The sequence below is a fragment of the Vicinamibacterales bacterium genome (genome assembly GCA_035699745.1).
Classification (GTDB): Bacteria; Acidobacteriota; Vicinamibacteria; order Vicinamibacterales; family 2-12-FULL-66-21; genus JAICSD01.
In genome coordinates this window covers 56,499-114,169 of the sequence record DASSPH010000005.1, presented here as the reverse complement: position 1 = coordinate 114,169, position 57,671 = coordinate 56,499, and the positions used below count along the sequence as shown (strand labels likewise).

Here is a 57,671-nt window from a genome sequence, read left to right as displayed (position 1 = left end):
GACGGTGGTCTTCCCCTGCCGGGCCGCTTCGAGCAGCCGCGGCAGCGGCGCGGTGAGTCCCCCGCCGAAGTCGACGATGCCGTGCAGCTCGAACCAGTCGATGCCGGATCGCACCTCCGAGCGCATCGACTGCGCCGGGCGGAAGGCGCGTCCCTCGGCCTCCACCCGCCAGCCCTCGGCGGTGAGCACGCGGACGGCGACGGGGAGCTGCGGCGGCGCGATGCTCAGCGCATGCCGCGCGAAGCCGAAATCCCATCGCCGGGTGAACCCGACCTCCGTCAGGCGGCGAAGCGCCCGCTCCTCGAACGCGAGGTCGCGCCGCACCAGCCGCCGCCGCTCGCGATCGAACGTCGTCGTCCCCGCGCCGGGATCGACGCCGACCCCTTCGTAGTCGAACGTCACGGTCGCCAGCAGGCTCGGCGCGCCGCCGCGCTCGTCGGCGCGCACCTGCACGATCGGCATCGGCGAGTGCGCGACCACCTCGAACTGCAGTTCTTCGGGCAGGTCCGCGGGATCGACGCCGGAACGCGCCAGGATGTCGACCAGCTGTCCGGTCGCGCCCGGCGGGATCGAGAGCGGCCCGGTTCCCCGCAGCTGCGCGAGGAGCGTGAAGGCGCCGCGCGCGTCGAGCCGCGCCAGCCGGCCGGCGTGCACCAGATAGCCGCTCGGCAGCACCATCGTCGGCTCGCGAATCAGCAGCCGGTCGGATCCGCGCTCGAGCGCGCCGTCGATCGAGACGCTCTCGTCGCGCGAGAGGTGGCCGACCTCGAGCCGGAAGATCCACGGCGGTCCGTCGTCCCACGTCAGCGGGATCAGTTCGTCGGTCGGCTGGCGCCGGATGCGCAGCACGGCGCGCCCGGACTGCGCGATCAGCGGCAGCACGCGATCGACGAGCGGGCCGGCGAGGCGGAACGACGCCCGTCCGAGATCGCCGACGTAGCCGGATCCATACACGTCGCTCGCGCCGAGCAGCAGCGGGACGATCTCGCGATCGATCGGATCCGGCAGCGTGGCGACGTCGCGGGTCGAGACGCCGGCCGGCTTCGGCTTGCTCCACTTGCCGTTGCTGCGGCGCCGGCGTGACATCAGATCCAGCGCGACGGACGCGCCGGCGAGCGAGGCATTGCGGTCGATCGCATAGATGATCTCGGCGTCATGGAAACGGGGCGGCCGCACGTCCGCCTCGTCGCGCGCGAGCTTCTGCGAGACCTCCTGGAAGAATCGCTCCCATTCCGGCGAGTGGCGCCTGGCGGCCTCGGGACCAGGCATGCCGTCGGGCACCAGCCGCAGCCGCGACAGGTCCTCGGACGGTTTGGTCAGATACCCATTCCTCTCGGCCTCGAGCAGCACCGCCCAGATGTGCTTGCAGATCTCGCCGCGGTCCACGAAGTACTTGCACTCGCAGGATCCGAGAAGCGTCCCTTTCTCGCGCCACAGTTTCACGCGATACGGCCGAGTTCCGCGCACGATGGCATCGACGAGGGACGCGGTCGCGGCATCGGCGTGCACCACCGCGCCGCGGCCGAAGTACTCCAGCCCCTTGGCACGTACGGCGGGAGGTACCTGGCGGGCTACGGCCCGCGAAAGGGACATCTCTTCAGTGTAGCCGCCGGCGGCACGGGTATGGCAAAGTAAGCGGATGCAAACCGGGGCTGGACTGAACATCAAGGGCGAACTGTCGGCGACGGAAGACATCACCATCCACGGCACGTTCGAAGGCACGATCGATCTCCCGAAGCATCGGCTCGTCGCGGCCGAAGGGTCGCGCGTGAACGCATCGGTCACCGCGCTGTCCGTCACGATCGACGGCCGGCTCGAGGGGCACATCACCGCGGAAACCGTCGACATCGGCCCGAAGGCGAACGTGGACGCGAGCCTCATCACCACCAAGCTCGCGCTCGAGGAAGGCGCGACGTTCAACGGTGCGGTGAACACCGAACGGGCGCGCGCCGCCGCCAACATCGCCAAGCACCGCAACGCGAACGCCCCGGCTCCGAGCAAGGAAGCGACGCTCGCCAAGTAGCTGGCACGATTGTTCCAATGACCCCCGCATCACTCAGGGGGTCACTACATGGAACATCGCAACAATACGGGCAGCGGCACGGGCCTCGTCGACAAAGTCAAGGCGAGCGCCACGTCGCAGCTCGGCGCGCAGAAGGATCGCGCGACCGACGGCCTCGGCAGCGTCGCGCAGGCAGTCCGGCAGAGCAGCCGGCAGCTGCGCGACCAGCACCACGACACGATCGCACAGTACATCGAGCAGGCGGCCGATCAGCTCGAACGCTTCACCACCCGCCTCAAGGACCGCAACGTCGGCGATCTCGCGCGTGAAGCGCAGGATCTGGCGCGCCGGCGTCCCGCGATCTTCATCGCCTCGGCGTTTGCCGCCGGCGTGCTCGGCGCGCGTTTCCTGAAAAGCTCGGGCGGCAACGGCCACGCACGGCGCGTGAGCGACGCCGGCCGCGCCTACGGGGACGGCGGCGAGCTGCGTGAAGGCGGCTACGGCGGCTGGGCGACGAACAATCCGCCGGCGTCCACCAACGCGGGACGGCGCTGATGCCTCCGCAAGACAATCGCTCGCTCGGCGACTTGATGGCCGAGCTGTCCGGCGAAACCGCGCGTCTCGTAAGAAAGGAAGTCGAGCTCGCGACGACGGAGATGACGGCGAAGGCGCGCACCGCCGGCGGGCACGCGGCGACCGCCGCGATCGGCGGGGCGCTCGCCCACGCCGGACTGCTCGTGCTGGCCGCCGCGATCGTCATCGCCCTGTCGCAGCTCGGCGTTCCCGCCTGGCTCTCCGCCCTCATCGTCGCGCTCGCCGCGATCGCGATCGGCTACGGACTCGTTGCCAAGGGTGCCAGCGGGCTCCGCAATACCAGCGTCGTCCCGACGCAGGCCATTCAAAGTCTCAAGGAGGATGCGAAATGGACGACACGACAGGGCGCCTAGGCGATCGGCTCGCGCAGGACGAAACCGAGATCCGCACGCAGGAGATTCGCGAAGAGATCGCGCAGACGCGGATGGAGATGTCGGAAACGATCGAGGCGATCGAGGAGCGGCTGAGGCCGTCGAACCTCGTGGCGCAGGCGGGCGAAACGGTACGAAACGCGGCAACCGACAAGGTGAAGAGCATGGCGAATACAGCAGGGCAGGCGGCGGACCGGGTGATGGACACCTCGTTCGCGCAGACGGTGAAGGGGAATCCGATCCCGGTGGCGATGATCGGCGTCGGGGCCGCCTGGCTGCTGATGAACCGCCGCAACGACGGGCGGCGGCACTCGCGGATGCGGCGCTACGGCAGCTATCGCACGGGGACCGGCTACGGAAGCGAGAGCGCCTACGACGCCGGCGAGACCGACTGGGGGCGTGACAACCCCGGCATCGCGGTCGGCACGACCGGCGCGTATGGCGACTACGGGAGCCTGGGCGGCGAGTCGTCGCGCGTGCCCGAGTTCGCCGGCGACATCCGGCCGTACCGGCGCGAACCACAGCGCGCGATGCACCTCGAGCGCGTGATCCGCGACAATCCGCTCGTGGTCGGCGCCGCGGCAGCGCTGGTGGGGATCGCGATCGGCATGTCGCTGCCGGCCAGCGACACGGAGAACCGGCTCATGGGCGAAGCGCGCGACAACGTGGTCGAGCGCGCGCGCGAAGCCGCGGGCGAGGCGGCCGAACGGGTCCAGGACGTCGCCGGCAAGGCGGCTGACGCCGCGATGCAGGTCCGTGACGCGGCGCGGCGCGCAACCGGCACCGAGGGAGATCCCGGGTGGAGCGGCGATCCGAACCGGCGCACCTCGACCTCCGGCTAGGCGCAGCAGGGCCGCAGCCTCTATATTGAGGCTGCGGCCATTCATGGATTCGAGACTCGCTTCCCTTCTCACCCGCCTGCAGACCACCGGCTTCACGGATCTCGCGGGCTCGGAATCGTACACGGTCGTCAGGCTCAGCGAACGTCTGCTGAACGAAGCGGTCGCCGCGTTCGTCGCCTCGTCGACGGTGGTCCGCACCGTCACCCTGCAGCCGCGCGCGTCGAATCAGATCGACGTGCAGCTCAAGCTGGCGAAGCCCTCGTTCCTGCCGGCGTTCAGCATCTCGCTGCACATCGATCAGCAGCCGCAGCTCCCCGAACATCCCGAGCTCGTCCTGCGGATGACCGGCGCCGGCGGATTGCTGCGCCTCGCGGGACCCGCGCTCGAATCGTCGGGGACGCTCCCGCACGGCATCCGACTCGAAGGAGACCGGCTTCGGCTCGACGTGCGCCGGATCCTGCAGCAGCAAGGGCGCGCCGAGCTGCTCGACTACATCGATCAACTGCACGTACTCAGCGAAGAATCACGCCTGGTCCTCGCGGTGCAACTGCGCGTGCGCTGAGCTGCAGCTGCCCTGCCGCTCTCCGCTGGCCGCTGGCCGCTCACCGCTTGACGCTGGGTACCGGCGTTGCACCAGATGAGAGGATGCGCAAGGAACTGTCCCGGCTCGTCGAGATGATTGACGGCCCGACGATCCGCGGACGGTTCGAAGTCAACAAACCTCAGCCGGTGGTCCTGACGGGATCGCCAAGGGCTGGCTGACCGGCACCCAGCCGGATGTCGGCCGGATGTGTAAGGTAGAAAAGGAGGCTGGCGTTGGCAGGTGAACTGAAGAATACGCGCGTCGCCGCGCTGGTGGACAACGGATTCGAACAGGTCGAGCTGACCGAGCCCAGGAAGGCGCTGGAAGCCGCGGGGGCCACCGTGCACGTGGTATCGCCGCAGCAGGGAAAAGTGAAGGGCTGGAACCACACCCAGTGGGGCGACGAGGTCGCGGTGGACGCGCCGCTGGAGAGTGCGTCCGCGGATGGGTATGACGCGCTGCTGCTGCCCGGCGGCGTGATCAATCCCGACCGGCTGCGCATGAACCCGAAAGCGGTGGCGTTCGTGAAGGCGTTCGTCGACAGCGGGCGTCCGATCGCGGCGATCTGCCACGGCCCGTGGACGCTGATCGAAGCCGGCGGCGTCAAGGGCCGGAAGGTCACGTCGTGGCCGTCGCTCCGCTCGGATCTCACGAACGCCGGGGCGCACTGGGTCGATCAGGAGTGCGTGACCGACAACGGGCTCGTCACCTCACGGAAGCCGGACGACATCCCGGCGTTCAACAGGAAGATGATCGAGGAGTTCGGCGAAGGGCGGCACGATCGCGGCAGGAACCGCGAGATGGCCGGCGCGCCGCGCTAGCATCACCGCTTCACGAGCCTCGATTCGAGGTCCGCGAGGGTCGGCGGCGAGGCCAGCGCCTCGCCGTCGATCGCCACAATCACGGGTCGCGGCGGTTTCGCCGCCGCGGCCGCCGCGAGATCGTCCGCCGCGGCGCGGTCGGCGCCATCCCCCGCGAGCGCCTCGCGGAAGAATGATTCGTCCAGCCGCAGCTGGCGCGCCATGGCGACGAAATCATCCGTGCTGCGGCGGTCCGGATTCGCCAGGATCAATTCAGCCATCCCGAGACCGGCGTTCTGCGCCTGCGCCGCGAGTACCGCTCGATCGACCGCGCGCACGGTGCCGGCCGGCGGCGCGATGCGGAACTCGATCGCGGCGACGCCGGGATGACGCTCGACGAACCCGCGGAGCACCACCATGGTGCGCGACGCGGCCGGACTCTCGAGATCGGCGCGCATCGTAATCACGTGCGCCGGCCTGGATTGTGCCGGGGCCGGCGCCTGCGCAGCCAACACCCACGCCAGGATCGCGGTGAAGCCAGTCATTTCCGATCCTCCACCCAGCTGCGGACGACCGATTCGAGCGCCGCCGGATTGTTGAGCACCCCGCCGAGCTGCCACTCCAGGTTTCCGTTGCGCACGCCGATCAGCACCGGGGCGCCGGTCAGCTCCAGCGCCTTCGCCGCGCGGCGCTCGGGATCCGCGTACCACGTCAGCGTCTGCATGTCCGCCGGCAGCGTCTTCTCGATCCACGCCTTCGCGCCGGCATGGCTGCCGGCGACGACGAGCACGACGCGCACCATCAGCTCCGCGCTCTGCCACTTCGGCAGCGCGCGCATCAACGCGTTGCAGGGACGGCATTCGGGCGCCACGTACACCAGCAGCCACTTGGGCTGCACCGACATGACGCTGCTGGCCACTTCCTGGTCCGCCGAATTGCGGACGATGAATTCGGGCACAGGTCGATCCTGCGCCGACGCGGTGGCAGCCGCCATCAGAACCGCCGCCGCCACGATCACTGCTCTCTCGATGAACCGCATGACTGCTCCTGATCTACTGCCCGCCGCCGCCGGGCGGCACCGGGATGATGAAGTTCTTCACTGCCGCCTTCTCGGTGTCCGTCATCCCGGCCAGCGCCTCCGGATCGGTCAGGTTGACGAGTGAGAACGCCTGCGACTGCGCGCCGGGGGTGTCGTTGGGCTGCCGCGCCACGCCGAAGTGCATGATCGCCACTTTGCCGTTGGGCGGCACCATCACGGTCCACTGATACTCCGCGTAGTTGCTCTCGCCCGACTTCGGCGCCCAGGTGAAGACCGTCTTCGCCGCGACCGCGCCGGTCCCGCCGGTCACGTGCGCGACCGCCGGCGCCGTCGGCGTTCGCCCGGCGAAGGTGTCGTCGAGCACGAGATAGGTGTTGCCGGTGTCGCCCGGCGCGACCGCGACCTTCGTGCGTGACGCGTTCGGCCGCAGCGGAGACCACATCTGCACGGTGGCCTTGACCGGCACCGCCAGCGGGTTCTCGAGAATCTCGAGGAACCTGACGAAGGCGCCGCTCTGCGGCACGAACACCTTGCGCGTCTGGAGCAGCGCGTCCTGCGCCAGCGGGCCGAACGTCAGGTTCCGTCCGTCGGCACTCACGCCGGCGATGTCGGCGCAGCAGAAGTAGTCGTCGTTGGTGGACGCTTCATACGTGTAGTCGAACGGCCAGTCCGATGCCGGCACGGCCGCCGGCGCACCCTGCCGCAGCGAGCCCGTCGACGTGACGCTGAACACGAACCCGTTGTCGCCTGCCATCGCATGGTTGAGCGGCACGCCGGTCCCGAGCGTGAGCGTCACCGGCGCCGTCTCCGGCGTCAGCTGCAGGTACCGCACCGCGCCGTGATCGCCGTCCCACGTGGAGGCGGTCAGCTTGATCGGCCCCATCGGCACGCCGGTGAACGTGAACGTGCCGTCCTCGTTCAGGTCGGCCCAGTCCTCGAAGTACGCGCTCGGGCTCGCTCCGCCGAACGCCTCGATCTGCACCGAGGCGGACGAGTACGGGAGTCCGCCCGCATCCACGAGGGTGCCGGTGACCGTCGCGGTCGGCACCGGGTGCAGATTCAGCGTCAGCGTCGCGCCCGCTGCCACCGTCCCCGCCGTGTTCATGAACAGGCGGCCGGTGTCGGTATACGGTGCGGCGTAGACCGCGACGACGCCCGCGGGAACGTTCGCGAACTGGAACCTGCCGTCCGCCGCCGTCTGCGCCCAGCGCGTGAAGGCGAGGGCGTCGGACGACAGCTCGACCAGCTGCTGCGGCATCGGCGCGCCCTTGTCGTCGAACAGCGTGCCCTCCACCGTGCCGGTCGGCGGCAGCACTACCTCGCGCGTGACTGCCGTCGCAATCGCTGCGATCTCGCCCTCCACGGTGGTGCGGATATTCGAGAGCCGGTCCTGTCCGGTCAGCTTGAACGGACCGACGCTCGTGCCGAACACGACGTAGTCGCCGCTGGTCGTCGTGTTGAGCGCCTGGCGCGCGACGCCGTCCGCCCCTTCGATGAACACGTTCGGCCGGTTGGTGGCGCTCAGGTCGGCAAACAGCACGCGTCCCTTCACCACGCTCATCGGCAGGACGACGTCGATGGGAATCGCCGGGTCGAAGCTGGGCACGACGATCGACATCTGCGTCTCGCCGCGGTAGTCGGCGACGATCTTGACGCCGGCCAGCGGAATCCAGGCAGGCCCCGCCGTCACCAGGCCGCTCGCGTTGGTCGTTCCGCCGGCGAGATACGCATCGGCGGTGGTGTAGACCGCCACCGACGCACTCTGCACCGGCGTGGCCGCGTCGCCGCCGAGCACGCGGACCGGGATCGCCACCTTGCGCACGCTCAGCACCAGATCGACTTTCGCGGTGCCGCCTTGCGCGGCAAATGCGGCGTCGCCCTGCGTCCTGACGCCGCCGATGCGCGCCACGACGGCGAACCCGCCGGGCGGCGCCAGGTAATTGGCAATCTGGTACTCGCCAGTCGCCGAGGTCGCGCCGGCGTAGACCTCCGTCGCGTTCGGCTCGAGGAGGTAGATCGCCGCACCGGGGATCGCCTCTCCGCCCGGCGTCGTCACCTTGCCCGACACCGTTCCGAGCACCGCGGGAATGGTCACGTTGACGACCACCGATTGCCCCTCGGCGCCGATCGTGCCGACGGAGGTGCCGGCGAGCGCCGCGTTCCACCGCGATGCCGCCCGGACGCGGAAGCCGCCCTGGCCGAAGATCACGTTCGAGAAGGTGTAGCCGCCGTTCGCGTCCGTCGTCATGTGCGCCACGAACTTGCCGTCGTCGACGTTGAAGATGTCGACCGGCGCGTCGGGGACCGGCGTTGCCTGGTCTGCCGCGTAGACCGTGCCGGTCACGACCCCTCGCGCCGCGGCGAACTGGACCGCCAGGTTGACGATGCCGTCGTCGTCGGCGGGAGTGACGGCGCCCTGCGCTTCGTGGAGCAGGATGCCGGCGCCCGGATCGAAGAACCGGAACGAGAACGCCCCTTCGGGAACGCCGAACAATGTCAGCACGCCGTTGGCGTCGGTCGAGCCGACGAGGCGATAGAACGGCTTCACCGAATCCTTCGCGTAGACGCTGAGCCCGTTCCACTTGGTCCCGTCCGGCCGCGTCGCGGTGACGACGACGCGCGCCGTCGCGGCGCGGACGATCTCTTCATGGTGCGTCTCGCCGTCCGCGGCGAGCGTGAAGATCTGGCCGTCGCGCCGCAGCTCGGAGCTGAGCGGATGGTAGAGCGTCAGGTGCATCGCCTGGCCGAGCGGCACGCCGGTGAACGCGAAGTTCCCCTGGCCGTCGGCGTTGAGCGATTCGATCGCCTGGTCGGGCTGCGCGGTGAACAGGTACACCTGCGCGAATGGCATCGCCTGCCCCTTCGGCGTGCGTGCCACACCCGTCACGGTGCCGGTCGGCGGCAGCGTGATCGCGACGAGGACATTCTGCCCTTCGTCGGTCAGCGTCGCCGTGGCGTAGGCATAGAGGTCGGAGTTCAGCGGGTGAGAGACGCGGATGCCGAACGTCCCGGCGGCGATATCGGCAATCGTCGTGACGCCGTTGCTGTCCGTGGACCCGACCCATTGCCAGTTCTGGGTGTTCGAGGGATCGATCCAGACGAAGGACGTCACCGCCGGCTGCCCGTTCGCCAGTTTGACTGCGATCGTCGCACTGCCGACCGCGACGAGCGTGAAGTCCTGGGTCGTCGTGGCGCCGTTGGCGATCGTGACGCTCGCGGTGCTCGGCCGCTGCGTGCGCGGCTCGATCGCTTGTACCTGGTAGGCGCCGGCAAGGAGGTCGTCCAGCCGGTACCGTCCCTGGTCGTCCGTCGTGGTCCAGCGCGTGAAGGGATTCGGACCGTAGCCCGACACCATGACGCCGCTGGCCGGCGCGCCGCCGCTGCGTGTAATCGTCCCCAGCAGCGTTCCGCTGGCCGGGAAGGTGAGATCCGACTCGATGGTCTGGCCGGCGAGGATGGTGTAGCTGCGTCCAGCCAGCAGCTCGCTGCCGAACTGCCCGTCGGGCGGGAGCAGCATGCTGGTGAGCGTGACCGAACCCGGACGGTAGGTGTCGAACGTGAAGCGTCCGTCCGCGCCGGTCGTGACCGAGCGGCCGAAGTTGTCGGTGACGGCCACGCCGGCCACGGCCGTGCCGGTGCTGCGGCGCAGGATGCCGGTCAGCGACCCGCTCTGGGTCAGCCGGATGTCCGTCGTCGACACCATGTCGTTCTCCGGGAAGGTCCCCGCGGCGGTCGCGGTCACGTTGGTCACGGTGCTGACGCGCAGGGTGTAATCCGCGATCGCCACCGCGATCGGCGCGTTCGGATTGGCGAACGAGCCTGTGAACGAGAACGCGCCGTCGCCGCCCGTCGTCGCCTGGAAGGTCCGCGCGAAGATCGGGTGGGTGCTGGTCAGCCGGACCGAGGCGTTGCCTACCGGTGTGGTGCCGACCGGTCCGTAAACATGACCCTGCACCTTGCCGTCGAGCGCCGGCAGCGGAGGCAGCGTGCTGCCGCCCGCCTGCGGCACGACGAAGTTGCGGATCGTCGCACGGTCCTCGTCCGTCAACCCTTCGATCGCTTCGTCCGGCAACTGAGCCAACCGCTCCACCGATGCCAGGGCCGCGGCGCGGCTGGTCTGCATCACCACGAAGTGCATCACCGAGAACTTCTCGCCCGGCTGCAGCGTGATGCCGCTCCAGCGCCTGGTGAAGCCGGCGAGACCGAACTGCGGCGTGACGAACGAGAGCTGGCCGGGCGCGGCCGCCACACCGGCACCGCCCGCCCATACCGAGGCGACGGCGGGGATCTGGCCGGTGTTGCCAAACGGATCGGCGTCGGGAGAGTCGTCGAAGATCGCCCAGCGGTCGCGCGTCGCCTCGTCGCCGTCCGCGGAGACGATGTTGTCGCCGCTCGAGGTGGTGTGAACGAACGGCGTGCCCCATGTCGAGCGCAGCGCGTCGGCGACGTAGAACTCCAATGTCAACGGCTGCGACGTCGGGTTGTGGAACGTCTCGATGTAGCGCGCGAAGTAGCCGCGCGACGGCACGTAAACCTTCCGGGTGACGGCGAACTGCCCGGCGGTTCCGGTGAACCGGATCTGACGGCTGCCCAGCTCGCGCACGCCGACATTCGGCGCGGTCATCCGCACGATTGCGGAGCCGGTGTTGATCTGCAGCACCGAGGCTTCGCTCGAGAACACGCTCGTGTTGGTGACGCCGGCCTCGCGGTTCAACGTGAACTGGAAGCCGTTGGCGTCGTAGAGCGTCGCCGGCAGATTGATCGTGTTGACGATGAGCGAGAAGTTGATCTTCACGTTCTCGCCGTCGGTCTGGAGCCGCCCTTCGGCGGTGCCGTAGAGGTTGTTGACGGTGTCGTTCACTTCGAGCGTGAACGTCGACGCCGGCACGCCGGTGAACGCATAGTCGCCGCTGCCGTTCGTCTGGGTCCCGAGCTGCCCCTTCACGCCCGAGGCGAGGGTGTAACGCAGGACCACCTGGCGGTTGACTGCCGGCACTCCGGTGGTCAGCGTGACCTTGCCGGTCACCGAGCCGACCGCGATGAGCGTCAGGTTCTGGGTCACGGGAGCGTCGCTCACGGCCACGGCCGCCGACGACTTGATCTGCGTCTGCGGTTCGGCCGCGGTGACGACGTAGCTGCCCGGCGGCACGTCGAGGAAGGCGAACGCACCGCCGGTGCTGGTCACGACGCTGCGGGTGAAGACCGTGCTGTCGGGAATGGTCAGCGAGACCGTCACCCCTGGCGCGCCGACGTTGGACGCGCGCAGCACCGTCCCGCCGATCGAGAACGTCTGCGGCAGCGTGATGTCGAATGGCGTTGTCGCGCCCGCGGCCGCGGTGACCTGCGCCGTGACGGTCAGGTTCGTGCCGCCCTGCGCCACCGGCACCGAGACGGTCAGCGTATAGCTGCCCGCCGGCACGCCGGCGATCCGGTACCGCGCGCCGCCGCCGATGTCGACGAGGAACGGATCGAACGATCCGCCGGAGATGCGGACGGTGCCGCTCTGCACGGCGTCGCCGTTGGCGCGGCGGACGACGCCGGTGATGATGCCGGTGTTGCCGAATACCACGTCGGTGACGCTGATCGCGCTGCCCTCCGGGAACTCCCCGGCGACAGCCGGCGACATGGCGTTCGTGCGCGGGTACTGCGCGCGCAGCGTGTATGGCACCTGCGGGATCAGCCGCTTGCCGGCGTCTGACGTCACGGTCGTGAACGAGAACTGCCCGGCGGCGTCGGCGAGCACACTGAACGTCCGGCGATACAGGACGCTCGAGGATTCGAGGAAGACGCGGGCCCCAGGGGTCGCCGTCGGCGGCGTGTCGCCGTCGAACACGCGGCCGTCGATCGTTCCCGACATCGGCGGCAGCGGCGCGATCGTGCTGTGACCGCCGGCCGGCATGGTGAAGTTCGCGATCTGGCCGATCTCTTCGAGGCTCAAGCCCTGGAGCGCCTCGGGCGGCAGCTGGGCGAGCCGCTCGGCCGCCGCCTGAGCCGCCTCACTCGACGTCTGCTGCACGACGAAGTGCAGCAGCGCGATCGTCTGTCCCGGTTCCACCGTGACACTCGTCCAGCCGTAGACCGCGTCGGCGGGATTGCCGTCGACCACGCCGGCAGCGCCGAGCGGGATGGCGCCTCCCTTTCCGACGACGAACGCGCGGCCCGGAACGACCACCTGGCCGGACACGTTGCGGCCGTCGCGGAAGGCGACCCACGCGTCGGCGTCCGCGCCGGCTGCGAACGTCGAGTCGCCGCTCGAGGTCGCGAACACGATCGGCAGCGTGCCGCCGGCCGGCCGCAGGCGGCTCGAGATCCGCACGTCAACCGTGATGGGCGCGGTGCCCGGATTGGTGAGCAGCTCCAGCTCGCGCGAGAAGTAGCCGTCGCGCGGAACGGCGATCTTCCGCGTCACGACGAGGCCGTGCAGGTTCGCGTCACGAGTGACGAACTCCCGCTGCGCGTCCTCCACGGTGCTGATCGGGTCTCCCTGGAACGCCTGCGCCGCGCCGTTCGCGACGATCTCCAGCACGCTGGCGCCGCCGGCCGACCCGTCGGCCGACCCTGCCGCGCCGAACGCGCTGTTGGTGCCGAGCTGACCGTCGCGCCGGACGACGAACGGATGCGCGTTGCCGTCGAACAGCGTCTGCGGCAGCGTCACCGCGTTGTTGGTCAGGACGATGTCGGCGGTGGCGTCCTGCGCGTGCTGCACGATGGCGCCGGAGGCTTCGCCGAGCAGTTGCTGATCGTAGTCGCCCGACGACACCGTGAACGCGCCGGCTGCGACGTTCTCGAACACGTAGTTGCCGGCCGCATCGGTCGTCGTGCCCGTCACCGTGCCGAAGTCTGGATTCAGACTGCGGAGCGTGACGGCGAACGACTGCGCCGGCCGGCCGTCGCTGAACACGACCTTGCCCTTGACGCGGGCGATTCCGACGAGCGTGAAGTCGCGCGTCAGCACCTGGCCGTTGCTCTGGATCTCCAGCGGCGTCCTGGAGATGGCGCGCAGACGCGAGCTGCTGTCATGGACCTGGAGCGTGTAGGCTCCCTTCGGCAGCAGATCGGCCTTGTAGACGCCGTCCGGACCGATCGGCACCGAGCGATAGAGCTCGAGCCGCACGGAGCCGCCGGTCACCGGCGTCTGTCCATCCGGTTCGTAGACCGTCCCGGTGATCTGTCCCGTCGGTTCGAGGGAGACGGTCACCTCGACGAGCGCGCCCGGTGCCACCGTCACTGAGGTGATGCCGCCCAGCGCGCCGGAGGTCGCCCTCACGGTCGCGACACCGGCGAGCACGTGCTCGATCAGCGCCGTCCCGTTGCCGTCGGCCGTGGCCAGAATGGTGTCGGCGAACCCGCCGCCGGACAGCTGCGCCTCGATGAACGCGTTGGGCACCACCGCGCCATTCGCGTCGCGCACCGTCACGAGCAGCCGGCCCTGCGGCATCAGCGTGACGTTCGCGGCGACGTCCTGACCGTTGAGTGCGATGGTCGCGCCGGCGGAGCCGACCGCGCGTGTGCCCGGCTCGCTGACGCGGATCGTGTAGTTGCCGAGCGGCAGGATGTCGAACCGGTACTGTCCGGTCTCGTTGGTCGTGGTGAGACGACCGGCCGCCGACACCTGCGCGCCGGCAACGGTCGTGGATCCGCCGGCGCGGAAGACGGTGCCGTGGATCGCGCCGAAGCTGGCGATCACGACGTCGCGGCTGAGCGCCTGCTGGTGCGACACGATGCTGCCGGCGATGCTGCCGGCCTGACCGGTGCCCTGATCGCGCGCTTCGAGCGAGAAGCTGCCGACCGGGACGTGATCGAACGTGAACGTGCCGGCGGCGCCGGCATTGACGACGACCGGCGGGTTCGCGCCGAACACGTCCCACGTCCGCAGCGTCAGCGCCGCGTTCGGCACCGCCGCGCCGGCGCCGTTCTTCACCGTCACGGTCAGCGTGCCGTGGCCGAGATAGACGATCGGCAGCGTCACATCCTGGCCGCTCTCGACCAGGGTCAGCGCCGCGCTGCCGCGGTTGCCGTCCGTGGCCGCCGCCCGGACGGTGTAGTCGCCGAGTGTGACGAGCGGGAACGCGTAGCGGCTCTGCGCGTCGGTGAACACCGTCGCCAGCGTGCCGTTCGACTCGAGGATGTCGACCTGAACGTTCGCGCCGGCGGGCGTGGTGCCGTCGGCCTGGAACACCGTGCCCTCGACCGCGGCGGCCGGAATCAACACCACCGAGAGGTTGATCGATCCGTCCTTCGCGTTCATCGTGCCGGTGGTGTAGCCGCGCAGGCGCGTCACGGGATCGAGCGCCTTCACCGCGACGTTCGGTCCGGGGATCCCCTCGGCCGTGTAGGTGCCGTCGGCGGCGCTGGTGGCGCTCTTGGAGACGCCGCCGCCGCTGACGGTCAGCTGCGCGCCGGCGACGGGGTTCAGGCGCGAGTCGAGCACGGTGCCGGTGACGTTGCCGCCGCTCACCGTGACGGTCATGCTCGCCCGTTCCGCCGATTGATACAGCGCGCGAAGGGTGGTCGTCCCACCGGCAAGGCCAGTCAGCTCGAACGTCCGGCTGGTCTCTCCCGCGGCAAAGGTGATGAACGGCGGCGCGGCCGCGAGCGCCGGATCGTCGATCGACAGATCGATCCGCACGCCGCTTGCCGGCGCGGGCTGCCCGAGTTGCGCCGTCACCGCAGCGGTCCTGCCGGCCTTCACGATCTGCGACGGCGGCAGCGTCAGCGTGACCGTCGACACGGCGGTGAGTGTCAGCGTCGCCGGCGCGCTGACGTTGCCGCTGAGATCGATCGCCGTGGCGGTGAGCTGAATCTGCGCCCCGATCGCGATCGTCCCGGGGACGTTCAGCTCGAACGTGCGGCTGGCGCTGCCTGCCGGCGGCGTGACCTGTTTCGCGTCGTTGAACGTCATCGCGCCGGCGCCCGACAGGCGCAGCTCGGCGAGGAGACCCTCGTCTTCGCCGTCGACGACGATCGTGACCGTCTGTCCCGGAGCCACCGCCTGGCTGCCCGTCGACGTGTGCAGCGCCGCCGTCGGCGCGAGCGTGTCGGCGACCGGCAGAATGACCCTGGCGGCGGTCCCGACGTTGCCGGCGCGATCCGTCGCGAGGGCGTCGAGCGTCAGCGTCTGCCCCGGCTTCGCCGTGGCGGGCACCGTCACGGTGAAGCTGGTGACGACGGCGTTCTGCGGCGGCGCGATCGTCCGCGAATCCGTGCGCACGACGAGGCCACCGGCCACGAACGTCACGTTGGCGATGCCGCCGAGATCGTCGGCGGTGACCAGCACCGTAGTGGACTGCCCCGGCCGCAGCGTGGCGCCGGTCGTCGCACCCGTGATCTGCACCACCGGCTGAACCGAGTCGATCACCACGACCTCGACCGGGGCCGCCTGCACGACGTGCCCCTTGGTGTCGATGGCCGACGCCTGCACCGCGATGGCCGCGCCAGGAGCCGCCGTCGCGGGCACGTGGAACGCGAAGGTCTCGGCCTTCTCCGTCACCGCCGGCGTGTAGAACTTCGTGAGCGCGTCGACGGGATTGCCCGTCGCGGCGCGATAGCCGAGCTGCTTGACGCCGACGTCATCACTCGCCTGGACCGCGACGGTGATCAGGTCGCCATTCTTCGCGGCCAGCGTCCCCGTGGGAGTGGTGACGGCCAGCGCGATCGCCGGCGGCTGATCCGCGACGATCGTGAACTGGACGGTGCGCGGCACGACGCCGCGGTTCCCCGACGTGTCGGTGGGGATCGCGGTGACGCTCACCGACGCGCCGGGAGCGCCCAGTTCGGGAGTCGCCTGGAACGCGAACTCGAAGGGCGTGCCCCGATCCGTCCCCGACAGAACGCCGTTGACATAGAAGTCGACGAAGAGGACGTCGCTGGCGGGCGACGGCGTCGCGAGGACCCGGCCGATGCCCCCTTCGATGACCTGGCCGTTGTTGGCGGCCACGAGGTCGGCGAGCGTCGGCGGAATGCGGCTGGTCGTCTTGAACGCATAGGTCAGCGCCGCGGCCTGCTCGAGTCCAGCGAGATCCGTCGCCTTCTTCACTGCCACTTGGTACGTCGCGTCTTCGGCGAGGGGCACGTTCGGCGTGAACACGAGGACGGTGTTGCCGAACAGGAATGCCGTCTGCCCGGCGATGGCGCCGGCGGGACCGCTCACCGCGATCGGGGCGCCGGCGAACTTCGCGGTGTCGATCGCCTCGGAGAACCTGATGCGGATCGGCGTGTAGATGGACACGCCGCTCGCCGACACCGCGGGACTGGACGCGGCCACTGTCGGCCGCGTCACGTCGACGGTCGTGAACGACGCCGCATGAGGCGCCGGCATCGTCTTCTGCACGCGGTCCTTGACGTTGCTGACACGTACCGTGTAGACGGTCTCGTCCTTCAGATCGGCGAGCGGATTGACGACCACGACCGTGTCGTTGGTGGTCACGTCGCGCGTCGCGAGCACCGGTCCGTCCGGACCGAGCAGCACCACCGTGTCGGCGTTGACGGTGCCCGGCTGAATCGGCTCGGTGAACGTGATGGTCACGTTCGAGCCCAGCGCGACGCCGCGCGAGCCGGCCCCCGGAACCAGCGACGCGACCTGCGGCGGCGCTTCGTCGAGCACCACGTCGCCGATGGCAAGCGGACCAACGATGGTGCCTTGGCGGCTGGCGACGCCGGGACCGATCGGATCCGTGACCGCGAGCCGGTACGGCCCGAACGGCGCCGCCGGGAACTCGAACGTGCCGTCCGGCCCGGTCTCGCGATAGAGACGGCGCTCGCCGGCGCCGCTCGGGCTCAGAATCAGCTCGGCAACCGCGCCGTGCGCGGGCTGGCCGGCGGACGTCAGCACGCGGCCGGTGACGATGGCCGTGGGCTCGAGAACGATGTGGAGCGTCTTGTGCTCGCCGGGATTCAACGAGCCGCCGGCAACCCCTTTCAATCCAGTGCCGGCGTCGATTGCCGTCACCGTGAACGTGCGCCCCGGAATGTTCGGGAAGGTGAATCCACCGGATCCGTCCGTCGACTGATGGCATTCCTTCGCGCAGCCGCTCGTCGGGTAGGCGCTCAAGGAGACCTGCACGTTGGCGGCGGGCGATCCGTCGGCCCGCACCACCTGCCCGCTCACCTGCGCAAGGCCGCTCATCACCACCGTCACCGCCGCCACGTCGCCGTCGAACGCGATTTCCCCCACCGCGCTGCCGCTGTCGCCCGACGCCTGTGCCCTGGCCACGACGCTGAAACGTCCGAGCGCGACGTCGTTCACGACGAAGGTGCCGTCCGCACCGGCCGTGAGCTGCAGCATGTTGCCCTCGCCGCAGCGGTTCGGAAGACAGAACTCGAGTGCGGCGTTGGCCGCCGGTACGCCCGCCGCGCTCACCACCGTGCCGGTGATGCCGCCCGTCAGCGGCCGCACGATGTCGACGAGCACGGGAACGTCCACGACCTGCCCTTCCCGCTCGATCGCGCCGCGCGCCGTCCCGGCGGCCGCGACGTCGCGGTTCGCCGCGGCGACGGTGAAGGTGCCGCGCGATGCGCCCGGGAACGAATAGGCGCCGTCGACGCCCGTCGTGGTCTGCAGCTGCGGCAGGCTGAGCCCGGAGGCGGACTGCTGCGTCAGCGAAACCGTCCAGCCCTTGAGCGGATCGAGCGTGGCCTGGTGCAGCACCTGCCCCTTGACCATGCCGATCGCCGCCTCGACGACGTTGATCGTGACCTGCTGGCCGTCGGCGTCGACGCGTCCTGACGCGCTCCCCCGGCGCCCCGTGCGGGCCTCGAAGATTTCCACCATCACCGGCCCCACCGGCACGGTCCCGACGCTGTACTGCCCATCGGCGCCGGTCACGCTGTAGGCCAGCGGCCCCTGCGCCCCGCTGACGATCACTTCCGCGTTCGCCACCGGCGTGTAGCCGTTCGGCGCGAACACCTTTCCCGCGACCGTGCCCGCGGCGTCGAACAGGAACACTTTCACGAGCACCTGCTCGCCATCCGCGGCAACTCTCCCGCGCGCGCGTCCGGAGAAGCCGTTCGCCGGATTGGTGGCCTTGATGACGAAGCCCCCTTCCGCCAGCGCGTCGCCGCCCGCCAGCAGCACCGTGCCGGTGTTGTCCGCGGTGAAGGTGAGCCGCTTCTGTGGATAGCCGAGCTGCTCGATCTCGACGTGCGCCCCCGGAATCGGCGAGGTGCCGTTGCTGCCCAGCACCTTCACGGTCACTTCGCCGACGCCGAACAGCCGCACCGAGAGGTTCGCGATCTCGCCTGGCTTCACGTTCCCCTGGATGGTGCCGACCCTGCCGGACGCCGGATCCTCGACCGTCAACGTGAAGGTGCCGGCGTTCACCACCGGCAGCCAGAAGCGCCCCTGCGCATCGGTGACGACGGTCTCCTCCTGGATGCCCTGTGGAATGGACTCGCAGGTCTCCTCGCCGCCGCCCGCGCTGCAAATCACCTTGAACGCGTTCGACTTGTACTTGACCACGACGTTCGCGCCGGCCGGCTGCACGCCGTTGGGCAGCAGCACGACACCCTTGATCTGTGACGTGGCCTGCAGCTTCAGATCGAGCGTCACCGCGGCGTTCGGCGCCGGGATGATGGTGTCGGCGGCGACCGGGTCCGGACTGAACTGCCCGATCGCGCTGACCGTCACCGGCCCGACCAGCAGGTTGGTGAAGGTGAACGCGCCGGTCGTGAAGTCGGTGTCCACGACGCGGAAGTAGTTCACGCGCTGGAATTCCACGCCGACCTTGCCGCCGGCAATCACGACCTGATCGCCGGAGACGGCGACGCGCGCCTTCAGCGGCGTCACGCCGTCGTCATCCAGCACCTTGCCGGTGATCCTGCCGCCGGCGCCGCGGAAGCGGATCGCCGTGCGGAGCGTCTGCCCCTGGAACTTGATCGTCGCCGGGACGATGTTGCCGTCGGCGAAGCCGGCGCTGAACGCCGACACGGAGTACGTGCCGGCGGGGATCGACGGAATGCTGAAGCCGCCGCTCGCGGTCGTCTTCGCGGTCCCCACCACCGCGATGCCGCCGCTGTCGCGCTTGAACACGTACACGTCCACGTTCGCCACCGGCGTGACGCCGTCGGCCTGCACGACGACGCCGGCCACCGAGCCGACGGGCGCCAGCGCGATCGTCGCGTTCACCACCTGTCCGGCCCGCACGATGTCGACGAACGTCTCGCCGCGCGAGCCGAGCGCGTCGCTCACCGCGACGATCAGCGCGCGTCCGACGGGCACGTCGGTCAGCGTGAACGTCCCATCGGGCCCCGTCGTCGTCAGGCTGAGCCCGCCGCCGACGCGGGCGCCGGCGACCGGGTTCTGTGCCGCGTCGAGCACGATGCCCTGCACCGTCCCGAGGCCGCTCGCGAGCAGGACGTTGGCCTCGAGGACGCCGTCCGCCGCGAGCACGACGCGCGCCTGTCCCTCGGCGAACGCGCCCTGATCGAAGGTGTGAATCCGGAGCTCTCCGGCGGTCAGCTTCGGGAAGGCGAAGCCTCCCTGGCCGTCCGACGTCATCATCGCGATGGCGCATTCGGGCGGCGCGGGCGTTCCCGGACAGGCCACGCCGGGTTGACTGAGGTGCTGGTAATAGACGATGACCGGCACGCCGGCGACCGGCGTGAGCCCGTTCGCCCGCAGCACGTGGCCCGACAAGGCGCCGAACTTGACGGTGACGTCGCGCCTCGCGACGTCGAGGAGCGTGATGTCGCGGGTTACCGTCATCGACGCGCCGGGCATGTACTCGCTGAACGAAAACTCGGCGTGGGCGGCGACGTTGACGGTCTCGACGAAGAAATTGCCGACAGGCACGCCGGGAATCGTGAACCGGCCGGCCGCGTCGGTGGTGGCGCCGTACTGGGACCCGTCCGTCAGGCTCGAGACGCGGACCGCGGTGCCGGCGAGCGGACGTCCACGCTCGTCGAACGTCGTTCCGGTGAACGTGCCGCGCCCGAGGAACACGATGTCGACGTTCAGCTGCTGGCCGTCGCGCTGCACGTTGAACCGCACGTTGCGCAGCTCGCCGGTCTCGAGGTTGACGGCGAGGATGCGCTCCGGCAGCCTGGTGACGTAGTCGAACTGGTACCTGCCGCTCGCGTCGGCCGACTTCGAGCTGATTCCCACCCACCGCGGCTCGACGTCGCACGCCAGCAGCGCGAACAGCCGGACGTTGGCGAACGGCACGGGCGTTCCGTCGGCATTCAGCACGCGGCCCGACACCAGGCCGGCGTCGATGCCGACGGTCGCCTGCATCGCTCCGCTCCACGGGAGCATCTCGTTGCCGCGCAGGTCTTTCACATTGGAGATCGTGATCGTGCGCGTGACGAAGGGCCCGAATGGATCGCGCAGCGCGAGGAACGCGATGCGGCGGCCCGGCTGCAGCGCGACGCCGACCACGCGGTTGCCGTCCACGGCGTAGTTGGTGATGTCGGCCGAGGCGAGACGATCCTGGACGCTTGCGGCCGTCACTTCCTCGGAGAACAGCACGGCGACGACGCGGCCCGCAGGTATTCCGGGATCCTCGAGATCGCAGCGCAGCACGTCTGCCTGCGCCTGCTGGATGACCGCCAGCACGGTGGGACCCGGATCGGCGACCGGGGTCGCGGTGGTGGTGGAGACGATCTCGCCGCCGGTGTCGGCGAACGTGAAGATGAAGGGGTCGCCCGTCGTACCGATCGTCGCCGGACGCTGCGGGAACGCCAGCATCGGCGTCGTCACCTGGCGGAGGCTGCCGCCCGCCGCCGGCGACACCACGCTGACGGTGTAGCCGGCGCTGCCGGGAGCGCCGGCGCCGGCAGCGGCGGCGATCTGGAACGTGCCGGGCTCCGGCGCCGCGACGATCAGCAGGCGCGCGATCGTCGCGCCCGAGGCGTTGGTGAAGTCGACGACGTCGCTGAAGGGGATCTCCTTCAGGATCTTGCCGTCCGCGGCCGCGGCGCCCAGGCGGCGGTTCTGCGCGTCGGTGACGCTGAAGCGCGCGGGCAGCGGCTGGCCGTTGCCGGACACGAGGATGGAGACGTGACCCGGACGGTAGGTCCACGCCTGCGCGAGGTCGTAGTGGAACTGCTGCGTGCCCTTCGACGCGAGCGACGGGGCGACGGCGCGGCCCACCGCGGCGGCGAACTGGTCGCCGCGGATCGATCTGCGCCGCAGCTCGTCGAAGCCCTCGAAGTTGTCGCGCTCGAACGCCTGATCGGACGGCTTGGGATACAGGGACGCGAGCCGCGAGACGTCGCTGCCCATGAAATCCATCAGCAACTGGGATGCGCTCGTCGGCAGCGGCTCGCCGATCGAGACGCGGAGGCCGGCTTCGGCGACCTGAATCGCGCGATCGATGACGATCTTCTTCGAGAAGCGGCGCACGTCGGACGGCAGCGCCGCCGCCGGCGCGGTCGCGACCGCGTGCGCCTTGCCGAGCAGCCCGAGCGCCGCCTGCTTCAGATCGTCCGGATTGTCGCCGGGCAGGCGCAGCCCGTTGGCCTCCTTCGGGAGCACCAGCGAATCCGGCGACAGCGGGACACCCAGCTCGCCGACTGCCGCTTTCAGCGAGAACCGGCCGGCGACGTTGTCGCCCGAGTCCAGCGTCGCCGCGGTCACCTTGCCGCTCCTCTTTGCGATCAGATTGAACGTGAGCGTCGCCGAATCGCCGGGCGCGATCGTCTCGACGGTTCTCGACGCATCCCCCACGACCGTCGCACCGCTGATGTTGCGGGGATAGAGGTTGACGCTCACCAAGTTCGCCGGCGCGGCCGACGTGTTCGAGACGGTGACGTCGAGCGTGTAGGGCTCGCCGGCCGTGACGACGTCCGGATGCGTGAACGTCAGCGTGAAGTTCGGGTTCCGCACCAGCACCGCACCGGCGGCGCGCCCGGTGATGCTGACCGGGCCGACCGGCAGGCCGTTCAGGGTTCCGGTGATGTGCATCTCGACGACGTGGCTGCCCTCGCGCCGGCCCTCGACGAGGTACTCGGCGTTGCCGCTCTCGCCCGGACCGAGGCTTGGGATGTCATCGGCGGTGCCCACCTTGCCGTCGGCTCCCGGCTGCGCGATGGCTTGAATCCGCGGCGATTCGCCATATGCCGTCTTCGCCATCGCCAGCGGCGCGTATGGGCTGTTCGCCGCGCCGTTGCTGTCGGGCGGCAGGACGATCTCCGCTTTCAGGTTCGTGACCACGAGGTTCGAGCCCGACGGCGCGACGTTGCCGACCATCAGCAGAACGCTGAAGTACTGATTCAGGAACCCGATGTCGCCCGGGATCACCACCACGCCTGGAATCGGCGGGACGACGAAGTTCTGCCCGCTGAGGGTCGGGACCTTCAGCGTGAATCCCACGACGCTGAGATTGGGGATCTGCCGCTGCAGCTTCAGCGTGTCGGGAATGATGGTGGCCAGCGTCGGCAGCGACGCGCCGGCGATCGTGGGAATCGTCGTCGTGGACGAGCCGCTGTCGGTGACGGGGTCGAGCCGCGGCAGCACCACCGGGAAGTTGAGCTGGATGGGCTGATCGGCGATCGCGAACGCCGCCGAGAAGTTGTAGGCCTGGAAGTTCGACGGATCGAACACGATGCCCGCGGCGCGGACTTCGGCGGCGGTCAGCGCCTTTGCCGTCACCTGGGTGACGAGCAGTTTCTCGATGACGTCGATGGTGACGTGTCCCGGCGTCGCGCGGAGCAGCACCTCACCGCCGCTGATCAGCCGGATGTTCTCGAGCAGGTGAGCGCCGGCGACCGTCAGCGGCGGAATATTGAACGGCGTGTTCGGCTTGACGCGCAGCTCGAGCGGCGCCTGCAGGCTCGGCCCGCGCAGCGTGGCGACGACTTCCGCGTCGGGCGCGAAGGGGGGCAGGCCCGCGGGCAGCGTCGGCGCCTGCAGGAAGGTGCTGACGATCGTCGCGATGTTCCTCGGGATCGTCTGATACCCCGGTTCGACCTTCAGGCCGATGCCATACAGCGTGATGTCCTCGCGGCCGAGGACGCGCTGCGGCGCGGAGCCCTGGGCGTGCAGCGCCGCGCCGCTCGCCAGCATCACCACGATCGGGAGCGACGCCGCGAGGATCCGAAGCGAACGGCAGGTGAGGCGCGTCACAGGCCACCTCCCGCCGCCGGCGCCGCGAGGAGTGTTTCGCCGAACGCCGTACCCTTCGTCGAATAGATGATCGCCCGCGCCGGCGCGTAGGCGCCGAACGGGCTGTTGAACTCGATCTCGAACGTGGCGGCGCCGTTGGTCACCTGCACCTGAATGCCTTCCGTCGACGGATCCGCGTCGGCCGTCAGAATCGTTCCGTATTGCACGAGGGCCGAGCCGTCCTGCGGCGCGCTGCGCACCGTGTACATCGTCCCGTTCGGCACGGCGGCGCCGTTGTTCTGCACGAAGCCGGACGCGGTCACGGTGAACCGCCGCTTGCCCGATTCCTGGCCGCCGATCAGCCCGCCGCCGCTGGCCGCGAGCGTGACCGCGCGGGCCGGCATCGCGGCGCCGATGGTGTAGAGCCGGAACTTCGTCACCGTCGTGGTGACGGTGTTCGCCGCGGTGTCGACGGTGCCGCCGATGTGATCCCAGTCGCCGGTCTCGCTGTTCCACGCGTAGATCGCGAACGTGGATTCGTCGAGGCCGGCGACGTCCTGATCGTGATAGTCGATGACCAGCGAGGTCGGGCCGCCCAGATCGAGCCCGTCCGGCGCGAACTGGTGGAAGCCGCCGATCCCGTAATGCGGCGCGTCAGCGGCGCCGGCGCTGTCGGCCGGCATGTAGCGGTAGTCCTTCGCCGGGACCGTGGCCGGGGTGAAGCGCCACGACAGCAGCCGCACGTCCGTGCCATCCGGCAGTCGGGTGCTGTCGATCATCATCGTCGCGGTGAACTGCGACTGCAGCTTCACGAACTGCTCGGCGCCGCGAACGATCCGCGCCTGCACGTCCGAGAAGTCGGTCGCGAAGCTGGTGAGCAGCGCCTTCCACGTCTGCCGGATGGTGTCCCACAGGCCGAAGTCCGCCGGCGCCGGTTCGGTGTCGCCATACGACTCGAGCGGAATGTTGCGGCCGCGGAAGCGGATGCCCTTCTCCCTGGTCCAGCCGACCTTGCTCTCGCTCTTGAAGTCGATGCCGAACCCGAGCTTCAGGCCGAGCGCTTCCCCTTCGAGGCCGAACGGCACGGTGAAGCCGCTGCCCTTCTCCCTGGAGACGGTGTAGGGGATCGGCGTGTCGTAGAAGACCTGCGAGAACGTGCCGAGTTCCTGGTTGAGCAGCGTCGGCGTCAGCCCGAGACGCTGGTTCGCCATGTTGGTGCGCGCGCTCGCCTTGTGGATGGTGTCGAGATTGGCGAGGTTTTCGATCGCCTTGTCGACCAGTTCCGGCGTCTCGAGCGAGTAGCTGTAGCTGCCGGTGAAGCCGTTGCCGAGATTCGTCTCGGCGCCCGCCAGGTCCCGCTTCCAGCCCCAGCGCTTCGGACCCGAGTAGCCGATCGAGATGCTGTTCGGCTTCAGCCCGTCGCGCAGCTTGCTCAGGTCGGTGGTGAACGCGACGCTGTAGCTGGTGTTGCCGGAGAACGAGGTGTTGACGTCGAGCGACTTCTTGAAGAACGAAACCTCGGCCTCGCCCGCCTTGTCCTTCTCCCCTTCCTCTTCCGGACGGTCCTGCGGCATCAGGCTCAGGCCCGCCGAGAAGTCGATGCCTCCTTTGAGCGTGTAGCTCTCCGTGGTGGACTTGACGGTGAGCGCACCGGCGTCGCTGAGCGCATAGCCGAACGCGTTCTTCGCGCCGATGCTGAAGCCGTTCGCCGCCGAGACGCCGAAGTCGACGCCGATCTCCTTGTCGGCATCGCCGAAGCCCGGTGCCGGCCGTCCGAAATTGAGCTTCACCCCCGCCGACTCGTTCGCCTCGTGGCCGAACTCGGTCGAAGTCGAGGTGACGTACCTGGTCAGGTCGGCGCACGGCCGCGTCCGCGCCAGGTCGATCAGCTTGGTGAAGATCGGATGGACCTGGAACATGCCCGACAGCGTCAGGTTGGCGATCGCGCAGCTCTTGTCTTCGTCCAGCGGATACGGGAACGACAGCTTGACGCCCTTGCCGGCGTAGGCGCGATCCGACGTGCCGACCTTCGCTCCGCCGCTCACCTGGCCGACGCCCAGCCCCGCCTTCAGCTTGAACAGGCTGAACTCGACGCCGAACTTGCCGCTGGTCTGGAAGCTCTGGCTGATCGAGAGCGACGTGTCGCCGGCCGTGCCGTTGACCTCCTTCTCGATCTCCGTGCCGGCTTCGACGCCCCCTTCGACACTGAACATCAGGCCGGCCGAGCCCTTGATCTCCGTGCCGCGCGAATACGCCAGCGTGTAGTCCCGCGGCTTCACCGTCAGCGTGAACTTCTCCGGCACCGTGCAGGCCGGCGCCACGCCGTTCACCGACGTGATGGTGACGTCGTACTCCGCGCCGACGATCAGCGAGAGCCAGCTCGAATCCGGCGTCAGCTTGAGGCCGGTCTCGGCGCCGGTCTGGATCTCGCCCAGCGTCCCGGTCGTGAAGGTGAAGGATCGCCGCTGGAACGTCGAGCCGAACGTCCCGGCAACCTCCGCCGCCACGGTGGCGTTGGCGATCGGCGCGCCGGTCCGCTTGTTGACGATGCGGTAATAGCGATACGCCGAGCCGCCCATCTGCACCTCGGAGGTCTCCGGGTTGTAGGGCAGCGGCACGATCGCGTAGTTCTCGCAGCCGACGACGACGCGCGTCGTCGAGCCCTCGATGACGCCGCTCGACGGCGTGTAGACGGTGGCCGCGCCGTCGATGATCAGCCCCTTGCTCGGTGCGGTGAAGGTGACGACCTTGCTCGCCGACTGGCCGGCGCCGATCAGGCCGAGGTTGTAGCACTGGTTCGTGATGTTGCTGCACACCACGACGTCCTGCGCCGGCTCGGACGACAGGTTCTGCGCCGTCAGCGTGATGGTCAGCGTCTCGCCGAACGCGACCGTCGCGTCGCCGCCGAGCGGCGCGCCGTCGAGCGTGACGACCTGCGACATCGACAGCTCGGCTCCGGCGAGGCACGCGGCATCGGGGTCGAGCAGGCTGCCGCCCGGCAGCGGCACATGCGGCCTCGCCGGCGTCGCCGGACCCTGCGGCTGCAGCCGATCGACGACGTAGTAGAAGAAGCCGCCGAGGTTGTTCTGGCGGTTCGACTCCTTCACCGACTTGTCGGGCAGGTCGATGACGAACGACACGCCGTGCGCCTGATTGAAGCCCGCGGTCTGATCGACCTTGAGGCTGAACACCGGGACCGCCTGGCCGTTCGCGAGCACCAGCGAACCGTCGCTGTTCCGCTCCCACGAAATCGTCCGGTCGTCGCCGCCGGGCACGTCCTGCCGGATCTCCTTTTCCAGGCTGCCGCTGCCGGGCGCATCCGACTTGTACATCCCGATGCGGACGTTCTGGCCCGCCCTGAAGCCGCGGTTGTAGACGCGCGGCGACAGCGCCAGCTTCGCCGACGTGAGCGCCTTCTGAACGTTCAGCTGCGCCTGCGAGAGATTCGCCGTGCGCTGGGCCGAGTCGGGATCGCCCGCGATGGTCTGGTTGTAGACCGGCAGCGTCTCGGTCTTGCCGCGCGCGATGAACTGCGCGACCGTAGCCGCAAACGCGTCGGCCTGGCCGTCGGTGACGATGCGCTCGAGATCCGCCTTGACCTTGTAGAACCGGGCGATCTGGTTGACGACCTCGTCACGGCTGAACAGCGGGACCGGGGTGCTGCCGCGCAGCGTCCGCGCCGCGGCCGACGCGATGTACTCCTCGAACGAGGTGCAGGGCTTCTCCTTCCAGTTGTCCGGGTAGACGATCGTCGCCACCACGGCCAGGCAGGCGTTCCGCGAATAACCGTCGCGAGTCACGTCGAGCAGGATCCTGTTCGCCTGCGGGCTGGCGACCATGCGCGCCATCGCCGCGCGGATGCCGGCCTTGCCGGCGTCGTGCATCTGCTTCACGAACAGGTCGTGGAACCCGGAGTCCTGATTCGACGCGCCGACGACGCGCACGAACGCCTTGGACTTGGCGAGCGCGTATTCCTGCAGGTTCGACCACTCGTAGCCCTCGAGCGCCGGGATGCCGGTCACCCGCTTCAGATCGTTGAGGATCAGATCCAGGCTTCGCCCCTCCAGCGTGAAGCCGGGGACGCCGGTGACGTACGCCCCTTCGAGCAGCCATTTCAGGAGCAGCGACCGACGCCCGAGCCCCATGTCGCCGACGGCATCGCTGCCGCCCGAAGATGGCGGCTTCACGTCGAACCGGGCGGTCTCGAACAGTTCCCGGGCGACCGGGAAGAAGGTGATGTCTTCGAAGGCGATTCTCGACCCGTCTCCGACCGCGATCGGGCGCGGCTCGCTGGTCCGCGGATCGATGAAGACGTCGGTGAGCGCCTTGACGGTGCACGCGCCGGCCGCCGCGTGCGCGGCCGGGATGAAGACCTCGAAATCGTGATCGCTGACGCCGGGCTGATAGTTCGAGCCGCAGTCGCCGCGCCACAGGCAGGCGCCGCTGCCCTGCTCGATCATCGAGATCGCCTGGACCGGCAGCGCGCAGTCCGCCGCCGCCTTCGCCAGGCCGGCGGCGATGCCCGTCTGCAGCGCCTCCTTCTCCTTCGCGAGCAGGCTGGTGCGGTCGCCGCGAGGCCGTTCGGCGACGGGCACGCGCGTGAAGTCGATCCCCAGATCGCAGCAGTTGTCGTAAATCGCCAGGATGTCGAGGCGCCCCGGCCCGGCGCTCGCGCTCGGCGAATCGTCCGGGTAGGTCGGGATGTACGCCAGGCCGCGCTCGTGGTCGACGCGGAAGCCGTTCATCGTCTGCGGATACCGGCGCGTGTAGACGACGCGGTCGTCCCAGCCGTCGCTGTCGGCGTCGATCGGCGCCGCCAGCGGCTTCGAGACGTCGATGATGAAGAAGCCGTCGCCGGGACCGGCGGCGTTGTCGAGCGTGCCGCCGGCGAACAGCCGGCGCTTCACGGGATCGAAATCGAGATCCCGCACCGTGCCCTTCATCAGGATCTGGCCGATCACGGCCGGCGCGGTGCGGTGCGTGAGATCGACGATCTGAATCGATCGCGTCCCGGCGACGAACAGCAGATCGCGCTGCTCTGCCGGCGTGATGATGCCGTCCTCGTCGTCATCGCTCCCGTACGCCGGCGCGAAGAGCAGGCGGCGCGGCGCGTCGCTCAGATCGACCGAGGCAAGCGGCGCCAGGTTCGGATCGAGGATGTCGATCCGCTGCGCGGAGCGTTCGGCGGCGACGAGACGGTCCTCGACGCTGATGACGTCCCAGTAGTCGCCCGGGTAGATGCCCTCCTTGAGGCGCTGCTGCGGAACCGGCTCGGGCAGGTTCTTGCCGACGTCGGCGGCCATGATGCCGACCTCGCGCACCGCCGCATACGCGGCCAGGCCGGTGCTGTGCCGGATCCAGGCGACTCCTTCGGCGAAGCCCATCTGGTGAACCGTGCCGGGCCGCGTGAAGTCGTTGAGGAAGTCCGGGGTGGCGTTGAGCAGCTTGTTGCCGATCAGGCACGGCGCGTCCGGCCTGGTCACGTCGAAGAACGACAGGTAGCTGTACTCGACGACCGACGACGTGGTGATGGCGAGGTCGCCGGCGAACTGCGTGCCGGCGCCGCAGGCGCCCGCCTGAATCGGCTCGCGGTAGTTGATCGCGCCGTTGCCGTTCCTGCCGACGTCCGGCACGAGCGTGACGCGCTTCTTCCCCTGGCCGCCGAACGCCGACTGCTGCTCCGCCGGCTGCTCGGCGTTGGTTGCGTCGATCGACAACAACTTGTAGCCGGTGCGGCTCTCGGTGGTTGCGAACAGGAACGTCCTGAGCGTGCCGTCGACCGGTTTGCGGGTGAAGGTCACGTGGCGGATCGGCTCGAGCAGCCGTCCATCGCGGCCTACCGAGAGGGTCGATACGAGCTTTGGCGTGAACGTCCTGATCGCGAGGCGCGTGGTCGCGATCGCGTTGCCCGACGCGTCGCGCACCGTCTGGCCGGTGGTGTTGAGCGCGTCGTTTCCGTAGAACGTAACGGAGTATTCCTCGCCGATGCCCAGCGCGCTCTCCGGCACGAAGGTGGCGGTGCGGCCGTTGTCGTAGACGCGCCACGTGCCGCGCACGCGCTCCCGGACGCTCGAACCGTTCACGGTCCTCACGCGTTCCACGACCGCCGCGGCCTTGATCGAGTCCGGGCTCATCGTTTCGGAGAACGTGAACGTCAGCGGCGACGCGGGATCGAACCGGTCGAGCCGGGCGGGGGACCCGATGAGCATCGGGGCCTGCTCGTCATCCGTGATCGTGCCGAGGTTGAGCGGCTCGTCCCGCGGCGGCGCCTGCGTCGTCAGGGTCTTCACGACGCGGCCGGTGATCGGGTTCCTGACCTCGATCCTGAAGTTCGGGATGCGCTGGTAGTCCTGCGGCGCCGATTCGTACGAGACGCGGATCGCGAAGGTGTCGGACATCAGCCCGTCGAACGCGAACCTGAACCCGCCGTTGACGATGCGGGCCGCGGGGATCTCCATCACCAGCGCCGGCGTGCGGCTCTCGTTGATCAGCTCGACCTTGGTGCGGGCGCGCGACAGCGGCAGCGGGTTCTGCGGGTGCGAGGCGTTGTAGGCGAGGATCTCCGCCATCGTGGGATCGATGGTCCCCTCGACGGCGCGGGCCAGCAGGTTGCCGGGGCCGTTCGGCGACAGCAGCGTCCACTGCGTGCCCTTTTCGAGGGTGCGCGCCGCGCCGGTGTCGTCGATCGCCGAGACGATGTAGAGATCGTCGGCGGCGCCGGTGACCGGCAGCGAGATCCGCATCTGCTCGGCGCCGAACTGGGTCTCGGTCGAGCGCGTCGTGTTCTTCACGACGACTCGCGCGATCGCCATGGTGACCGCGTCGGCGTCGATGGCGACGATCAGCTTGTCGTTCGCGTCGGCGACGACGCTGACGGCGGGCGCGGGTGTCCGCGATCCGTCCGCCGCCTGCAGCAAGACCTGGATCTCGTCACCGGCGGCGCCGGCGACGGTGAACTTCATCTCGAGGATGTTCCGGGCGAAGTGCGCTTCCGTCCCGGCCAGCGCATTGCGGACCGCGATCTCCCGATCCGCCGGCGCCAGGACGCCGCGTTCGATCTGCACCGTCTGGGTGTTCGGCACGACGGTGACGCGCCCGCTCAGCACCGGGAAGCAGATCGGCATCGGCACGTCGTACGAGAACGCGGCGAACGGGAACACGAACGCCGAGGTCATGAACGGAATCGTCACGTCGACCCGCAGCCCGCCGTACTGGCTCGACGACATCAGCGCGTAGTTCAGCCCGACCGTGCTCGCGGACTTGTAGAAGCCGTAGACGCCAGCCGCAGTGACGCCGGGGCAGGGCGGCGAGGACGTGCGCACGCGGCCGTCGATCAGCTTGGCGGTGTCGACGACGCTCAGCGACTGGACGCCGCCGGCGTTCACGACCTGGCCGACGATCCACTGATCCGCGGCGGCATCGCCCGGCGCTGCCGCGACGCCGACGTTCACGTACTTGGCCGGGGCCGCGCCGTTGAAGTCGACCTGGACGCCGCCGGCGTACCCGAACACCTTCTTCTGTTCGGTGTCCATCTGCACGGGGAACGCCGCTTCGACGATGCTGCGGATGGTCACCAGCGCGCCGTCCGGGAACGTGCCCGGCTTCATCTCGACGAACGTGCCGTTCGGCCCTTCGACGCGGCCGCCCTCGGCCTCGACGGCGGCGGTGACGCTGCCGTCGCCGTTCGTCTGCGAGAAGAGCGGCAGCGCGTAGACGGTCTCGATGCCGGATGCCCCGACGATCCGCAGCCGCAGCCTGTCGCGGCGCGACGCGGCCACGTTGACCTCGAAGCCGCCGTTCGGATCGAGCAGCACCGGCGCCACCGCACCGGTGGTCAGGTTCTCGATCCAGACGGTGTCGTGTGCGCCGGCGGTGCCCTGCGTGCCGCGAACCGTCGTGACGCCGCCGGCGGGAATGGTGGCCGTCACGCTGCCGGCGGGGGGCAGGGGCGGCGGCGCGGTATTGATCGCGGTGAACGTGATCGTCGCGGGCGCGGTCATCTGGCGGCCTGCCGCGTCGCTCGCCTCCTTCGCGACGGTGAAGGTGTAGGTGACGTTCGAATCGAGCAGCGCGGCCGGCCAGAACGTCACGACCGTGTTCGCGGCCGAAAGGCTGATGGTCCCGGCGATCGGTCCCGCCGGCGAGGTCAATGACAGCCGTCCCGCATTCGCGCCCGTCAGCGAGGCCGGGTCGACCGGCTTCGAGAAGACGACCGTGACGGGTGACGACAGCGGCACGTTCCGCGCCCCCGAAGCGGGCTGGATCGATGCGACCCGCAGCGGCTGCGGGACGATCCGCACGTCGATCGCCAGCTCGTCACCTGCGGTCGCCAGCTGCCCCGTGACGCTGGCGGCGTCGGAGCGGGCCAGGTCGAGCGCGGTGACGGTCAGCGGCCCCACCTTGCCGGCCGCGATGTAACCCGACGGCCGGGAGATCGCGATGACCTTCAGGTCGTTGACCGCGACGCGCGCGCCGGCGAGCACGGCGTTGTCGGCGCCGATCACCTGCCCTGCCGCAAACCCGAGTGGAGCGGCCGCGCGGGCGAAGACGTAGCGGCCGCCGGAGAGCACCCCCTCGAACGGCGTCTTGTTCTTCGGCAGCACGAACGACGACACCACCCGCTCGCCGCTCACGCTGCCGAGCCCGACGAGCACGTACTCGGTCGTGCCGCCGATCTCGACCAGCTTGAGCAGCAGAATCTGTGACTGCGCGTCGAGCCCGGCGGGCGTCGGGACCGAGAGGGACGCCGGCGCGATCAGCGATCCGCCCGCGAGTGTGACCGCTGCCCCGCCGACGAACGTGAGGCCGCCTGGGATCGCCACACCCAGAGACGCGGCCGCGAGCGCGTCGATCTGCACGGCGAGGGTGCCGGACGTCGACTCCGGCGCGACGTCGATTGCTTCCCCGCTCGCGGTCTCCGCGTGGCCGCCGCCGGCGCCGACGACGGCCGAGCCGCCGGCCGCCTTCGGCGTGATCGCTTCGACGGAGATCGTGCCGGTCTTCAACGTCGCGGCCTCGAAGGTCAGCGACGGCGTGACCGGGTACGCCGCCATCAGCGCGGCGCCGCTCTGGAAGAACGCAAAGTCCTGCACCGACGATTCCGGCTGGACGATGGTGTCGTTGCGGAACTGGTACTGCTCGGTGATGCGCGCCTGCAGCGGGGTGCCGCTCGGCAGCGGCGTGCCTGGCGTGAGGCGCGTTTCGACGTCGGACCGGACGCCCGGCTGATAGAAGATCACCTTGGGCTGCGGCGTCACGGTCGCCAGCGCGGCCGCGCCGATCGCGACCGGAGCCACGCCCGTGACCAGCTCGCCGGCGGCGGGCTGCGGAGGCGCCGACGGCTGGGTGTCCGCGCGCAGCCACGCATACGCGCCCGCGACTTCGACCGCCGCTGCCGCGCTCGTCTCACCGGCGGCGACATCGTGGATGGCGACGGCGCGCCACGCCGTCGCGGCCGGGTCCCAGCGCGCGAGCGTCAGCTTCGCGCCGGCCGCGAGTCCGGCCGGCAGCGGAATGTCGAGCGTGGCAGGTTGCGCGAATTGAATGGCGGGCGACGCCACATAGCTCGCGAGCGGCGCCCAGCCGAGCGGTGTGAGCCCGTGCAGGGCGTGCACCCCAACCCTGGTCAGCGACATCGGTGTCGCCGCAGCGAGTGCGCCGGCCGGAACCGTCAGCGACGCGGTGCCGGCGCGCAGCGTTCCGCCCAGCACCGGGGTGACGTTCACCGCCTCGTTCAGCGGCGTGAGCCGCGCGTCGAAGATCTCGGTCACACTCCCGGCAGTGACCGCGACCGCGCGCTCGACGCCGGTCCAGCCCGCGCGGGCGATCTGCACCACGGCGGCGCCGCCCGGCGCGGTCAGCGCGAAGCGTCCGCGATCGTCCGTGTTCGTGGCCGCCGCCGGCGCCGACCCTTCCGCCGCCAGCGTGACAGCAACGCCGCTCAACGGCAGCCCCGTGGTGTCGTCGAACACTTCACCGGTGATCAGCCCCGCTCCGGCGTCGGCGGGGACGACGAGCGCATCCTTGCTGCTGACCGATTCGAGCCCGGAGAGATCCGAGGCGCGTGCCTCGAGTGCGAGATGCGCACCGGCGGGCAAGCCGGCCGGCACACTGAAAGCCGCCTGGTAAGGCGGCATCGTGATCGTCGCGACGACGGCCCCGTCGACGAGGAACACGACCGCGGCGATGCCCTTCGCGTCGGTGGCCGTGGCGTTCAACGCGATCGACGTTCCAGCGAGGACCTGCGCGGGGGCGGTGAACGTCAACGCCGGCGGCGTGGTGTCTTCGTTGCCGGTCACCGGAACGCTGCCCTGCGCGCGTCCCTTGTTGCCGGCGAAGTCATACGCGTCGGCCGCCACTGCGATCGTCGTTCCCGGCGGCGTGTTCGCGGGGACTTGATACGTGAACTCGTATGGCGCCGCCTCGTCGATGCCGGCCGCAGCGCCGTTGATGAAGAACGTGACCCTGGCGACGCCGACCGCGTCCTGCGCCTGTGCGACGAGACGCAGCACCGCGCCCGGAGAGGTCTCGGCGGCGTGCGACAACGACACGGTGGGCGGCGTGGCGTCGGGCTGCGACGCGATGGTCATCGTCACCGACGCCGATCCGGCGTTGCCCGCGGCGTCGCGGGCGATCGCGCGTGCGACGATGGTCCCGCCCGGCGCCGCGACGTCGGGAATGCGCACGGTGCGCTGATAGGGGGCGGACGGCAGGTCGACACCGCCGGCACCGTCCACCTCGATACGCACGCTCGCCACGCCCACGTCGTCGCTCGCGGTCGCCGAGATCGTGACGTCGGTGCCGGGGAGCACCTCGCGCGGCGCATGTACCCAGGCGACCGGCGGGGCGCGATCGAGGCGGGGCGACACCGGAACGGTGACGGTCGCCTGCGCGGACGCCTGATGGACGTCGGTCACCGTCAGGGTCGCCGTGTGCGACTGCGCCGTCGTGAACACGTGCGCGACCTGCTTCCCCGTTGCCGTCGCCCCGTCGCTGAACGACCAGGCATAGACGAGCGCGTCGCCGTCGGGATCGCTCGACAGCGAGCCGTTGAAGGTGACCGGCAGATCCGCTTCGCCGCTGTACGGGCCGCCGGCGTGCGCCACAGGCGGGCGGTTGGCGCCTGGAGTGGACGTGGTGATCGTCACCGGAACGGATGCCGCGTTCGATCCGCCGTGTCCGTCGCTGACGGTCACCGTCGCCGTGAACGTGCCCGCGGCGTCGTAGGCATACGACGGCTGCGCGCCGGTGCGGCTGCGGCCGTCCCCGAACGTCCATGAGAACGTCAGGACGTCGCCGTCCGGATCGCTCGACGCCGACGCGTTGAAGGCGATCGATTCGCCGACCTTGGCAGTGTACGGGCCGCCGGCATTGGCCGATGGCGCGCGGTTCGCGGCAGTGACGGCGACGAGCGTCGACGCCGAACTCGACCCGCCGCGGCCGTCCGATACGGTGACCGTCGCGGTGAACGTTCCGGCCGCGCCATACGCATGTGACGGCGCCGCGCCCGCCGCTGTCGTCCCGTCGCCGAACGTCCACGCATAGGTGAGCGCATCGCCGTCGGGATCGCTGGAGGCGGCGGCGCTGAAGGAAATCGACGTGCCGGCCTCGGACGAATACGGTCCGCCGATCTGCGCCTGCGGCGACCGGTTCGCCGCGGTAATGGTGATCGACGCCGTCGCGCTCGCGGAACCGCCGCGTCCATCCGAAACCGTAACCGTCGCACTGAACGTGCCTGCCGTCTGATATGTACGGCGCGGGTTGACGCCGGTTGCGGTTCCGCCGTCGCTGAACGTCCACGCATACGTGAGCGAATCGCCGTCCGGATCCGACGAGCCCGATGCCGAGAATGCGATCGTCGCGCCGGCGTCACCCGAATAGGGCCCGCCGGCGGCAGCCGTCGGCGCCCGGTTGGGTCGCGCGATGACGGCCGTGGTCGTCGCGCTTCCGCTCGTCTTGTTCGAATCGGTGACGGTGAGCGTGACCGTGAAGGTGCCCGGCTCGCTGTAGGTGTGCGTCGCCTGAATGCCGCTGCCGGTGGACCCGTCGCCGAAGTTCCACGCGTAGGTCAGCGGATCGCCGTCGGGATCGTTCGAATCCGCGCCGCTGAACGTGACCGTCTGCCCGGTCTGCCCCTTGTAAGGACCGCCGGGGCCGGCGGTCGGCGGATGGTTGCCGCTGAGGGTGATGTGGAGCGTCTGCGTGACGCTGTTGCCGGCCTTGTCCGTCGCGACGATCGCCAGCGCGTTCGGGCCTGCGGCGAGCGACACATCGCACGTGAAGCCCGCCTGGCCGAGCGATGCGGCAGTCCCGGCGCACGTGATCGACTGCAGACCCGACAGCGTGTCGATAGCACTGCCGGTGATCCGCTGCGCGGCAACGGCAACGATCGCTCCGTCGGCGGGGCTCGAGACGGAGAGCGCCGGCGCGCCGCGATCGAGATTGATCGTCAGCGACGCGGTCGCGGTGTTGCCGGACTTGTCGGCCGCGGTGCCGCTCACGATCTGCCCGGCGCCGTCGCTGTCCACGAGCCGCGGCGCCGGACACTCGGCGACGCCCGATCCGGCGTCGCTGCACTGGAACGTGACGGTGACCGGCGTGCGGTGCCAGCCGGCAGCGTTTGCCGGCGGCGTCGCGGCCGCCGCAACCACCGGCGGGACGACGTCGATGGCGACGTCCACGTCGATCGCGGCCTGATTGCCGGCGCGATCGATCGTTTCGGCGTGCACCTTGTGGGCGCCGTCGCCGGAGACCGTCTGCGGCGCAGGACAGACGTCGATCCCCGACAGCCCGTCATCGCAGGTGAACGTCACGACGACGGTGTGATTGGGAGCGGGGCTGGTCACCGCCTGGATCGTGGGCGCGGTGCGATCGATCCGCAGCACCAGAGAGGCGGCCGCCTGGTTGCCGGCATGATCGGCCGCGGTGCCGCCGGCATCCACGGCCGCGCCTTCTGCGGTCAGCTGAACCGGTGCCGGACAGCTGGCGACCCCCGACTCGGCATCGTTACAGGTGAAACCGACGGTGACCGGCGCGTTGTACCAACCGTTCGCGTTCGCGGCGCGATCCGGGGCCGCCACCACTGACGGCGCCGTCCGATCGATCATCACCTGCACGCTGGCGGACGCGAGGTTGCCGGCCTTGTCGATCGCCGTGCCCGAGATCTCGCGCGCGCCGCCCGACGAGACGACGACCGGATCCGGACATCCGGCGATCCCCGACAGCGCGTCCGAGCAGGTGAACGTGACCGTGACGTCGCCGCTCGTCCACCCCGTCGCCGAGGCGGCCGCCACGATCGACGGCGCGGTCTTGTCCACGTTGATCGTCGTCGTCACCGAGGCGGCGTTGCCGGCGTTGTCTCTGGCCTGACCCGAGAACGCCTGTCCCGCCCCCTCGGTATCGACGTGCACCGGCGCCGGACACTGCGCGACGCCGGATCCGCTGTCGCTGCACGTGAACGTGATGTCCACGTCCGTCTTGTGCCAGCCGTGGGCGTTCGCGGCGGGCGCGGTCGCCGCGGCGATGCCCGGCTTGGTTCGGTCGAGGCTGACGACCACCGTCGCGACGGCGGTGTTGCCGGCCTTGTCACGGGCCGTGCCGACGATCGTCTGGTTCATTCCTTCGGTCGTGACGATCTGATCCGGCGGACACAGGGCGATGCCCGATCCGGTATCGCTGCACTCGAAGTGCACGGTGACATCGCCATTGCTCACGCCGGCGGCCGTCGCGGTGCCGGCGATCGACGGCGGCGTCAGATCCACGTTCAGCGTCACGGCCGCGGTCTCGCTGTTGCCGGCGTTGTCGACGGCGGTGCCACTGATGGTCTGCCCGGCCCCATCAGCCGTGACGGTGATCGGGCTCGGACACGTGGCGATTCCGGCGAGCGCATCGCCGCACGTGAAGGTGACGGTGACGGGTGCGTTGTGCCAGCCGTCGGCGTTCGCGGCCGGCTCGATCGACGCCGCGATCGACGGCTTCGATCGATCGATGCTGACGAGAACGGACGCGGTGCCCGTGTTCCCCGCCTTGTCGCGCACGTCGGCGGAAACGGACTGCTCCTTCCCTTCGGCCGCGATGGTTCGCGGCTGCGGGCAGTCGAGCACGCCCGAGGCCGCGTCGGTGCACTCGAAGGTGACGGTGACGTCGCCGCGATGCCAGCCGCCCGGCCCGGCGGCGGGCTGCACCCGGGCCACGAGCTGCGGCGCGGTCACGTCGACGTTGACGATCTGCGTCACCGAGGCTGCGTTCCCCGCGCGGTCGGCGACCGTTCCGGCGATCGCGCGATTCACCGCGTCGGTGGACACCGTGACCGCGGGCGGGCAGTCCGCCGCGCCGGATCCGGTGTCGGCGCAGACGAACGTGATCGTGACCGGGGCGTTGAACCAGCCGCCCGGAGGAACGGGGGCGCTCAACTGCGCCGCGATGGTCGGCGGAATGCGATCGACGTTCAGCGTCGCCGCGTTGATCGCTTCGTTGCCGGCAATGTCGACCGCCTTGCCGGGAATGACGATGCCGGCGCCGTCCTGGCTCACGACCTGGGGCGGCGTACATGACGCGAGACCGGAGAGCGTGTCGCCGCAGGCGAACGACACGGTCGGCGCTGTCTGGTGCCACCCGGCGGTATTGGGGGCGGGGGCAATCGCGGGCGCAATCGACGGCGCTGTCTTGTCGAGGTTCAGCGTGACGGTGATGGTGACCGTGTTGCCGCGCGAGTCGATGGCGGTCCCGCTGATCGCCTGACGCGCCCCTTCGGTCGTGAGCTTCACCGGTGCGGTGCACGATGCGATCGCCGGCGGCGGCGTGCCCGGATACGGGGCGGCAGCGGTACACGTGAAGCTGACCGTCGTGTCCGCCCGGCTCCATCCGGCGGCATTCGGCAGCGGCGAGATCGCGGCGACGATCTTCGGCTGCTGCGATTCGTCCTTCACGATCGAGATGCGCAGCCGGCTTCCCGGCTCGCTGGCCAGTTCGACCGACAGGGTGTTGTCCGCGACGAGCGTCACCGGCCGCAGCAGCAGCTTCACCGACGGGGTGAACTGCGAGGGGATCGCGATGTCCTGCCCGTTGACCGCCACTACCGCGCTCGCCGTACCGATCGATTCGATGCGGACGATGTAGCTGCCGGGCGGGGCGGGGAAGGAGACGCGCTCCACCACCGGCGTGCCGGTGGCGCGCGTGAACGTGCGCGGACCAAACACCGTCGCGCCTGCCGCATCGGCACGCGCGGCGGCGAACAGGATCGCGGCGAGCGCGAGCACGGCGCCGCGGCGGAGACGGAAGATGAAGCCGGTAGACTGCAAAGTTCGTCCTGTCGTTGTGAGGCGGCGCCATCACGCGACGCAGCCACAACGAATACGGACGAACCGGCGGAACGGAAGAACCGCGATCGCGGCGTGAGAGGTTTTACTGCGGCTCGCCGATCAACATGAACCCGGCCCAGAACAAAGGATGCTCGCGCAACGTAATACGACCCAGCGGTGTGTGCGCCTGCACGCGGCCGGTGCGGAGCTTTCGAATGAGGGAGAGCTGCGCCTGGCGGAGGCTCTCGACCGTCGCGCCGGTGCGCAGCCACGCCTTGTAGAAATCCGGCATCAGCTCCGCGGTCGGTTCGTCGGCCGCGGCCCACGCCGAGGCGATCACCGACGGCGCGCCGCCCGACAGCAGGGCGCGCGTCAGGCCGAAGACGCCGTCGCCGCTCACCTCGCCGTCGGCGCTGCGGCAGGCGCTGAGCACCACCAGGTCGCTGTCGATGTCGACGTCGTAGAGTTCTTCGGCGGTCAACCGGCCGTCGTGCGCGGCATCGCGCCCCGACTCGCCGACGGCGATGAACGAGGCGAGCGGCTCGCTGTCGCGAATGATCCCGTGCGTCGCCAGGTGCAGCACGCGCTTGCCGCGCAGCGCCGCGGCGACCTCGGCCTCGCCGGCGCGGCCGCCCTCGAGCAGCGTCGTCTCCTGCGGCGGCAGCAGCGCCGCGATCGCCCGCGCTTCACGCAGCGAGCCCGGGAGCTTCGACAGCGGCCGCGGCCGCCCGTCGATCGCGTCCATGACCGACGGCATCGGCGACGGATCGGCGACGATGAGATAGCCGCTGCGGCGCTGGCGCGACGAGGCCTGCGCCGTGAACTCGAGCACCGCCAGCGACGGCACGTAATGCACCGCAAACCGCTCGATGAAGTACTTGCCGCGCTTGTCGGTCAGCGCGGCGAACGACAGCCTGAACAGCGGACCGTGCGGCACGACGGTGACGCGGCCGGAGGCGGGGAGGATGTCGGCCGCCGGTTCGATCAGCAGCGTGTGCAGCCGCCGCAGCGCGGCGAGCGGCGCGGCGGGCAGTTCGAGCGCCGGCCCGCGGGTCGCGATCGTCGACGCCGCGGGGCGGGGCTCCGGCATCACCGCGTCGGGCAGCGTCTGCGCGACGAGCCGCTCGAGCTCGCTGCGATCGACGTTGATGCGGCGGACGCGCACCTGGCCGTCGGGCGTCATCACCCACAGGAAGGTCGCGGTGTCGCCGACCCAGTACGAGAGGATCGTCGAGCGAAGACGCGCCGCGGTTGCCGCGAGCCGCTCCATCGACGGCGTGACGGCGGCCATCGGACTGTCGGCGCGATCGCGGGCCGGCAGCGCCGCCGGCCGTGCGGACGGCGCACCCGGCGCCGCCGGCGCCGCGCTGACGGCGGTGCGCGCCTTCCGCAGCTCGTTGCGCACGGCGAGCAGATCGAGAAAGGCGCGGGCCCTGCCCTGCTCGGCCGCCATGAACGCGGCGTTGGTGTCGCCGCGGCGCGCGGCGATGGCGACGTTGACGCCGTAGACCAGCTGGTTCCACTCGGCGAATCCCCGCTTCATGTAATCGCTCGGCACGAGATCGCGCCGCATGTCTTCGATCAGCGCCGCGGCCTCGCGCGCATCCGACAGCGCGCCGTCGATGTCGCCGAGGGTTTCGTGGATCTGCGCCCGCAGGATCAGCGCGCGCGGCAGCTCGTCCAGGTACCTGGCCTCGCGGGTCGCGGTGATCTCTTTCTCGACCTGATCGAGCGCCGCCGCCGCGTCGCCCAGGTGCAGGTAGGTGGAGGCGATGGAACGGCGCCGCAGGGCGCGGATGTAGGACGACTCTTCTCCCTCGATCGCGCCGAACAGGAGCGGCAGCGCCTGCGCGTGCTGTCCCATGGAGCTCAGCACCCCGGCGCGCGCGCCGAGCAGGAAGCGATCGATGCGCGGCGACTTCAGGGGAGCCGCGAGCTCGGTCGCCCGGTTGTAGTAGCCCAGCGCCTCGGTCAGCCGCGCCTGCCGCGCCAGCGTCGAACCGATGGCGTTCAGCGACTGGACGCGGCCGTAGGTGTCGCCGATTTCCTCCTGCGTGGCGAGCGCCGCCTGATACAACTCGATCGCGCGATCGAATTCGCCGTGCGCGCGGTAGAGCCGTCCGGCGCTGGTCTGCACCAGCGCGAGCTGGCGGCGATCGCCGAGCGATTCGGCGATCTCCCGCGCGCGCTGGAACTGCTGGTAGGCATCGGCGTAGCGTCCGCGGTTGAGCGCTTCGTCGCCGGCGACCTGGCGCAGCAGTCCTTCGGCGTCGACGTCCTTCGTGGCGATCGCTTCGCTGATCGCGGCGGCCGTCAGCCGCTGGTGCTCCTCCGGATCGTCGAGCAGCAGCAGCAGACCGTGCGTCGAACGCAGCGCCTCGCGCGTCATGCCGGCGGCGCGGTACAGCGCGATTGCCTCGCCGTAGAACGTGCGCGCCTCGGCCCGGCGGCCCAGGCCCCAGGCGGCATTGCCGAGGCCGTGCAGCACGCCGGCTTCACGTCCGCGATCGTTCAGCGCCGCCACCGTCGCGCGCGCCCGCTCGTAGCGCTGCTGCGAGTCCGCGTAGCGCCCCATCGAGTACAGGATCCGCCCGGCCTTGACCGCGGCATCCACCTCGGTGACGCGGTCCGTCATCTCCGCCGCGAGGGCCATCGCACGATCGGCGGTCTCGAGCGCTTCGGCCTCTTTTTTCTCCTTGCGCAGGGCGTCCACCTGCGCGAGCAGCGTTCGCGCCGCCGTGGATTCCTGCGCGTGCATGCGGGCCGCGCCGGAGATCGGCATCAGGACGAACACGACCAGGGGGAGCAGCGCGCGCATCATCGTTGCTCTCCCGCCTGGTCGCGCGCGAGGCACGCCTCGGCGCCGCGCGCGCCGTTCGCCCGGCACATGTCGGCCAGGAGCTGCCGCGACTCGGATCGGCGGCCGTTCTGATACGTCGCGACCGCGAGATACCACCGCGCATCCTCGACATGGGCGCCGGGCATCGAGGCGGCGCGCCGCAGCGCTTTCTCCGCCTCCACCGGGCGATCCATCAGCAGACGGCAGATGCCGAGGTACAGCGGCGGCTCCGGACGATCGGGATAGCGCGCGCCCAACCGCTCCAGCGCGCCGCTGGCCGCCTTGAAATCGTTCGCCGTATACGGCTTCAACGCACTCGCCAGCGCGATCGCGAAATCGTTCTCTCCCCCGCGCCACGTGAGCAGCGACGCGTCGAGCCGCGGCTCCAGCTTGCCCGCCGCGAGGATCCGGACCGACGGCGGCGGCACGGCCGCGCGCGCGATCGCCGGCGCGGATGGCAGCGCCCCGGCATCGAACGCACGCGCGCCGAGGAGCGCCCCACTCACCGCAATCGTCACCGACGCGGCGATGGCCGCCGCGCGCCAGACCGGGGCGCGGCGCGCCCGGCGGATCCGCCGCCGGATCCGCGCGTCTTCGAGCGCGTCCATCTCGACGTCGACGGCGAGGAGATCGGATTGCAGCTGGCGGCAGATGGCGCAGCCGCGGACGTGCGCGGCGACGCGGGCGGCGAGATCGCCGGGCAGCGCGCCCATCGCGGCGGCGGGAAGCAGTGCGGGGTCCGGACAGCGTGTCACGTGAATCGCTCCGAGAGCGCGATGCTCCTCAGCCTCGATGAAAGCGCGTTCGTCCGGGCTGAAGTCCCTGGGCCGAGCCGGTGCCGTCATCAGGTCTTCTCCATCTCGCGTCGCAGCAGCGTCAGCGCGTACTGCAGGTGCCCCTTGACCTGGTTCTCAGTCAGACCGGCCTTGCGGCCGATCTCTTCGCGCGTCATGCCGTGCACGTACCGCAGAACGATGCAGAGCCGGTGGATCGGCTTCAGTGCCGGATTGCGCGACACCCACGTCTCGACCGTCTCCTGATCCGATGGCGCCGGAACCGAAAACCCGTCCTGAGCCGCCAGATACTCCTGCTCGCGCGCCTGCTTCCGCCAGTGATCCGTCGCCCGGTTCCGCACGACGGTGAACAACCAGCTCGGAAGTTGCGTCACATCTATCGAATCGAGGTGCTGATGGAGGGCCAGAAACGCATCGCTCGTCAGCTCCTCGGCCAGATCGCGCCGGCCAACACACCGCACGGCAAAGCGGAACACCGCGTTGACGTGCAGACGGTAAAGCGACTCGAAGTCCGACATTCAGCTTACGAACGAGCGGTGGAAACGGAAGAAAAGACCAGGGGAGTTTTGGCGGCCTGATTGTATACGACCTCCCCGGAAGCCACCCAAGTGGCGTGCGGCCAGTGACTTACACTGCCAGATGCGCGGCCAGCCGGTACGACCGCAGCCGGGCGGCGTGGTCGTAGACGTGCGACACCACGATCAGTTCGTCCGGCTGCGTCCGAGCCACGAACGCATCCAGCCCCTCCCTGACGGTCCCGGGCCCGCCCACGAACGAGACGGCCTGCAGCGTCTCGAGCGACGCCGCATCGAACGGCACCACATCCTTCTCCCACTCGGGATCGGGCGGCGGCAGCGGGATCGGCGTGCCGGCGCGCAGGCTGGCGAATGACTTCCGCCCGGATGTCGCGAGCAGCCGCGCCTCGCCGTCCGTCTCCGCCGCGATGATGTTGATCCCGAGCATCACGTACGGGCGCGGCCAGTCCTCCGACGGCTTGAACCGTTCCCGATAGATGCGCACCGCCGGGAGCATCTGCTGCGCGGCGAAGTGCGACGCGAACGCGAACGGCAGCCCGAACGCCGCCGCCACCTGCGCGCCGAACAGGCTCGATCCCAGGATGTAGATCGGCACGTGCAACCCGGCGCCCGGCACCGCCCGCACACGCTGCCCATCGTCGGGATGGAAGTACGCCATCAGCTCCAGGACGTCCTGCGGAAACAGATCGGGGTTGCTGGCGAGCGTCCGGCGGAGCGCCATCGCCGTCGTCTGATCGGTGCCTGGCGCGCGGCCGAGGCCGAGATCGATGCGTCCGGGAAACAGGGACTCCAGCGTCCCGAACTGTTCGGCGACGATGAGCGGCGCGTGATTTGGAAGCATGATGCCGCCGGCGCCGACGCGAATCGTGGAGGTCCCCTGCGCGACGTGCGCGATCACCACCGCGGTCGCGGCGCTGGCAATGCCGGGCATGTTGTGATGCTCGGCGACCCAGAAGCGGCGATACCCCCAGCGCTCGGCGTGGCGGGCCAGATCGAGCGAATGCCGGAGCGCCGCGGCGGCGTCGCCGCCCTGCGTGATGGGCGCGAGATCGAGGATCGAGAGGGGAACCATCCCCTCTATCGTGTCACGCGCGGCGGGAGGTCCAGAACAGCGCGGCGAAGCCCGGCAGGAACGCGACAGTCCACGCGAAGAAATGCCGGATCAGGTTCGGGTTCGTGTGCGAGTCGTTGATCCAGATCCCGGAGATGGCGTAGAACGCCGCGCCTGATGCCAGCGCCGCGGCGCCGCCGCGCACGACCGCCGCCGCGATTGCTTCCTTCTTCGCGAGCCGGTGCTGCAGCAGCGCGAACAGGATCCACAGCAGCATCCAGGCCGGGAACATCGCGTTCCACCCCATCGCCGGCGCGAGGGCGTAGAACGAGGCCGCCGCCAGCACGCCGATGATCGGTCCCGCCAGGGCCGCCGGCGCCGGCTTTCCTGCCCGCACGCCCACGGCGATCCCGAGGCAGAGACACATGAGCGCGCCGTGCAGAAGCCCGTAGACGACGCGGTGCCGGATCTGCAGCGCCGCCCACAGCCAGTCGCCGAGGGTCATCACGGCGCCCAGACAGAGTGACGCGATCGCGGCGAACGCCATGCGGCGCATCATATTGTATTCTTCGCCCCACCCATGGGCTCTCACGCGGAAGACGTCACCCGTCTGCTGCAGGAGTGGCGGAGCGGCCGCCAGGACGCGCTCGAGCGGCTGATGCCGCTGGTCTACGAAGAGCTGCACGTCATCGCCTCGCGGCACATGGCGCGCGAGTGGCGCGTCGGCGCGCTCCAGACGACCGCGCTGGTCAGCGAGGCGTACCTGAAACTCGTCGGGCAGCGCGACGTCGACTGGCAGAGCCGCGCCCATTTCTTCGCCATCGCCGCCACGATGATGCGCCGCATCCTCGTCGACAACGCGCGCCGCGATCGGCGCGTCCGGCACGGCGGCGGCGCGATGGCGGTGCCGCTCGACGACGTCCCGGCGCTGCCCCAACCCGTCACCGTCGACGCCGTCGACGCGCTCGCGCTGGATGCGGCGCTCCGCAAGCTCGAGGCCCTGGATCCGGAGCAGGCGCGGATCGTCGAATTGCGGTTCTTCGGCGGACTCACCGTCGAAGAAACGGCGGAGGTCGCCGGCATCTCCCCCGCGACCGTGAAACGGGAGTGGGCGCTGGCGAAAGGCTGGTTGTACCGCGAGCTGACCGGACAGGCTGACCCGTGAAACCGCGGAACGGCGCGTAATCAACGAAGGGACCGGCCGTGTCGCACACCATCACTCCGGAACAATGGCGGCGCATCAAGACCATCGCGGCTGCCGCGCTCGATCTCGACGAGCCGGCCCGGGCGGCGTACGTGCTCGAGGCCTGCGGCGGCGACGCCCCGCTCGCCGCTGAAGTCCGGTCCCTGCTCGACTCCACGCTGGCAGCAGGCCCGTACTTCGAGACGCCTGCCGGAGCGGCCGCCGCGACACTCATGACCCCCGGCACGCGGATCGGCCCGTATCGCATCGTGCGCGAGCTGGGGGCCGGCGGCATGGGCAGCGTGTATCTCGCCGAGCGCGACGACGGCGAGTTCGGGCAGCGGGTCGCCATCAAGATCGTGCGCGGCGGATTCGGCAGCCCCTTCCTGCTGGACCGCTTCCGCGAAGAGCGCCGCATCCTCGCGTCGCTGGACCATCCGAACATCGCCCGGCTGCTGGATGGCGGCACCACGCCGGCGGGCCTCCCCTACGTCGTCATGGAGTTCGTCGAAGGGGAACCGATCGACGGGTTCTGCGCCAGGCGCGCGCTGCCGCTGCGCGAGCGCCTCGCGGTGTTCCGGCAGGTCTGCGCCGCGGTGCAGCACGCGCACCAGCATCTGGTCGTTCACCGCGACATCAAGGCCGCGAACATCCTGGTGACCGCGGAAGGCACGCCGAAGCTGCTCGACTTCGGCATCGCCAAGCTGCTCGAGCCGCAGGGCGGTGTGCACATCGGCGCGCACACCACGGTGCTGGTCATGACGCCGGAGAGCGCGAGCCCCGAGCAGATCGCCGGCAAGGCGGTGACCGTCGCGACCGACGTCTACGCACTCGGGGTGCTGCTCTATCGCCTGCTGACCGGCCGCGGACCGTATCGCGCGCCGCTCGAGACCGAGGAGCAGGTGATGCGGGCGGTACGCGAGCAGGTGCCGGATCCGCCGAGCGCGGCGCCAGACCCGCTCCTGGGCCGCATCCCCACCGACGTCGACCGCATCGTGCTCAAGGCCCTGCGCAAGGAGCCGGAACGGCGCTACGACTCCGCCGGACAGCTGGCCGACGACGTGCAGCGCTTCCTGGACGGACGCCCGGTGCTCGCGGCGCCCGACACGCGGCGATATCGCGCCGCGAAGTTCGTCCACCGGCATCGGGTCGCAGTCACCGCCGCCGCAGCCGTGCTGGTCGCGGTGGCGGGCGGCGTCGCGGCAACGGTGTGGCAGGCGCGCGTGGCGGAGCGGGAGCGGCAGCGCGCGCAGGCGCAGTTCGACGCCGTACGCGGGCTCGCCCAGTCCGTGCTCGGAGAACTGAACGACGCCGTCGAGAAGCTGCCGGGGTCGACAGCGGCGAACGAGATCATCGTGCGCCGGGCGACGGAGTATCTGAACGCGCTCTACGGATACGCGGCCAGCGACGTCACGCTGCGACGAGAGCTGGCGGCAGGCTACATCCGCCTGGGGACGATTCAGGGCCGCCCGGGGGTGCCGAATCTCGGCGACGTGGCCTCGAACCGCGTGAATCTGAACAAGGCAATCGCGCTCCTGGAACCGATTGCCGGCGGCGATCGAGCGGACGCCGGCGATCGTCTCACCCTCGCCAGCGCGCTGCTGAGACTTGCCGGCGCGGAAGCCAACCAGGCGGAGAGCGACCGGCTGTTGCATCGCACGCGGCAGATCATCGAGTCCATGTCGCCGGCGGAGCGATCGCTGCCGCGGGCCCGGTTCATCCGCCAGACGCTCTACATGGAGTTGGGGACCACGCTCCGTGAGGCGCGCAAGTATCCGGAAGCCTATGAGCTGTTCAAACTCTCTCTGCAGGCGGCCGAGGAGGAAGCCGCGGCGCTGCCCGCCAACCTGAACGCGAGCCGCAATCTGTCCCTGGCCTACAAGCGAAACGGCGCGGTGCTGGAGGACATGCGGCGGACGGCCGACGCCATCCAGCTGTACGAGAAGGCGCTCGACCTCGATCGCCGCCGCGTCGCAGCGGAGCCCTCACGGCCGCTGTGGCGGCTCGACCTGTCATTCGCGATCGGCGCGCTGGCGGCGGCGGTCATGAAGACGGATCCGGCGACCGGTCTGGCCCGTTACGAGGAGGCGGTGAAACTGCGCGAGCAGGTGGTGCGGGACGATCCCAACGACGACTTCGCCCGGACGTCACTCGCGCGCGGCTACGAGCGGCTCGCGCTGGTCCACTCGTACCTGGGGCACGTCGCCGAAACGATCGACAGCAACCGGCGCCGCATCCGGATATATCGCGATCGGCTGGATGCGCATCCCGACCGCACGCACCTCTGGACCGAATACACGCGAACGCTGCTGAACGCGGCGCAGTTTCACGCCGACCTGGCGGCCTCCGCGAAGCAAGCCGCGGTCAGGAATCCGCACGCGGCACGGGCGCGCGCGCTGCTCGACGACATCGCCGCCGTCCAGGCGCAGTGGGCGCGCGAGAAGCGCGGCGCTCCGCTGCCGCCCGATGCGAAGGCGGTCGACGCCGTGCGCGGCAAGCTCCGCTAGATCTTCAGGAAGATCCGCCGCCGGTACATCCACCAGAGGATCAGCCAGAAGACGGCGACGACCGCCGCCCCTCTCAGGACCGGCTCGAAGGGGGGACCGAGCAACGCGAACGGCGCCGGGCCGAGATGACGGACGAGCGCGCGGGTGATCGGCTCCTCGAGCGTCCAGCTCATGACGTAGACGGCAATCGAGTTCGCGCCGATCACCACCAGCGGAAAGACCCACCGCCGCCATCCCCGCAGCTCGGTCGCGAAGTAGAAGCCGGCGAGCATCAGGATGACCAGTCCGCCGCTGTAGAGCGTGTACGACGCGGTCCAGATCCGTTTGACGATCGGCACCACGTGCAGCCACTGCAGCACCAGGCCGGCGAGCGCGAGCGCCACGCCGGCCGCGACCAGCCCTTTGAGCTTGCCGCGCGCATCCCGCGCCGATTTCAGCCACTCCCCGCACCACAGCCCGAGGATCATCGTCGCCAGCGTCGGGATGAAGCTGAGCGTGGACCAGCCGCCGCGATTGAAGCGGAACGGCTCGAGGCGCGGAAACAGGTTGAGGAACCAGGTGTCGAACGCCCAGGCGACGTTCGAGTTCTTGTTGAAGTGGGCGAGGAACCCGGAATACAGGTGCGGCCAGTCGGCAGGGACGCCGACGGCGCGGTAATCGAAGTCCGGCGGCGGCAGCCGATAGAGGACGAACGCGAGCCAGTGGCCGATCAGCAGCGCCGCGAACGCCGCCGCCTGGGTCCTGATCGACGCGAACGCCAGAAGGAACAGAAACGTGTAGCCGAGGCCGATCTGGGTGAGCGTGTCCTCGAACGTCCAGTAGGTGCGCGATCGATCCAGCGATCGCAGGAAGATGCCGAGGAAGATCAGCGCGATGCTGCGCCACACCGCGTGCGCGAGCATCACGCCGCGGCGCTGCCCCCGCCCCTGGCGCGCGGCGATCGAGAACGGCAGCGCCGCGCCGACCAGGAACGAGAACGCCGGCTGAATCAGATCGTGCAGCGAGCAGCCCTGCCAGGGGACGTGCTCGGTGTTGTAGGCGACCAGCGCCCAGAACCGGCTGCCGGGAAACGCCGCGTGCAGCGTCCACAGCCGCAACGCCTCCGCCAGCATCAGCAGCATGACGAAGCCGCGGAAGGCGTCGAGCGCGAGCACGCGCCCGGCAGCGGGCCTGTCGCGAGCGGAGTCGATCGGCAGCGTCGGCAACGCCGCCGATTCTACACGCCTAGTTCTTCGGCAGGATCACCGTGTCGATCACGTGGATGACGCCGTTGCTCGCGGCGATGTCGGCCTTCGCCACCCTGGCGTTGTCGATCATGACCGCACCGTTCTTCGCGGAGACCGCCAGCGTATCGCCGCTGACGGCCCTGGCGGTCTTCATCCTGGCCACGTCCGCCGCCATCACCTTGCCGGCGACGACGTGGTACTTGAGGATCCGCTGCAGCTTCGCCTTGTTCTCGGGCTTGAGCAGGTTCTCGACCGTGCCGGCGGGCAGCTTCGCGAACGCCTCGTCGGTCGGCGCGAACACGGTGAAGGGTCCGGCCCCTTTCAGGGTCCCGACCAGATCCGCGGCCTCGAGGGCGGCGGCGAGGGTCTTGAACGATCCCGCGGCCACGGCGGTGTCGACGATGTCCTTGTCCGCCCGGGCGGTGGTGGTGGTGGCGGCGCCGAGCATGAGGGTCAGCGCGGTGGCGGCGATGGCGAACGTCTTCTTCATGAGTGTCATGTCTCCTGTCGTCGTGTTAACTGCCATTCACAGTAACTTGATTCAGAGTAAAATTGGGCGGCGGACACAAAGTCGTGTTCGCGTCGCGACAAAACGGCGCGGGTTTGTGCATCACAGGAAAACGGAGCTTCACTCATGCTCTCGGCGACGCTGAATCAAGGACTCCAGGGCTACGGCATCGGCGCGAAGGTGCGGGCGCTGCGGTTGAAGAAGAAGATGGGGCTGGTGGAGCTCGGCCGGCACACCGGGCTCTCGCCGGCGATGCTCTCGAAGATCGAGCGCGGCCGCCTCTATCCCACGCTGCCGACGCTGCTCCGCATCGCGCTGGTGTTCAGCGTCGGCCTCGAGTACTTCTTCGCCGGAGCCCGCGAGAAGCCGCTGATCGCCGTCATCCGCAAGGAGCAGCGCGTCAAGCTCCCGGACCGCCCCGGACAGCATCCCGCCTATCGCTTCGAGTCGCTCGACTTCGCCGCCACGGAGCGGCGCTTCGATTCCTATCTCGCCGAGTTCCTGCCGCCGACCAGGGACAACCTGCGTCCGCACGCACACCCGGGCGTGGAATTCATCTACGTGCTCAGCGGCACGCTGGCGATAGCGATTGCCGGCGACGAGCACGAACTCGCAGCGGGAGACTCGATGTATTTCGATGCGACCCTGCCGCACGCGTACCGGCGCAGCGCCGGCCGCACGTGCAGCGCGCTGGTCGTCACCGCTGCGGCATGAGCGCCGGGTTCGCCGCGCTTCACGCCTTTCCCCGGGAAGGAGTCCGGCAATGAAGACAGCCTGGATACGGACGGCGGCGGCAATGGTCCTGGTCGTTCTGTCAGCGGCGGCGGCCGCCGGCGCGCAGACGCGCCCGTCAATCCGTGAGGCGGCGGCGCGGGCGACGTTTGCTCAGCCCACCCCGCCAGCCCCGAGGGATTCGAACGCGAACGGGGCGGCGATCGGCGCGCTCGTCGGCGCGGCCGGCATGGGGACCCTTTTCGCAATCCTCTCGGGTCGCTGCGGCGCCGGCTGTGAAAACGACCTCGAGGCGTGGGCGCCGTACGCGGCGGCGGGTATTGGCGCCGCGGGAGGCGCGGCCGTGGGATACCTGATCGATCGGGCCCGCGGCGGCTCGCGGCAGAAAGTGGCCGTCGTCCCCGCGATCGCACGGCGTGAGCGCGGCGTCAGACTCGCGGTCCGGTTCTGACGGATCGGTCCGCCGACGGACGACGTTGACACCTCTTGCGGGGGCGGCGCAGACTCCAGGGATGGGCATACGCGCGGCAGCCGGAAGGACAACGTGTCCTCGCTGCGGGTTTTCGGACGGAGGCTGGAGTGACGCTGACCGACCTGTTCATCGCCGACATCGATCGCGAGGCGCCGCTGACCCGGCGCGCGCTCGCGGCGGTCCCCGAAGGGCGCGGCGACTGGAAGCCGCATCCCAAGTCGATGCCGCTCGGCTACCTGTCGTCGCTCGTCGCCATGATGCCCTCGTGGCTGACGATGACGATCGAGCAGGACGAGTTCGACCTGCAGCCCCCGTCCGGCACGCCGTCGAAGTTCGCGCAGACGTTCGACACCGCCGACGCGCTGGTCAAGGCAATGGACGAGGGCTTCGCCGGCGCGCGCCGGGCGCTGCAGAACACGACCGACGCGCACCTGATGACGCCGTGGCGGCTCAAGGCGGCCGGCAAGGTCGTGATGGAGGCGCCGCGCCACGTGGTGCTGCGCGACTCGCTGATGCACCTGTCGCATCACCGCGGCCAGCTCACCGTCTATCTGCGCCTGAACGACATCAAGGTGCCGTCGATTTACGGACCGTCCGCGGACGACCAGCGGTTCTGAGGCCACGGGCCGCGGACTGCACGGACTAAGCGCTTTTGTTCCAATCATTTCGGAATTTGTCGATCGAGTTTCCGCCCGCTCGACCAGCGGGTGGAGGTTCGATATGCAGACAAGCAAAGCCGGAATCTGGACGGGGCGGGTGATCAGCGGGTTGGCGGTGGCGTTTCTCATCGTCGACAGCATTGGCAAGCTGCTGCGGGTGCAGCCGGTCATCGAAGGGACGGTCAGCCTGGGATACCCTGTGAGCGTCATCTTTCCGCTCGGCGTGACCCTGCTCACCTGTGTGCTCGTATATCTCGTGCCGCGAACGGCGGTGCTCGGCGCGCTGCTGCTGACCGGCTATCTCGGCGGCGCGGTCGCGACGCACGTCCGTGTCGCCCACCCGCTGTTCTCGCACGCGCTGTTCCCGACCTACGTCGCGGCGATGCTGTGGGGCGGACTGATTCTGCGCGATGCGCGGCTGCGCGCCTTCCTGCCGCTGCGGAGGGGCGAATGAGCGGCACGCGCACGCGCTACATCCTCATGCACAAGACGAACGCCTATTACGAAGGCGGCGGTCTTCCCAGCCCGGAGCTGGTCGGGCGCGTCGGATCGATGATCGTCGACCTGATGGCGAAGAACGCGATGCTGGCGGGCGAGGGGCTTCGCTCGAGCGCCGAGGGGGTGCGGGTCACCTTCCGCGGCGGCGAGCGGACGATCGCGCCAGGGCCGTTCGTCCCCGGCACCAACGAGCTTCCGGCGGGATTCAGCATCCTGCGCACGCCGTCGATCGACGCCGCCATCGACTTCGCGGCCGAACAGGCGGCGATCCTCGGCGACGGCGAGGTCGACATCCGGCCGGTGACCGAACCGTGGGATATCGGCATGGCCGAGCGTCCTGCGGCGATCGAGACGCGCCGCTACATGATCCTGCGCAAGGCCACGCCGGAGACCGAGGCGGGCCTCGCGCCGACCGCGGATCAGCGCTCGCGCCTGTCGCGGCTGATCGACGGGGCTTCGCGCAGCGGGGTTCACCTGGCGAGCGAGACGCTGAAGCCGAGCCGACGCGGCCGCCGCCTCACCAACACCCGCAACGGCGTCGTGATGGTGGACGGCCCGTTCGCCGAGACGAAAGAGCTGATCGGCGGCTACGTCGTCGTGCTGGCGGCGTCGATCGACGAAGCGGCGGGCTGGGCGGATCGCTACATCCGGGCCGCGGACACGCACGAGATCGACATCCGGGAGCCGGAGTAGGACGCCTTCGATGGACACGCTGCTGCGCGACATCCTGACGAGCCGCGTCTATGACGTGGCGAGGGAAACGCCGCTCGATCCGGCGCCGCGGCTGTCGCGCCGGTTCGGCAACGAGGTGCTGCTGAAGCGCGAGGATCTGCAGCCGATCTTCAGCTTCAAGATCCGCGGCGCCTACAACCGCATGGCGCGGCTGTCGCCCGACGAGCGCAGCCGCGGCGTGATCGCCGCCAGCGCCGGCAATCACGCACAGGGGGTCGCCTATTCGGCCGGCCGGCTCGGCATCCGCGCGGTGATCGTGATGCCGCGCACGACCCCCGAGATCAAGGTCGATGCGGTGAAGGCGCTGGGCGCCGAAGTGGTGCTCGCCGGGGATCGCTACTCGGAGGCGCAGCAGCACGCCGAATCGCTCGCCGCGGGGCAGGGTCTCGTGTTCATTCATCCGTTCGACGATCCGATCGTGATCGCCGGGCAGGGCACGGTGGGGCTCGAGCTGCTGCGGCAGGAGCCCGACCTGAACGCGGTGTTCGTCCCGGTCGGCGGCGGCGGTCTGATTGCCGGCATTGCCGCGTACGTGAAGGCGGTCCGCCCCGAGGTGGACGTGATCGGCGTCGAGCCGGTGGACGCCGACGCCATGGCGCAGTCGCTGGCCAGCGGCTCCCGCGTGCGGCTGGACGACGTCGGGCTGTTCGCGGACGGGGTGGCGGTGCAGCAGGTCGGCGCGGCGACGTTCCCGATCGTCCGCGACGCGGTGCGCACGATCGTCCGGGTCGACAACGACGAGATCTGCGCGGCGATCAAGGACGTGTTCGACGACACGCGCACGATCGTCGAGCCGGCGGGGGCGCTGGCGGTGGCGGGGCTGAAGTCCTACATCGAATCCAGCCAGGTGCGCGGCCGCCGCTTCTGCGCCGTGCTCAGCGGCGCGAACATGAATTTCGATCGCCTGCGCTTCGTCGCCGAGCGGGCCGAGCTGGGCGAAGGCCGGGAGGCGCTGCTCGCGGTGACGATTCCCGAGCGGCCGGGGGCGTTCCGCGCGTTCTGCGCCGCGCTCGGGGCCCGCGTCGTCACCGAGTTCAACTACCGCCTGAGCGGACGCCAGCGCGCGGAGATCTTCGTGGGCGTGGCGACGCGATCGCACGGCGAGGGTGAAGCCCTGGCGGCGCGCCTGCGCGAGCTCGGGTACGAGACGGCGGATCTCTCGGGCAACGAGATGGCGAAGCTGCACGTCCGCCACATGGTGGGCGGCCGCGCCCCCGACGTCGCCGCGGAGCGCGTCTGCCGGTTCGAGTTCCCCGAGCGTCCCGGCGCCCTGCTGCAGTTCCTCGACGCGCTGGGCGGCCGCTGGAACATCAGCCTGTTCCACTACCGCAACCACGGCGCCGACTTCGGCCGCGTCCTCGCCGCGTTCGAAGTCCCCGCCGCGGAACACGCCGCCTTCGAGTCGTTCCTGTCAGGCCTCGGCTATCGCTACCGCCTGGACGAAAACAACGACGCGTACCGGCGTTTCTTGACGTAAGCAGCACTACCCACTACGCACTACCCACTACCCACTACGCACTACGCACTACGCACTACGCACCGCGCACCGCGCACCGCGCACCGCGCACCGCGCACCGCGCACTGCGCACTGCTTACTTGACCGTGGCTACCAGCCGCTCGATCTCCCGGTATTCCCGCCAATGGCGCAGGCTCACGGAGAGGAACCCCGCGGCGGGGATGGCGATCACCACGCCGGCGGCCCCGGCCAGCACGGCGCCGGTCCACACCGTCACGATGACGACGATCGTCGAGAGGTGCATGCCGTGGCGGATCAGGCGCGGATACACCACGTAGTCCTGCGCGACGCGCAGCACGCCGAGGAACAGGACCACGGGAAGCACGCGGTCGGCCTGTGACGCGGCGATGAGCAGCACCGTCAGCGGACCGATGGCCGGCACCAGCTCGAGGATGCCGGCGAGCACGCCGAGCGAGACCGCCGATGGCGTTCCCAGCAGCAGGAATCCGAGCACGCACATCGCCCCGACGATGATGCCGGCGCCGGCCTGGGCGCGGACGTAGCCGGCCAGCGCGCTGTTCACGTCGCGGAGGTATTCCTCGAACCGCCACTGCAGGTGGCCGTGCGGCAGCACGCGCAGCGCCGAGCGCTGGAACACCGGCGCGCCGGTGAGCAGCAGGAACGCCACCACCGGCGTGACGCCGAGCCATGCGGCGTAGCGCGCCGCGGTGATCAGCTCGGCGAGCGTGCCGCGCGCGCTGTGCTCGATCGCATCCGCGACCGCGACGCCGGCCCGCGTCAGCCTCGTCCGCAGCGGCCGCGGCAGCGGCGCGAATGCCCGTTCGATCGGTCCGACCGAATCCCCCGCGAACAGGCGATCCACCGTCGTCGGCGCGGTGACGTCGATCCAGTGCCTGAGCGCCGGCTCCGCCTTGCGCCAGACCAGCGCGCCGGGCAGCAGGACCGCGAAGTAGACGACCAGGATCGCGGCGGCGTCGGAGATCGGACGGCGGCGGCGGCCGATGCGGATGCGGCGCCGGATCGGCGGCAGCGCGGGCGCCAGCACGTAGGCGAGGAACACCGACAGCAGCAGGAGGACGCCGGTTCCCTCGACCAGTCGCAGAATCACGGAATCCTTCCGGCCTTCGCCGCGGCCCGGTACGGCGCGAAGTCCTCGTGGATCTGTCCCAGGATCTTCGCGTCGACCGGCCGCGCGTCCCCTTTGTCCGGCGCCTTGTCCGAGTACAGCGTCAGCGTCACCGTTCCGCACTGCGGCCCGATCGCCGCGGGATCGTAGACGTAGAAGCCCTCGTACACGGCTTCGCTCTCACCGAGACGGTGCTCGATCTTGAACGGATGGATCGGCGTCACCTCGGCGCCGCCGCAGGCGAGCCGCATCCGGGCGAAGCCGGCCTTGATCTGCTTGATCGGCGGGAGCGACATCCCTTGCGACTGCGCGGCGCCGCGCAGCACCGTTTTCCAGAAGGGTTCGACCATCTTCGGCGTGGCGCGGATCATCAGCACCGGCGGATCGCGCCGCACGTAGTCCCACCAGTTGCCGAACTCCTGCAGCGCCCGGCGCCTGGCTTCCAGCTCGGCGAGATCGCGCGATTCCATGGCGCCGCCGCGCGCCGGCGCCCGTTCGCCGCCCTGATGACGCGCCGCGAACGTCAGCAGCGGCGTGATCACGCTGACGTCGAAGTTCTCGGCGCTGATGCGGTACGGACCGAGCGGTCCCTTCCGCTTCGCGGCCGCCTCGCGCAGCGGATCGTCCGGGAAGAGCGCCTCTCCTTCCACCGGCAGCCGCGTGCCGGAAGGGGGCGTCTCCTGCGTCAGCGTCTTCTCGGCCGCCGCCAGCAGCGGGCGAATGCCGTCGATGCGCACCGCGAGCGAGTCGGCGGAATTGAGAGGCCCCCCGTCGTCGTGCGCCGTGGTGACCGCGAACACGACGCCGGACGCGTTGAACACCGGCGCGCCGAGGCTCTCGTCGGCGATCGGAATGTCGGAGAGGATGCCGGAGGAACTGATGCGGCGGACGCTGCCGCCGACCAGGTTCTTGTCGTCCTCCATCGGGACGTTGATCGCGAAGATCCTGTCCCCCGGCGCCGGCGGCGGCGCGTCGGCGGAGCCCAGCCGGACCGGCCGTGCCGGGGCGAGGACCTGCGGATCGATCCACAACAGCGCGAGGTTGGCGCCGGCGTCCGCGGCGAGGACGCGGGCCGCGACCTTCACGCTGCGCGACACCTGCACCTCGACCGAGCGTTCGCGCCCGATCAGCCGCTGGTTGGTGGCAATCACGCCGCGTCGATCGACCAGGAATCCGGCGCCGCGCCTGAGCGGCGTCCAGATTTCCACCACGCTGTTCTGCCAGTCCAGCAGCAGTCCCGACGCGCTTGCCGGCGCGGACGGCGACGCCGCGGCGTCCGCGACTTCGGCGTTCGCCGCGTTGAAGTCGATCGTGACGGTCTGTCCCGGCGGCACGTCGACGGTGTGCCGCCACTCGTACGACTTCCCCTGGAACAGCAGCGGCTCGTCGGATTCGACGGTGTAATTGCCGGGCCGCACGCGGATCTCCGCGGTGCCGTCGGAACTGGTGACCGCTCGCTGCGGCGCCGCCGACGTGGGATTCTCGCTGATCAGCAGCGCGTGCCGCGGCACCGGCCGCACCTGCTGCTCCGTCTGGATGGCGACGCGGACGCGGATCGTTCCGGTCTGCGGCGCCAGCGCCCCGAACGCGAGAAGGACGGCGGCGAGCCAGGTCTTCATCCCCACACCCCGCCGATCCCGCCTAACGGCACGCTTGCGGGTTGGCCTTCACGAAATACGCCTTGTAGCCGGGCGACTTCGGGTCCATGCACCCTTCGAGATTCAGCAGCTCGATCTTGCGGAAATCGATCGGCGCGGTCTCCGCCTGGATCGAAATGTAGCCGCCGGTCATCGGCGTCCCGTCCACCTTCACCGCCGGATCCACCGGTGCGACGCTGCCGCCGCCGATCTGCGGCTTGGTGTATTCGAGGACCGTCTGTCCGTCGACAATGTGCTTCACCAGCTCGTCGCCGCGCACCTCGACCTCGACGCGCACCCACTGGTCGCCGTCGTAGGTCTTCGACGTCGAATTGGTGCAGTGCGGCGTGTGGAGCTTGCCGTTGAGGACGACGTTCGAGCCGGGCGTGCAGAGGTTCATGGTGGTGCGCGGCTTGCCGTCGCCGAAGCCGCCGAGCAGCTGGACCTCGATCGAGATCGGGAAGTCCTGATCCTTCAGCATCGTCTTCGGGTGAGGGCTGTGGAGCATCAGGCCGTTGTTGCGCCGCGCCCATCCCGGGCCGCCGGCGACCTGCTCGCCGACGAAGCGGTACTCGGCGGCAAGGCGGTAATAGGAGAACGGATCCTTGTAGAAGAGATGGCCGAACTCGCCGTCGAACTTCGTCCATTTGTCGTAGCGCACGGCGAGCATGCCGTTCTCGACGCGGAAGGTGTCGTTGAAGTTCTCGCCGAGGTCGTGCTTGGAGAACTTCGGCGTCCAGCCGTCGAGATCGCGGCCGTTGAACAACTGAATCCAGTCCTGCCGATTGGGGTCGGGCTTGGCGGTGGCGGTCCCCCGCTGTCCCGCGCCCGGCAGCGTGGCCGCGGCCCAGGTCACCGCCGCGAGGGCAATCCAGTGGGTGATGGTCATGGCGCTGGCGATCATACCGCCTCGCCGACCACCGGTGGGGAACCGGGCGCCGCAGGCGACCGTGACCCGGACGGCGTCTTCCGACGGGTCCGCGCGCCGCCACGAGGTACCCGGCTGTGCCACCATGAGCCATGCGCCAGATCCTCCTCGCCGCGCTGCTGCTGCTGGCGGGCGCGCCGCAGCCGGCCTCCGAGCCCCTCGTCCGCATCGGACTCACCCAGAACGCCGCGAGCG

30 protein-coding genes (2 of these 30 cut by a window edge) are annotated in these 57,671 nt (G+C 69.9%); 15 read left to right on the top strand and 15 right to left on the bottom strand.

The genetic code is table 11. The features are described from left to right. Positions 1–1,593: the start of a DEAD/DEAH box helicase gene (locus VFK57_00605; GenBank protein ID HET7694185.1), read on the bottom strand. 1,626 nt of this gene lie to the left of the window's left edge; only the first 1,593 of its 3,219 coding nucleotides appear in the window; the start codon lies at positions 1,591–1,593; its stop codon lies beyond the left edge, outside the window. 46 nt (positions 1,594–1,639) lie between these two features. Here VFK57_00605 and VFK57_00600 point away from each other — a divergent pair, with 46 nt between their 5' ends. The 6 genes from VFK57_00600 to VFK57_00575 all read left to right on the top strand — a co-directional run bounded on the left by VFK57_00600 (position 1,640) and on the right by VFK57_00575 (position 5,213). Beyond that, positions 1,640–2,023, top strand: a complete 384-nt coding sequence (locus tag VFK57_00600; protein HET7694184.1) for a polymer-forming cytoskeletal protein — start codon at positions 1,640–1,642, stop codon at positions 2,021–2,023. A gap of 48 nt (positions 2,024–2,071) precedes the next feature. After that, positions 2,072–2,557, top strand: coding sequence for a hypothetical protein (locus VFK57_00595; protein ID HET7694183.1), 486 nt, complete (start codon positions 2,072–2,074; stop codon positions 2,555–2,557). Next, positions 2,557–2,949 carry a phage holin family protein gene (locus VFK57_00590; GenBank protein ID HET7694182.1) on the top strand — a complete coding sequence of 131 codons (393 nt, stop codon included), beginning with the start codon at positions 2,557–2,559 and terminating at the stop codon, positions 2,947–2,949. Before VFK57_00595 ends, VFK57_00590 begins: the two co-directional genes overlap by 1 nt. Continuing rightward, complete coding sequence (locus VFK57_00585) at positions 2,925–3,809, top strand: DUF3618 domain-containing protein (GenBank protein HET7694181.1); 885 nt, start codon at positions 2,925–2,927, stop codon at positions 3,807–3,809. Before VFK57_00590 ends, VFK57_00585 begins: the two co-directional genes overlap by 25 nt. A gap of 43 nt (positions 3,810–3,852) precedes the next feature. Next, complete coding sequence (locus tag VFK57_00580) at positions 3,853–4,371, top strand: hypothetical protein (GenBank protein HET7694180.1); 519 nt, start codon at positions 3,853–3,855, stop codon at positions 4,369–4,371. 254 nt (positions 4,372–4,625) lie between these two features. Then, positions 4,626–5,213: a type 1 glutamine amidotransferase domain-containing protein gene (locus VFK57_00575; protein HET7694179.1), complete on the top strand. Its 588-nt coding sequence runs from the start codon at positions 4,626–4,628 to the stop codon at positions 5,211–5,213. 2 nt (positions 5,214–5,215) lie between these two features. Here the strand turns inward: VFK57_00575 and VFK57_00570 are convergent, their stop codons facing one another. The 9 genes from VFK57_00570 to VFK57_00530 form a co-directional block, all read right to left on the bottom strand. After that, positions 5,216–5,737: a hypothetical protein gene (locus VFK57_00570; protein HET7694178.1), complete on the bottom strand. Its 522-nt coding sequence runs from the start codon at positions 5,735–5,737 to the stop codon at positions 5,216–5,218. Continuing rightward, positions 5,734–6,231 (bottom strand): redoxin domain-containing protein, encoded by a 498-nt coding sequence (locus VFK57_00565; protein HET7694177.1) that lies wholly within the window; start codon positions 6,229–6,231, stop codon positions 5,734–5,736. The genes VFK57_00570 and VFK57_00565 overlap by 4 nt, the downstream gene beginning before the upstream one ends. A 13-nt stretch (positions 6,232–6,244) precedes the next feature. Next, on the bottom strand, positions 6,245–23,293 hold the full coding sequence (locus VFK57_00560) for a carboxypeptidase regulatory-like domain-containing protein (protein HET7694176.1): 17,049 nt from the start codon (positions 23,291–23,293) through the stop codon (positions 6,245–6,247). After that, positions 23,290–38,571, bottom strand: coding sequence for a PKD domain-containing protein (locus tag VFK57_00555; GenBank protein HET7694175.1), 15,282 nt, complete (start codon positions 38,569–38,571; stop codon positions 23,290–23,292). The genes VFK57_00560 and VFK57_00555 overlap by 4 nt, the downstream gene beginning before the upstream one ends. A gap of 103 nt (positions 38,572–38,674) precedes the next feature. Beyond that, positions 38,675–41,389: a CHAT domain-containing protein gene (locus VFK57_00550; protein HET7694174.1), complete on the bottom strand. Its 2,715-nt coding sequence runs from the start codon at positions 41,387–41,389 to the stop codon at positions 38,675–38,677. Continuing rightward, complete coding sequence (locus tag VFK57_00545) at positions 41,389–42,255, bottom strand: zf-HC2 domain-containing protein (protein HET7694173.1); 867 nt, start codon at positions 42,253–42,255, stop codon at positions 41,389–41,391. Before VFK57_00545 ends, VFK57_00550 begins: the two co-directional genes overlap by 1 nt. Next, positions 42,255–42,722 (bottom strand): RNA polymerase sigma factor, encoded by a 468-nt coding sequence (locus VFK57_00540; protein HET7694172.1) that lies wholly within the window; start codon positions 42,720–42,722, stop codon positions 42,255–42,257. The genes VFK57_00545 and VFK57_00540 overlap by 1 nt, the downstream gene beginning before the upstream one ends. A gap of 109 nt (positions 42,723–42,831) precedes the next feature. Next, entirely contained in the window at positions 42,832–43,812 is a 981-nt protein-coding gene (locus VFK57_00535; GenBank protein ID HET7694171.1) for an LLM class flavin-dependent oxidoreductase, read from the bottom strand. A 13-nt stretch (positions 43,813–43,825) separates the two neighbouring features. Beyond that, on the bottom strand, positions 43,826–44,347 hold the full coding sequence (locus VFK57_00530) for a hypothetical protein (protein HET7694170.1): 522 nt from the start codon (positions 44,345–44,347) through the stop codon (positions 43,826–43,828). A gap of 24 nt (positions 44,348–44,371) precedes the next feature. Between VFK57_00530 and VFK57_00525 the strand changes: the two genes are divergently transcribed. After that, positions 44,372–44,956 (top strand): ECF-type sigma factor, encoded by a 585-nt coding sequence (locus VFK57_00525; GenBank protein HET7694169.1) that lies wholly within the window; start codon positions 44,372–44,374, stop codon positions 44,954–44,956. A gap of 38 nt (positions 44,957–44,994) precedes the next feature. Further along, positions 44,995–47,481, top strand: a complete 2,487-nt coding sequence (locus VFK57_00520; GenBank protein HET7694168.1) for a serine/threonine-protein kinase — start codon at positions 44,995–44,997, stop codon at positions 47,479–47,481. On the opposite strand, the gene VFK57_00515 is transcribed toward VFK57_00520, so the two are convergent. Then, the gene (locus VFK57_00515; protein HET7694167.1) at positions 47,478–48,686 is read right to left on the bottom strand and encodes a DUF5009 domain-containing protein; all 1,209 of its coding nucleotides are present in this window, start codon (positions 48,684–48,686) and stop codon (positions 47,478–47,480) included. The genes VFK57_00520 and VFK57_00515 overlap by 4 nt on opposite strands. A gap of 19 nt (positions 48,687–48,705) precedes the next feature. Further along, positions 48,706–49,197, bottom strand: a complete 492-nt coding sequence (locus tag VFK57_00510) for a fasciclin domain-containing protein (GenBank protein ID HET7694166.1) — start codon at positions 49,195–49,197, stop codon at positions 48,706–48,708. 144 nt (positions 49,198–49,341) lie between these two features. On the opposite strand from VFK57_00510, the gene VFK57_00505 reads away from it, so the two are divergent. The 6 genes from VFK57_00505 (at position 49,342) to ilvA (ending at position 53,785) form a co-directional block, all read left to right on the top strand. Then, entirely contained in the window at positions 49,342–49,929 is a 588-nt protein-coding gene (locus VFK57_00505; protein ID HET7694165.1) for an XRE family transcriptional regulator, read from the top strand. 49 nt (positions 49,930–49,978) lie between these two features. Continuing rightward, positions 49,979–50,398, top strand: coding sequence for a hypothetical protein (locus tag VFK57_00500; protein HET7694164.1), 420 nt, complete (start codon positions 49,979–49,981; stop codon positions 50,396–50,398). A 128-nt stretch (positions 50,399–50,526) separates the two neighbouring features. Continuing rightward, positions 50,527–51,036, top strand: a complete 510-nt coding sequence (locus VFK57_00495) for a DinB family protein (GenBank protein HET7694163.1) — start codon at positions 50,527–50,529, stop codon at positions 51,034–51,036. A gap of 103 nt (positions 51,037–51,139) precedes the next feature. After that, positions 51,140–51,532, top strand: a complete 393-nt coding sequence (locus VFK57_00490; GenBank protein ID HET7694162.1) for a DoxX family protein — start codon at positions 51,140–51,142, stop codon at positions 51,530–51,532. After that, a complete protein-coding gene (locus VFK57_00485; GenBank protein ID HET7694161.1) occupies positions 51,529–52,269 on the top strand; it encodes a YciI family protein in 741 nt (246 codons plus the stop codon). Before VFK57_00490 ends, VFK57_00485 begins: the two co-directional genes overlap by 4 nt. 10 nt (positions 52,270–52,279) lie before the next feature. Next, on the top strand, positions 52,280–53,785 hold the full coding sequence (ilvA, locus tag VFK57_00480) for a threonine ammonia-lyase, biosynthetic (GenBank protein HET7694160.1): 1,506 nt from the start codon (positions 52,280–52,282) through the stop codon (positions 53,783–53,785). Positions 53,786–53,900: 115 nt separating this feature from the next. Here the strand turns inward: ilvA and VFK57_00475 are convergent, their stop codons facing one another. From VFK57_00475 to VFK57_00465, 3 genes are read right to left on the bottom strand one after another with little or no spacing between them, the layout of a single operon-like run. Then, positions 53,901–54,893 (bottom strand): AI-2E family transporter, encoded by a 993-nt coding sequence (locus VFK57_00475; protein ID HET7694159.1) that lies wholly within the window; start codon positions 54,891–54,893, stop codon positions 53,901–53,903. Beyond that, entirely contained in the window at positions 54,890–56,530 is a 1,641-nt protein-coding gene (locus tag VFK57_00470) for a trypsin-like peptidase domain-containing protein (GenBank protein ID HET7694158.1), read from the bottom strand. Before VFK57_00470 ends, VFK57_00475 begins: the two co-directional genes overlap by 4 nt. 22 nt (positions 56,531–56,552) lie before the next feature. Continuing rightward, positions 56,553–57,452, bottom strand: a complete 900-nt coding sequence (locus tag VFK57_00465; protein ID HET7694157.1) for a DUF1080 domain-containing protein — start codon at positions 57,450–57,452, stop codon at positions 56,553–56,555. Between the two features lie 116 nt (positions 57,453–57,568). Here VFK57_00465 and VFK57_00460 point away from each other — a divergent pair, with 116 nt between their 5' ends. Further along, positions 57,569–57,671 carry the start of a SpoIID/LytB domain-containing protein gene (locus VFK57_00460; GenBank protein HET7694156.1) on the top strand. The gene runs 1,604 nt beyond the window's last position, so only the first 103 of its 1,707 coding nucleotides appear in the window; the start codon lies at positions 57,569–57,571; its stop codon lies beyond the right edge, outside the window.

Bases quoted from the DNA above. Each gene is read 5' to 3' on its own strand.
- VFK57_00600 (HET7694184.1), top strand. From the start codon at position 1,640: ATGCAAACCGGGGCTGGACTGAACATCAAGGGCGAACTGTCGGCGACG.
- VFK57_00595 (HET7694183.1), top strand. From the start codon at position 2,072: ATGGAACATCGCAACAATACGGGCAGCGGCACGGGCCTCGTCGACAAA.
- VFK57_00590 (HET7694182.1), top strand. From the start codon at position 2,557: ATGCCTCCGCAAGACAATCGCTCGCTCGGCGACTTGATGGCCGAGCTG.
- VFK57_00585 (HET7694181.1), top strand. From the start codon at position 2,925: ATGGACGACACGACAGGGCGCCTAGGCGATCGGCTCGCGCAGGACGAA.
- VFK57_00580 (HET7694180.1), top strand. From the start codon at position 3,853: ATGGATTCGAGACTCGCTTCCCTTCTCACCCGCCTGCAGACCACCGGC.
- VFK57_00570 (HET7694178.1), bottom strand. From the start codon at position 5,737: ATGACTGGCTTCACCGCGATCCTGGCGTGGGTGTTGGCTGCGCAGGCG.
- VFK57_00565 (HET7694177.1), bottom strand. From the start codon at position 6,231: ATGCGGTTCATCGAGAGAGCAGTGATCGTGGCGGCGGCGGTTCTGATG.
- VFK57_00550 (HET7694174.1), bottom strand. From the start codon at position 41,389: ATGCGCGCGCTGCTCCCCCTGGTCGTGTTCGTCCTGATGCCGATCTCC.
- VFK57_00545 (HET7694173.1), bottom strand. From the start codon at position 42,255: ATGACGGCACCGGCTCGGCCCAGGGACTTCAGCCCGGACGAACGCGCT.
- VFK57_00540 (HET7694172.1), bottom strand. From the start codon at position 42,722: ATGTCGGACTTCGAGTCGCTTTACCGTCTGCACGTCAACGCGGTGTTC.
- VFK57_00535 (HET7694171.1), bottom strand. From the start codon at position 43,812: ATGGTTCCCCTCTCGATCCTCGATCTCGCGCCCATCACGCAGGGCGGC.
- VFK57_00530 (HET7694170.1), bottom strand. From the start codon at position 44,347: ATGCGCCGCATGGCGTTCGCCGCGATCGCGTCACTCTGTCTGGGCGCC.
- VFK57_00525 (HET7694169.1), top strand. From the start codon at position 44,372: ATGGGCTCTCACGCGGAAGACGTCACCCGTCTGCTGCAGGAGTGGCGG.
- VFK57_00510 (HET7694166.1), bottom strand. From the start codon at position 49,197: ATGAAGAAGACGTTCGCCATCGCCGCCACCGCGCTGACCCTCATGCTC.
- VFK57_00505 (HET7694165.1), top strand. From the start codon at position 49,342: ATGCTCTCGGCGACGCTGAATCAAGGACTCCAGGGCTACGGCATCGGC.
- VFK57_00500 (HET7694164.1), top strand. From the start codon at position 49,979: ATGAAGACAGCCTGGATACGGACGGCGGCGGCAATGGTCCTGGTCGTT.
- VFK57_00490 (HET7694162.1), top strand. From the start codon at position 51,140: ATGCAGACAAGCAAAGCCGGAATCTGGACGGGGCGGGTGATCAGCGGG.
- VFK57_00485 (HET7694161.1), top strand. From the start codon at position 51,529: ATGAGCGGCACGCGCACGCGCTACATCCTCATGCACAAGACGAACGCC.
- ilvA (HET7694160.1), top strand. From the start codon at position 52,280: ATGGACACGCTGCTGCGCGACATCCTGACGAGCCGCGTCTATGACGTG.
- VFK57_00470 (HET7694158.1), bottom strand. From the start codon at position 56,530: ATGAAGACCTGGCTCGCCGCCGTCCTTCTCGCGTTCGGGGCGCTGGCG.
- VFK57_00465 (HET7694157.1), bottom strand. From the start codon at position 57,452: ATGATCGCCAGCGCCATGACCATCACCCACTGGATTGCCCTCGCGGCG.